Source organism: Citrobacter enshiensis (genome assembly GCF_029338175.1).
Lineage (GTDB): Bacteria > Pseudomonadota > Gammaproteobacteria > Enterobacterales > Enterobacteriaceae > Citrobacter_D > Citrobacter_D enshiensis.
Genome location: NZ_CP119862.1, coordinates 2358032 through 2415702 on the forward strand (window position 1 = coordinate 2358032; position 57671 = coordinate 2415702).

The following is a 57671-nucleotide window of genomic DNA, read 5'->3' on the forward strand; positions in this document are numbered from 1 at the left end:
TTGCGGGGAGTCAGGTCCATAGTTAACCTCGTCTTGTTGTGTTGTTCTGCGTTTATGACCGCTTTTACACGCGGTTTATCTATCGCTAACATAGCAATATGGCAGTGGAAATGGTTTGCTTGCATTTGCCAGGTTATTTGTCAGATTTGCCAGATACCCGTCAACCTGAGGCAGACTCACCGCAATGACGTTCACTTGTTATCATTTTTTTGCGAGTCATTTCGGAAATACTCACCGCCAGGGTGAAAAGCGTTAGCCCATTGTTAATACTTGATACACTATAGGGAAGTCTATCAATTATCAGGGAAAGGTAATGACGCTTTATCAGATAAAACCCGCGTTTCAGGCACTTCTGCGTCCACTGATGTTCTGGCTGAACCGACGCCATGTGACTGCTAACCACGTTACTCTCGCCGCAATGGCACTTTCCCTGGTCACCGGGGCGATATTGAGTTACTTCCCCGAGCCAAAACTGTTTTTCCTGCTGCCGGTGGTGCTGTTTGTCCGCATGGCGCTCAATGCGCTGGACGGTATGCTGGCGCGAGAATGCCATCAACAATCTCGCCTTGGCGCTATCCTTAATGAAGTGGGTGATGTCGTGTCAGACATTGCACTTTACCTGCCGTTTCTGTTTCTGCCCGCCAGTTCGCTACCGCTGGTGTTGCTGATGCTGTTCTGTGCCGCGATGACGGAATTCTGCGGCGTGCTGGTGCAAACCATTAACGGTGTTCGTAGCTACAGCGGTCCGTTGGGCAAAAGCGACAGGGCATTGGTGTTTGGCGCGTGGGGGCTGGCGCTGGCCATCTGGCCTCAGCTTGTGCAGTGGAACAACCTTGTCTGGGCGGTCGCGATAGCGCTGCTGCTGTGGACGGTGGTGAACCGTTGCCGGAGCGCATTGCGTGAAGAGGGGGCAAAATGATGTTGCTGGAAAAATCACTGGCGGTCATTTTTGCTCTGTTATCGCTGGCAACGGTGGTGAACATGCTGCTGGTGTGGTTACGCCCCGGTAAAGACTGGCGCGAGCTCACGTTACGTATCCGCACCTGGTGGGTCATTATCATCCTGTTTTCGCTGGCGATGTTAAGCCCGCGCTGGCTGGCGCTGACCTTTTTCGCGATCGTCAGTTTTATGGCGTTAAAAGAGTTTTTGACGCTGGTACCTTCTCGTCATTCCGATCGTATGCCGCTGTTGTGGATGTTTATCGCCATTCCCATTAACTACTGGCTGATCGGCATTGGCTGGTACGGCATGTTTGTAGTGTTTATTCCGGTGTATGTCTTTTTATTTTTACCTGCGCGGATGGTGATCGCCGGTGATACGCAGGGATTTTTGCGTACCGCTTCACAGCTTCACTGGAGTCTGATGACGACCGTGTTCGCCTTCAGTCACGTCGCGTTTCTGCTGGTGCTGCCTGCTGACGACAAACAAACCGGCGCATTACTGGTTCTCTTCCTGGTTGGTTTAACGGAGTTTAACGACATTGCCCAGTATCTGTGGGGGAAATCCATCGGGCGCATCAAGGTGACGCCGAAAGTCAGCCCCAATAAAACGCTGGCAGGACTGGTGGGTGGTGTGGCCACCACGGCGCTGGCGGCGCTGTTGCTCGGACCATTACTCACGCCGTTAAGCTGGCCGATGGCGCTGCTTGCCGGGGTGATCATCGGGGTGACCGGATTCTGTGGCGATGTGGTGATGTCGGCCATCAAGCGTGATATCGGCGTTAAAGACAGCGGTACGTTATTGCCCGGTCACGGCGGGATCCTCGACCGACTGGACTCGCTGATCTTCACCGCGCCGGTCTTCTTTCATTTCATTCGTTATTTTTGTTACTAACCTATGATGACAAAACTGCTTAGAACGTTGTTTTCATTGAGCATCGTCTGGCCGGTGATTTGGTTGTGGCTGGGGCTGCGGGTCAAACATCGGCAACGCTTACCGCAAAACGGACCGGCGATCATCGTGGCAAATCACAACAGCCATATGGATGTGTTTGCACTGTTGTCGCTGTTTCCGTTACGCCGCCAGGCGCAGATCCATCCGGTCGCGGCTGCCGACTATTTTCTGCGCAACAAATGGATGGCCTGGTTCGCGCTCAATATCATCAATATTATCCCCATCACTCGCCAGGGAGGGGAAGCCAATCCGCTGGCACAGTGTGAACAGGCGCTTCGCGACAACAAAATATTGATTATCTTTCCGGAAGGGACGCGGGGCGAGCCAGGTAAACTGTCGCCGCTGAAATCCGGGCTGTGGCATCTGAGTCAACGGGTGCCGGACGTTCCGATTATTCCTGTCTGGCTGCGCGGAACAGAACAGGTGATGGCACGGGGAAATCGTATTCCTCTCCCGCTTTTTATTGACGTCTGTGTGGGTGACGCGCTGCCTTGTCATCCCGAGAAAAACGTGTTTATGGATGAACTGAAGCAACAACTGTTGGCGCTTCAGCAACAAACAACAGGAAACAACGCTCATGAACCCACATCGCACGCCGGATGAACGGCATTTTCTGACCAGCGACAATTGCGAACTGTTTTACCGCCACTGGCCGGCACAGACGGAAGGGACCGCCGCCAAAGTGATTGTCCTGTTTCATCGCGGGCACGAGCATTCCGGGCGTCTGCAACACATTGTCGACGAACTGGCGATGCCAGACACCGCGTTTTACGCCTGGGATGCGCGGGGGCATGGGCGTTCACCAGGGATGCGAGGATACAGTCCGTCGCTGGCGCGTTCGGTGAAGGATGTCGATGAGTTTGTGCGTTTTGCCGCTGCCGACAGCCAGGCGGCTCTGGAAGAGGTGGTGGTCGTCGCGCAAAGCGTTGGCGCGGTGATGGCGGCGACCTGGGCGCATGACTATGCCCCACGCATTCGCGGGATGGTGCTGGCATCACCAGCGTTTAAGGTGAAGTTGTACGTTCCGTTTGCCCGCCAGGGGCTTGCGCTGATGCATCGCCTGCGCGGACTTTTCTTCGTGAACTCCTATGTCAAAGGCAAGTATCTGACGCACGATCACGAGCGGGTGGCGAGTTTCAATCAGGATCCGCTGATCACCCGCCCGATTGCTGTCAATATCCTGCTCGATCTCTACAAAACGGCGGAACGTATTGTCAGCGACGCTGGCGCGATTACCTTGCCGGTACAGATGCTGGTCTCCGGCGAAGATTTCGTCGTGCATCGTCAGCCTCAGATCGATTTTTATCAGCGCCTGCGCAATCCGCACAAAGAATTGCATGTTTTACCCGGTTTTTATCACGACACGCTGGGCGAAAAAGAGCGCCATCTGGCCTTTGACAAAATGCGCGATTTTATCGATACGCTCTACGCGAAGCCGCCGCAATTCTTCGACTATCGTCACGAAGACCGCTGGAGTCCTGGTGCTGACAACTGGCGGATATTAAGCGGCGGGCCAGAACCGTTTTCTGTCGACGATCTCGCCTACCGCAGTTTGCGCTACGGCATGAAGATGCTGGGCACGCAATCTGCGGGCGTTCGGGTGGGGTTTGAGACCGGTTTTGACTCGGGCAGTACACTGGACTACGTCTATCGCAATCAGCCGCAGGGCAGCAGCGCGCTGGGGCGTTTGATTGATAAAAATTACCTCAACAGCGTCGGCTGGAAAGGCATTCGCCAGCGTAAAGTCCATCTTCAGACGCTAATCCAACAGGCGGTCGCGCAACTGAACGCGCAGGGAACGCCCGTGCGGGTGGTTGATATCGCCGCCGGTCACGGCCGCTACGTGCTCGATGCGCTGCAAGGGGAAGCGGCGGTGAGTGAGATATTGCTGCGCGACTACAGCGAGCTGAACGTGCTGAAAGGTCAGGAGATGATTGCGCAGCGCGGGATGGCGGGAAGGGCGCGTTTTGAACGGGGAGATGCCTTTAACCGCACAGAACTGGCCTCGCTTGAGCCGCGTCCGACGCTGGGGATTGTCTCTGGTTTGTATGAACTGTTTCCCGAGAATACGCTGGTGCGAAACTCGCTTGCCGGACTGGCGGACGCCATAGAGCCGGGCGGCATTTTGATCTACACCGGGCAACCCTGGCATCCGCAGCTAAAAACAATCGCCTGGTCGCTCACCAGCCACAAGGACGGGAAAGCGTGGGTGATGCGCGTGCGCACCCAGGGGGAAATGGATGCGCTGGTGCACGAGACGGGGTTCGATAAATGCGCCCAGTTGATCGATGAGTGGGGCATTTTCACTGTCTCAATGGCGGTGCGTCGCGCATCATGACGGTTCAACGCCCCATTTTCGTTCAGGGTTTCGGCTGGCTGCTGTTGCTCGCGCCGTTTTTCTTTCTGACCTACGGGCAGGTCAATCAATTCACCGCCGGACGAGACGGCATTGGCAGCATTGTCTTTGACTGGGAGCGGCATATTCCGTTTGTGCCGTTCACCATCATTCCCTACTGGAGTCTGGACCTGCTGTACGGCCTGTCGTTGTTTATTTGCACTTCGCTGAATGAACAACGCCGTCTGGTGGGGCGACTGGCGCTGGCGTCACTTATCGCCTGCGCCGGTTTCCTGCTGTTTCCACTGCGCTTTACCTTTGTCAGACCGGAAATTAACGGTCTGGCGGGTTGGTTATTTGGTCAGCTTGAACAGTTTGATTTGCCCTACAACCAGTCGCCCTCACTGCATATTATTTTATGCTGGCTGCTGTGGCGGCATTTCAACCGCCATCTGAGCGGCGGCTGGCGGACGCTAAGTACCGGCTGGTTTTTGCTGATCGCGGTTTCTGTGCTGACGACCTGGCAGCATCACTCCATTGATGTGCTAACGGGTCTGGCGGTCGGTATGCTGATTGACTGGCTGATCCCCGTGCAGGGCAAATGGCGCTGGCAATGGGCTGGCGGAAAACATCTCACGCTGGCAGGACGCTACTTTGCGGGCGCGCTGGTGTGTCTGGCGGGAACCCTGGTGACGTACTGGCTGTGGTGGCCCGCCATTGCCTTGCTGATTGTTTCGCTTGCATATGCCGTTTTGGGCGTCGACGCGCTGCAAAAAGAGGAAAAAGGGCGGTTAAGCGGTGCTGCCTGGTGGCTGCTGTTGCCCTGGCGCGCGGGCATGTGGCTTTCTATGCGCCTCTACACCCGCCGTTTACCCACCATCAGCCCGCTTGCGGATGGGGTGTCTCTGGGCGTGTACCCACGAACGCCGCCAGCACCACGCGCGGTACTGGATCTGACCAGCGAGTTTCCGCGTTCACGCGCCGTGCGCGAACATGCTTACCAGTGCGTCCCCCTGTTGGACCTGGTGAACCCGGATCCGGTGACGCTACGTCTGGCGGTTAATACGCTTGAGGCGTTACGCACCGCGCACGGAAGCGTGCTTGTCCACTGCGCCCTTGGGCTTTCGCGTAGCGCACTGGTAGCTGCGGCGTGGCTGCTGTGGCGCGACCCGACACTGCTCGTCGCACACGCGGTAACTCGTGTGCGCGAAGCCCGTCCGCAGGTGGTCTTCACCCCTGAACATCTGGAGTTACTGGAACAATGGAAAATAAGCGTGACAGTGTAACTTGTGACGATGATTTAGCGTCGCACCTGCTGCAACACACCCTGTCGAGCTGGCGATTCTTGCTGCTTTTTGTCCTCCCACCGCTGATGTGGGTGGTGTTTGTCGGGCAGGCCGGGATATTCCGTGCGGTGATCGCATTGCTGTGCGGATTCGCTTTCTTTGGCTGTTGGCGAGTCTGGCTGGATGCGCATTATTTAGCGGTGATCAATCAAGAGAATAATGAACAGGCGGGGGTTGCGCTCTTTTTCATCTGGCGGCGCGAAAGGCTGCAAAGGTTAACGTTAAGCGAGCGACGTCAGGGGGCGCTTAAACAATTTCGCAGGGCAATGGGGCTGATTGCATTGCTGTGGGTGGTCTGGCTGATTGCGCTGCTATAGTTGTTGGGGGCAACAGAACGCAAACGCACGCTAAGAATCTACTTGGTTATTTATATTGGATGGCAATCGGAAACAAAAGGTTCATACCGAATCCTTTTGTTTCCGATTGCCAGAGACTGAGATACCTGTTCCTGCACAGACATTTTGTTGACTTTATTCATATCACGATGCTGGGCGGATATGATGACGGTACAGTTCAATGAAATGACAGGCCAGATCCTGTATTACCATTGCATTCATTAAGTGATCCTGAGAATGCACAACAATAAGTGTTACGGCTATTTTTCCACTTCCCTCATCCAGTCCAATTAATTGTGTCTGGATTTTATGTGCCTGCTTTACGTAATCACTGGACTGTTCCAACGCTTTTTCTGCATCGCTGAAATTTCCTTCTTTGGCCTGGGCGATTGCATTAAGTGCCTGACTGCGTGCAGCACCAGCATTCACCAATAACTCCATAATTATTTGTTCGATATCGTCCATTATTTCATGTCCATTAATATCAGTGCTTTCTCCAGCACTTTATCACCCTTGAGCATCCCGTAATCCATCATGTCAATTACAGCGATTTTTTTACCTGCAGACTCTGCAATAGGCTGTAGTTTTTTTAATTCATGTTTCACCTGCGGACCCAGAAGGAAAAGGTCAGCATTTTGTATATTGTCATTAAATTCAATAACTGAAATTGCTTTGATTGCTATATCCAGTCCTGCATTTTTTACTTCCTTTTCCATTTTCTGAACCAGCAAACTGGTAGACATACCTGATGCACAACATAAAATAATGTTTTTCATATATACGCTCTGTATAAATTGTAGGTTGAAATACTGAAAAATGAGATAGGCATTAGTATGCCAGATCTATTTAAGTATTTTGATGTTGCCGAAAAAGCGTGTTATTAAATCCCTCCTTAAAAGTTAATAGTGGTTCTGAGCATTCAATGAACCACTATAGAGCGGTTCGCCATTCAGTTATTCACAATAATGACGCCACCATGGTCATGGCGATAATGACAATGCGCATACTCCAGTGGCGTGCCATCCTCCAGATAAATAACCTGCTCAACTTCCAGGATCGGATCATCTGACATACATTCCAGATGTTCCTGGTCTAATTCATTAGGTTTTATCGCACGAACCACACGGTAAGAACCCATAATTTTTAACCCGAGCGTTTCCTGTACATACTGAAAGACAGAGTTCTCCAGGTGACTTCGGTTCAGGCCATGAACCAGACTGGCTGGCATCACGGTAGCATCAAGAGAAACGGGTTCTCCGTTCAGTAACCGCAGGCGGATGAAGTCATACACTGGCGCGTCAGCATCTATCAATAATGACGATTGTTCTTTTTCAGTGGGGAAACGTATTTCAAAATGGATCACCCGGCTGGACACTTTTCCCAGATGCCCCCATGACTGGGTTGCCCCCAGATAGTCGCTGCCAAGTAGATTCCCCTGTGTCAGTTGCAGGAAATTCTTGCGTACAAACGTTCCCTGTCTCTGTCGGGTATAAATCAGCCCCTCGATAATCAACTGGCGCATCGCTTTTTGAATCGTCATGCGGCTGGTCTGAAACTCATCCGCCAGCGCAAACTGATCGGGTAATGGTTCGGTAGTCGAATACTGCTGATTGATGATGCGTTTTTTAATTTCCCGCGCAATTGCCATATATTTCGACGTCATTACCCTTTCCTTAATGTTGTCTGTTATCTCATTGTTTTTAAAGCCACTCTCTCAGCAATTTTGAGAAAAGGCAGGTAGAAGAATACACCAAAAGCAATGATTATCAACTGAACCACTACCGCACGCCAGTCCCCAGCTGTCGCCAGCCAGGCGCTCAGAAGCGGTGGCGTTGTCCATGGGATCATGACCACACAACGTGACATCAGACCCAGCGTCGTACAAATCCATGCAAAGAAGATACCCATGGCGGGCAGCAATACGAAGGGGATCATCATCGGCAAGTTGAACACAATCGGCAAACCAAAAATCACTGGCTCGTTGATATTAAACACCCCAGGTGTCAAAGCGAGACGGGCAACCTGTTTTGATGACTGTTGGCGGGCAAAAAGAAATATCGCAATCAACAGTGAAATTGTAGAACCGGAACCCCCAATCATACCAAACGTTGTGACAAAAGCGGTGGTGATAATATGTGGGATAACCTGACCATTAGCATATGCAATCATATTTTCAGTGGCATTGATGATCAGGAAAGGTTCGAGGGCAACTTTATTGACCACGTCCTGATGAATACCAAAGGTAAATAGTAAATTGCCGAGGCTATAGATAAACAACGTCCCCGGCAGGCTAGTATTAACTAACCGCAATGGTTGCTGGATAAGCGTCGTAATTAAATGGAGCAAATCAGTCTGCAACAGATTATTCAGCAGCGCCGCAAAAACAGCAAACAATGACAGAGTGAGAACGGTTGGGATCAATACTGAAAATGATTTGCTGACTGCCGGTGGAACGTTTTCCCCGAGGTTGATTTCCAGGCGTTTAATCTGCGACACGCGAATGAATATTTCAGTAGATAACAGACCAATGATAATCCCACCGAAAATACCCGTCACACCTGTATTAGCGAATGTCAGCACCTGCGTAAGACTCACTGCGGTTTTTCCACCGACGGGTACTAATTCTACCTGCATCGGCATGGTGATGATAAAACTGCATAAAGCAATCACTACCGCTGAGATTGGGTTACTGAAGTCTCTATTACGAGCCAGCGACCAGGCTATCATTGGGGCAATCAGCAGAGCAGCAATATTCAGTGTGCCATTGACAATAATTTCGCCCCAAACCTTAAAACGTATCAGGGTATCCCCATCAAATATCCAGGGGAATATGACGTTATTCACCAGTACCGCCAGACCCGCCAGAATAAAGATAGGCATAATAGAGGCAAATGCATCTCTCAGTGAACACAGATGGATTTGATTGGCGATACGTGCTGAAAATTCAACAACGCGATCGGAAAAAGACTGCATATCAGGTGTGGCTTGTTCAGAATTAGACATTTGCAGACCTCGTATTTTCACTCACTTGTTATAAGTAGCGAATCACATCTCTTCGCCGTTACTGTGGATCACTCTTTTTAACCATGCATAGCTCTTTTTAGGAACGCGTCTGAGATCTTTCAGGTCGTGGTTATCACGGTTGACATAAACCACACCATAACGCTTACGCATGTCGCCCTGCGAACTTGGAATATCAATAAGACCCCAACCTAAATAACCGATCACCTGAGCACCATCTTCAAAAATTGCGTCCTTCATGGCATTGATATGATCGCGGTGGTAGGCAATACGATAATCATCTTCGACAGGTGTCTCACCATCCCAGGATTCGATAACGCCAATCCCATTTTCGATGGGGAACACCGGCAAACGCCAGTCGTTATAATAACGGGTGATAATAGTACGAAAACCCAGAGGATCAATCTGCCAGTCCCACTCGGTCGCCTGCAGATATGGGTTGCGCTTTTCACCGTACAACTGGTAGTGATTTACGGCAGTACCCGGTGGGATAGCGTCGCTGTCGAGGGTTTTACTGGCATAATAACTGAAGGCAAGAAAGTCATTTTTGGTCTGCGCGAGTACCGCCAGGTCTTCATCCAGGTAAATGTCGCGGAGGCCTTCGCGTTCAATCAACGCCAGGACTTCCGGACTGTAGCCTTCCCCGGCAAACACGCGTAACAAATTCTGGTTAAAGAACTCGTCCACCTGCTGAGCGCAAAAAATGTCGCGGGGCTTACAGGTTGCCGGATAGACCAGTTCATGCGCCAGCATCCCACCCATCAGTTTCCCTGGCTTTTCCTGGTGCAAATAATTGGTCAGATGCGCATGGGCCATCATGACATGATGCTGAATAGCGTACAGATCATGGAGGGTTTGCTCACCATGCAGGTGACCGGCTCGGCGAAAAGCGCCGTGATCGGGCATGTGATACAGATTTTGTTCGTTAAAGGTCAGCCACCATTTCACTTTATCTCCGTAGCAGTCGATCATTTTTTTACCGTAGCGAATGAAGGCTTCCATCACCCGGCGGGAAGTCAAACCGTTGTACTTCTCAGCCAGTTCCAGAGGCATATCAAAGTGATACAGGCAGATCATCGGTTCAATACCGCGAGCAAGCAGTGCGTCAATAAAACGATGGTAAAACGCGATCCCTTCCTCGTTGAACTCGCCATCGCCGGCAGGGCATACACGGCTCCAGGAGATCTGAAAACGATAGCAGTTCATCCCGAGGTCTTTCATCAGATCAAAATCTTCTTCATAACGATGATATGAATCGGTCGCGACTTTCCAGTCGGAAGCAAATTCAGCCGGTTCCCGGATATCGTACACCGACATCCCTTTACCTCCTTCATTCCATGCACCTTCAGTCTGCATGCTGGAAACCGAGTTTCCCCATAAAAATCCTGCTGGTAATGATTTCATTGTGTCACCCCTTTATGATAACTCATTAAGTAGTTATGAGTTATCATAGGCAGTTAATGATAACTCATGCCAGAAAATTGAACAAAATTTGTGATCCTGGTTACAACTGGGATTTGGGGAGAGGATCGGTTAGCTGTGGCAACATCCAACAAATCCAGAGCATGCAGGGATCCGATCATGCTCTGGACAGACGCGAAAGGGGACATTATCTGTAGGTACAGTGCTGGTGTTAATGAAAGTAAAAAGCGCAGGGAACCAGGTGCCTGGGGTCCTGACGGATTTTCGTTTTGGGCAAATCTCGACCTTACGACGGGGGACTGAACTATTGGCTGTTTTGATCAGCAACGTTCAGTCAGTGGGGAAAATTCAACCGGGTTCTGACTCTGAGAAACAGTGAGCAAAGCCGGGCGGCCCGCAACAGGCTGCCCGGTTAACGATGATCAGGATGCGAAATCCCCGTGCTGACGCGCAACCAGCGTCAGAATGGAGTAGAGCGCGACCGGTGTCTGGTGCTGGTTAAAGACTTCGACCGCCCATTCGACGACGCCTGTCGGTTTCTCTTCCGCTGAACGCTGTTTTTTCAAGGTCTTGCGTTTGCAGGTCAGACGAACCTGAATCGTATCGCCAGGTTTCACCGGTTCGATAAAGCGCAGGTTCTCCAGCCCGTAATTGGCGATGACCGGCCCGACCCCAGCATCGACAAACAGCCCTGCTGCGGCAGAAAGCACAAAGTAACCGTGCACGACGCGCTCGCCAAAAATGGATTCCGCCGCGCCGATTTTGTCCATGTGCGCATAGAAGTGATCGCCACTCAGACAGGCAAAATTAACGATGTCCGCTTCGGTCATGGTGCGACGCGGCGTCAGCAAACTGTCGCCGGCCTGCAACTCTTCGAAGTATTTGCGGAAGGGGTGGATCCGGTCTTCAAGAACCTGCGCCCCACGGACCCACTGTTTGCCAATGGCGGCAAGCATGGTTGGGCTGCCCTGAATTGCGGTGCGTTGCAGGTAATGTTTCACTGCGCGCAGACCGCCCAGCTCTTCACCACCGCCAGCACGTCCTGGACCGCCGTGAACCAGCTGCGGCAGAGGCGAACCGTGACCGGTGGATTCTTTGGCGGATTCTTCATTGAGGATCTGAATACGGCCATGGGCGCGGGCGGCCCCGGCAATAAACTGACGCGCCAGCGCAGGATCTGCCGTCACCAGCGTTCCCGCCAGACTGCCGCCGCCTGCGCGTGCCAGCGCCATCGCGTGGTCGGCGTGTTGATACGGCATCAATGTCGCGACAGGACCGAAGGCTTCTGTGGCATGTACCGCCGGGGTTTCGTCCGGCTGAGGGCAGAACAGCAGCGTCGGCGGGAAATACGCACCCGGTGCGGTTAAATCCGCCTGGCCGCCAAGACGCACTTCACAGCCTGCCTCGACCAGCAGGTTCACTTTTTCCTGAACGTCGGCACGCTGTTCGGCGTTGACCAGCGCCCCCATTTTGACGCCTTCCTGAGCCGGATCGCCAACCACCACTTTCCCGAGACGAGCGATTAACGCATCGCTGACCGCGTCAACCTGGGCATTGGGCACGATGATACGGCGAATGGCCGTACATTTTTGTCCGGCTTTGGCGGTCATTTCACGCACCACTTCACGGATAAACAGCGCAAATTCCGGGCTTTCCGGCGTCACGTCTTCACCGAGGACGCAGCAGTTCAGCGAGTCGGCTTCCATCGTGAAGGGGATCGAGTTTGCCACGATGTTCGGGTGAATACGCAACGACTGACCGGTTGAGGCTGAACCGGTGAATGTAACCACATCCTGGCTATCGAGCTGGTCTAGCAGATCGCCTGCGCCGCCGCAGATCAGGCTGAGGGCGCCGTCGGGAACCAGACCGCTGTCAACAATCGATTTCACCATCGCCTGTGTCACCTGGGCGGTGGCGGTCGCCGGTTTAACGATTGCTGGCATCCCGGCAAGCCAGGTAGGCGCCAGTTTTTCGAGCATGCCCCAGCACGGGAAGTTAAAGGCGTTAATGTGGACTGCCACGCCTGATTTTGACGTCATCACATGACGCGCGGCGAAACCGCCTTCTTTGGAAAGGGGGATCAGTTCATCTTCTGGCCAGAGGGTATCGTCCGGAAGTTCACGGCTGCCCATGCTGGCATAAGCAAACAGCGTACCAATACCCCCTTCAATATCGACCCAACTGTCTGCCCGGGTGGCGCCGGTTTGCGCGGAGAGCGCATAGAAGGTCTCTTTTTCGCCGAGCAAATGTTTGGCAACGGCTTTCAACAGGGCGGCACGTTCAATAAAGGTCATGGCCTGAAGCGCATTTCCCCCTTTATCAATGGCATACCGGCGAGCTGCCGCCATATCGAGGCCCTCGCTGGTGACTTCCCATAAGGCTTCGCCATGGATGGCGTGATGAATCGTACGGGCGCGGCCCCGGCCAGATTGCCAGGTACCGGACAAGAAGCTGGCTAGTTGCTGCATCTCTTCTCTCCAAATGTTACGTGATCTCGCTGTGAATAGTTGAATTATGAATCATAAAAATCAAGCCTTGTTTTAATATTTTATTAACAATGTGATCGCGGAGCATTATGCAGAAACCTTTATAAGGCTGAATATAAAGGGAATTGATAAATCACCTGCGAATCACGTCACAAATTACACAAACAAATCTTGGGGTTTTAGTTAACTATTGTGTAACGTTTGTAAAACAACGTGATTCGTTTTTTGTTTTAAATCACGAAAACTGGAATCGTAAAGGTGATGACGTGACCGAAGAACAACGCTTTGAGCAACGCATAGCGCAGGAGACGGCAATCGAGCCCCAGGATTGGATGCCCGAGGCCTATCGTAAGACGCTGATCCGCCAGATAGGTCAGCATGCGCATTCCGAAATTGTCGGTATGTTGCCGGAAGGCAACTGGATCACCCGTGCGCCGACGCTGCGTCGCAAAGCCATTTTACTGGCGAAGGTGCAGGACGAAGCCGGACACGGTCTGTATCTCTATAGCGCGGCGGAAACCCTGGGCTGCGCCCGGGAAGACATCTATCAGAAGATGCTCGATGGCCGCATGAAATACTCCTCCATCTTTAATTATCCCACCCTGAGCTGGGCGGACATCGGCGTGATCGGCTGGCTGGTTGACGGTGCCGCGATTGTGAACCAGGTGGCGCTGTGCCGTACCTCCTACGGACCGTACGCCCGGGCGATGGTGAAAATATGTAAAGAGGAAAGCTTTCACCAGCGTCAGGGATTCGAAGCCTGCATGGCCCTGGCACAGGGGAGCGAGGATCAGCGTCAGATGCTCCAGGACGCCATTAACCGTTTCTGGTGGCCGGCGTTGATGATGTTTGGACCGAACGACGATAACTCGCCGAACAGCGCCCAAAGCCTGGCGTGGAAGATCAAACGTTTTGGTAACGACGAACTGCGTCAGCGTTTTGTCGACAACACCGTCCCGCAGGTTGAAATGCTGGGCATGACTGTACCGGATGCGGATCTGCGCTTTGACGCTGAAAGCGGTCACTACCGCTTTGGAGAGATCGACTGGCAGGAGTTCAACGAGGTGATCAACGGCCGCGGCGTCTGCAACCAGGAACGTCTGGATGCCAAACGTAAAGCGTGGGAAGAGGGGGCGTGGGTGCGCGAAGCCGCACTGGCGCATGCGCAAAAACAACACGCCTGCAAGGTCGCTTAAGGGGAAACACAATGAGCAAAGTTTACTGGCCGTTATATGAAGTTTTTGTTCGCGGTAAGCAGGGATTATCGCACCGCCACGTGGGCAGCCTGCACGCAGCCGACGATCGGATGGCGCTGGAGAATGCGCGTGACGCCTACACCCGCCGCAGCGAAGGGTGTTCGATTTGGGTAGTGAAGGCGAGCGAAATCGTCGCCTCCCAGCCGGAAGAGCGCGGTGAGTTTTTCGACCCGTCGGAGAGCAAGGTGTATCGCCATCCGACGTTTTACACCATCCCCGATGGCATTGAGCACATGTGAGGCAGGGAATGAAAACGTTAACCGCTTATACCCTGCGTCTGGGTGACAACTGCCTGATTCTGTCACAGCGCCTAGGCGCGTGGTGTGGACATGCGCCGGAGCTGGAGATCGACCTCGCGCTTGCCAACATTGGCCTTGATCTGCTCGGTCAGGCGCGCAATTTCTTAAGTTATGCCGCCGAACTGGAAGGCACCGGCGACGAAGACTCGCTGGCGTTTGGCCGCGATGAGCGCCAGTTCCGCAACCTACTGCTGGTCGAACAGCCAAACGGCAACTTTGCCGACACCCTCGTGCGCCAGTATTTCATTGATGCCTGGCACGTGGCGCTGTTTACCCGTCTCACGCTGAGTCGCGATCAGCAGCTTGCCGCCATCGCCGCTAAAGCCATTAAAGAAGCGCGTTATCACCTGCGTTTCAGCCGCGGCTGGCTGGAGCGTCTGGGCAACGGTACCGACGTGTCGGCGCAAAAAATGCAGCAGGCGGTCAACAATCTCTGGCGCTTTACCGCCGAATTATTCGATGCCGATGAGATTGATATCGCCCTGAGCGACGCCGGTATTGCCGTTCATCCCGCGCAGTTACGTGCGCAGTGGGAAGCGGAAGTGTTCGCCGGATTGCGTGAAGCCACGCTCACGACGCCGCAAGAAGCGGCGTACCGCACAGGCGGTAAAAAAGGGCTGCACACCGAACATCTGGGACCGATGCTGGCGGAAATGCAGTACCTCCAGCGCGCTTATCCTGGTCAGCAGTGGTAACGGAGGAGTCGTCATGCAACGTCTGGCAGAAGTAGCCCCGGCACAAATACGCGAAATCTGGAATCTGCTTAGCGCGATCCCGGACCCGGAAATTCCGGTGCTGACCATTACCGATCTCGGCATGGTGCGCAGCGTCGCACCGCAGGGAGAAGGTTGGGTTATTGGCTTTACACCGACCTATTCCGGCTGCCCGGCGACGGAACATCTGATTGGCGCTATCCGCGAGGCGATGACGACGCACGGTTTTACCCCCGTTCACATTGTACTGCGCCTCGATCCGGCCTGGACGACCGACTGGATGACGCCGGATGCCCGTGAACGTCTGCGCCAGTACGGCATCAGCCCGCCGGTTGGACACAGTTGCCATGCGCATCTTCCGGCCGAGGTGAGCTGTCCGCGCTGCGGCAGCGTTCACACGTCGCTTATCAGTGAATTTGGTTCAACGGCCTGCAAAGCGCTCTGGCGCTGCGATAGCTGCCGTGAACCCTTCGATTATTTCAAATGTATTTGAGGTTGCCATGACAACGTTTCATTCCTTAACGGTGGCAAAAGTAGAACCCGAAACCCGCGATGCGGTGACCATCACCTTTGCGGTGCCGCCCGCGTTACAGGACGCGTATCGCTTTCGTCCAGGCCAACATCTGACGCTCAAAGCCCAGCTGGCAGGGACGGAGTTACGTCGCTGCTATTCCATCTGCCGGAGCCTGAATCCGGGCGAGATAAGCGTGGCGGTTAAAGCTATCGAGGGCGGACGCTTCTCCCGCTATGCCCGCGACGAAATCAAACAAGGTATGACGCTTGAGGTAATGGTACCGCAGGGCCATTTCGGCTATCAGCCGCAAGCCCAGCGTAGCGGACGCTATCTGGCGATTGCCGCAGGTTCCGGCATCACGCCGATGCTGGCGATTTTGTCTGCCACCCTGCAAACCGAAACCGCCAGCGAGTTCACGCTGATTTACGGTAACCGTAGCAGCCAGAGCATGATGTTTCGCCAGGCGCTGGCCGACCTGAAAGATAAATATCCGCAGCGCTTGCAGCTGGTGTGCGTCTTCAGTCAGGAGACGATGGACAGCGATCTGCTGCACGGGCGTATTGACGGTGAGAAATTGACGGCGCTGGCCACGCATCTGGTCGATTACAGCCAGTTTGACGCGGCCTTTATCTGCGGCCCGGCGGCGATGATGGACGAGGCGGAAGTCACGCTTAAAGCGCTCGGCATGCCGGAAAAAGCCATCCATCTGGAGCGGTTCAACACCCCAGGTTCAGCGGTAAAACGCACGACCAGCGTCCAGACTGAAGGGCAGAAAGTGACCGTTCGTCAGGATGGCCGTGACCGCGAAATCACGCTATCTGCCGATGACGAAAGCATTCTTGATGCGGCGCTGCGTCAGGGCGCTGACTTACCGTACGCCTGTAAAGGTGGGGTATGCGCCACCTGTAAATGCAAAGTGGTGCGTGGAAAAGTGGACATGGTCACCAACTACAGCCTGGAGCCGGACGAACTGGCGGCGGGTTATGTCCTGAGCTGTCAGGCGCTGCCGCTGACCAGCGATGTGGTTGTCGACTTTGACGCGAAGGGGATGGCATGAACGAACTCATTGTCACCCGTCACGACCACGTATTGCAGCTGACGCTGAACCGTCCGGCTGCACGTAATGCCCTGAACAATGCCCTGCTGGCGCAACTGGCGAGCGAACTGGAAACCGCCGCGAGCGACAGCGATATTTCTGTCTGCGTGGTCACCGGTAATGAACGCTTTTTTGCCGCCGGTGCCGATCTGAATGAAATGGCAGAAAAAGATCTGCCCGCCACGCTCAACGACGTGCGCGTCCATCTGTGGGCCCGTATCAACGCCTTTAATAAACCGTTGATCGCTGCGGTCAACGGCTACGCGCTGGGCGCAGGTTGTGAGCTGGCGCTGCTGTGCGATGTGGTGATTGCCGGGGATAACGCCCGTTTTGGTCTGCCGGAGATTACGCTGGGCATTATGCCGGGTGCCGGTGGCACTCAGCGTCTGATCCGCAGCGTCGGGAAATCGCTTGCCAACAAAATGGTGCTGACCGGTGAGAGCATTACCGCCCAGCAGGCGTTGCAGTCGGGTCTGGTCAGTGATGTCTACCCGGCGGCGCTGACGCTGGAGTATGCGTTAAAACAGGCGGCGCTGATGGCGCGCCATTCGCCGCTGGCGCTGCAGGCGGCAAAGCAGGCGCTACGCCAGTCGCAGGAAGTCCCTCTCCAGGCGGGACTGGCGCAAGAACGCCAGCTCTTTACGCTGCTTTCGGCAACGGAAGATCGCCGGGAAGGGATCGACGCATTTTTACAAAAACGCTCACCGGTTTTTAAAGGACGCTAATCATGGATTTCATTCTGAGTCATGTAGAACAGGGCGTGATGACGATTACGCTCAACCGCCCGGAGCGTCTGAACAGTTTTAATGACGTGATGCACCAGCAATTGTCCGAGTGCCTGAAACAGGCCGAGCGCGATGACACCATCCGCTGTCTGCTGGTGACCGGGGCCGGTCGCGGTTTTTGCGCCGGACAGGATCTTAACGACCGTAACGTCGACCCTACCGGACCCGCTCCTGATCTGGGCATGTCGGTGGAACGTTTCTATAACCCGCTGGTGCGCCGTCTGGCGAAACTGCCTAAACCGGTCATCTGTGCGGTGAACGGTGTTGCGGCGGGCGCCGGGGCAACGCTGGCGCTGGGTTGCGATATTGTCATCGCGGCCCGTTCGGCGAATTTTGTGATGGCGTTCAGTAAATTAGGTTTAGTGCCTGATTGCGGTGGCACCTGGCTGTTGCCGCGCGTGGCGGGGCGAGCGCGTGCGATGGGGCTGGCGCTGCTGGGCGACAAGCTGAGCGCAGAGCAGGCGCACCACTGGGGCATGATTTGGCAGGTGGTGGACGATGAAAAACTCTCCGACACCGCACAGCAACTGGCGCTTCATCTGGCGTCGCAGCCCACCTTTGGGCTGGGGTTGATCAAACAGGCGCTCAACCACGCTGAAACCAGCACGCTGGACGCACAGCTCGATCTGGAGCGCGATTACCAGCGCCTGGCGGGCCGAAGCGCGGATTACCGGGAAGGCGTCAGCGCATTTCTCGCCAAACGTTCACCGCACTTCACGGGGAAATAAAATGATGACTCGTATACAGACCGTCGCGGTGATTGGCAGTGGCACGATGGGGGCGGGCATTGCAGAAGTTGCCGCCAGCCACGGTCATCAGGTGCTGCTGTATGACATTTCGGCAGCCGCCGTTTCTCGCGGCGTTGACGGCATTCGCCGTCGCCTGGAATCTCGCGTGGCGCGCGGCAAATTAACGGCGGCAGCCTGTGAGACGACGCTGGCGCGGCTGATTCCGGTGACCGATATCGACTCGCTGGCGGCGGCGGATCTGGTGATTGAAGCGGCGTCAGAACGCCTTGAAATAAAACAGGCGCTGTTTTCCCAGCTGGCGGAAATTTGCCAGCCTCATACGCTGTTGACGAGTAACACATCGTCGATCTCCATTACGGCGATCGCCGCCAGCGTTAGCCATCCTGAGCGCGTTGCCGGACTGCATTTTTTCAATCCCGCACCGGTGATGAAGCTGGTTGAAGTCGTCAGCGGATTAGCGACCTCAGAGGCGGTGGTGGAGCAACTGTGTAATCTGGCGATGAGCTGGGGTAAACAACCCGTGCGCTGCCAGTCTACGCCAGGATTTATCGTCAACCGGGTGGCTCGCCCGTTCTATTCGGAAGCCTGGCGCGCGCTGGAAGAACAGGTTGCAGCGCCGGAGGTCATTGATGCCGCGCTGCGTGGCGGCGGTGGTTTCCCGATGGGACCGCTGGAATTGACCGACCTGATCGGTCAGGACGTCAACTTTGCGGTGACCTGCTCGGTGTTTAACGCGTTCTGGCAGGAACGCCGTTTTCTGCCTTCGCTGGTTCAACAAGAACTGGTGATGGCGGGGCGTCTGGGCAAAAAAAGTGGTCACGGCGTCTATGACTGGCGTACCGAACGTGCGCCCGCCGAGGTAGTCGGGACGGTGAGTGCGAGCTACGGCCCGGTGAAGATTGAAAAGAGAAGTGACGGTGTCACTGAGCTTGACGATGTGCTGCTGATTGAAACGCAGGGCGAAACCGCCCAGGCGCTGGCCTTACGCACCGGGCGCGCGGTGGTGGTAGTAGATCGCATGGAAGGCGATGTGGCGATTGTCGCTGCCGCCGACAGCAATCCACGCTCAGCGACGCAAAAAGCCATTTATTACCTGCAGCAGCAGGGGAAAAACGTGCTGCACATCGCGGACTATCCGGGGTTACTGGTCTGGCGTACCGTCGCGATGATCGTGAACGAAGCGCTGGATGCGCTGCAAAAAGGGGTCGCCAGCGAACAGGACATCGATACCGCCATGCGGCTTGGCGTTAATTATCCGTGCGGCCCTCTCGCATGGGGGGAACGTCTCGGCTGGCAACGTCTGCTGATTCTGCTGGAAAACCTGCAACGCCATTACGGTGAAGAACGTTATCGTCCTTGTTCACTGCTGCGCCAGCGTGCGCTTCTGGAGTCTGGTTATGAGTCATAACGCCTGGCAAAACGCCCACGCTATGTACGAGAACGACGCCTGCGCAAAAGCGCTAGGGATCAACATTATTGAGATGGGTGACGGCTTTGCCGTGTTGACGATGACCGTCACGCCGCAAATGTTGAATGGGTATCAGAGCTGTCACGGCGGGCAATTGTTTTCCCTGGCGGATACCGCGTTTGCCTACGCCTGCAACAGTCAGGGTCTGGCGGCGGTGGCCTCGGCCTGCACCATTGATTTTTTACGCCCGGGATTTGCGGGCGATGTTCTGACGGCGACCGCGCAGGTTCGCCATCAGGGCAAAAAAACCGGTGTTTACGATATCGAAATTGTTAACCAACAGCAGAAAACGGTCGCGCTGTTTCGCGGTAAATCTCACCGCACCGGCGGCACCATTACAGGAGAAGCCTGATGCGCGATGCATTTATTTGTGACGGAATCCGTACGCCCATTGGTCGCTACGGCGGCGCGCTGTCTGGCGTGCGTGCTGATGATTTGGGGGCCATCCCGCTGCGTGAACTGCTGGTGCGTAACCCGACGCTTGACGCGCAATGTATTGATGACGTGATTTTCGGCTGCGCCAACCAGGCGGGCGAAGATAACCGCAACGTGGCGCGTATGTCATCACTGTTGGCGGGGCTGCCGCAAACCGTTTCCGGTACCACCATCAACCGTTTGTGCGGTTCTGGTCTGGATGCGCTGGGCTTTGCCGCACGCGCCATTAAATCGGGCGACAGCGATCTGCTGATCGCGGGCGGCGTGGAGTCAATGTCGCGTGCACCTTTCGTGATGGGGAAAGCGACAAGCGCATTTTCGCGTCAGGCAGAGATGTTTGATACCACCATTGGCTGGCGATTTGTGAACCCGCTCATGGAGCAGCAATTTGGTACTGACAGCATGCCGGAAACGGCAGAGAATGTAGCTGAGTTGTTAAGGATAACGCGCGAAGATCAAGATGCCTTTGCGTTACGCAGTCAGCAACGGACGGCGAGAGCGCAAGAGATGGGGATCCTGGCGCAGGAAATCGTTCCGGTAGTGTTGAAGAATAAAAAAGGTGCTGTAACAGAAATACAACATGACGAGCACCCGCGTGCGGAAACGACCCTCGCGCAGCTCAACGCGCTAAAAGCACCGTTTCGTCGTGATGGCGTCGTTACCGCTGGTAATGCGTCTGGGGTTAACGACGGTGCCGCAGCGCTGATTGTCGCCAGCGAACAGATGGCCATTGCGCAGGGACTGACGCCGCGGGCACGTATTGTCGCGATGGCGACAGCCGGGGTTGAGCCGCGCCTGATGGGACTGGGTCCGGTGCCTGCCACTCGCAAAGTGCTGGAGCGCGCCGGTCTGAGTATTCACGACATGGACGTGATCGAACTAAATGAAGCGTTTGCCGCCCAGGCGCTGGGTGTGCTGCGTGAACTGGGGCTGGCGGATGATGCCCCGCATGTTAACCCTAATGGTGGTGCAATTGCGTTAGGCCATCCGTTGGGAATGAGTGGTGCCCGGCTGGCGTTAGCCGCGACACACGAGCTGCATCGCCGCAACGGTCGTTACGCGTTGTGCACGATGTGTATCGGCGTGGGTCAGGGCATTGCCATGATTCTGGAACGTGTTTGAGCATAACAACCTGCGAGTACCCTACAATGACAACGAAAACAACAACACAACTGGATCCGATTGAAACCGCGTCGCTGGATGAATTACAGGCGCTGCAAACCCAGCGCCTGAAGTGGACGCTGAAACATGCTTACGACAACGTTCCGATGTATCGCCGCAAATTTGATGCCGCTGGCGTGCATCCTGACGATTTCAAAGAGCTGGCCGACCTGCGCAAATTCCCGTGTACCACCAAACAGGATCTGCGTGATAACTACCCGTTCGACACCTTTGCGGTACCGATGGAGCAGGTGGTGCGTATCCACGCTTCTTCAGGAACCACCGGTAAACCGACGGTCGTCGGCTATACCCAAAATGATATCGATACCTGGGCGAATATTGTCGCGCGCTCACTGCGCGCAGCGGGCGGCTCGGCGAAAGATAAAATTCATGTCGCCTACGGTTATGGACTGTTCACAGGCGGGCTTGGCGCGCACTACGGCGCGGAGCGTTTAGGGGCCACGGTCATTCCGATGTCCGGCGGACAAACCGAAAAACAGGCGCAGCTGATCCGTGATTTCCAGCCGGACATGATTATGGTGACGCCGTCCTACTGCCTGAACTTAATTGAAGAGCTTGAGCGCCAGATGGGTGGCGACGCCAGTCAGTGCTCGCTGCGTGTCGGCGTGTTTGGCGCAGAACCGTGGACGCAGGCGATGCGTAAAGAAATTGAGCGTCGTCTGGGGATCACCGCACTGGACATTTATGGCTTGTCCGAAGTGATGGGACCTGGCGTGGCGATGGAGTGTATCGAAACGGCGGACGGTCCGACCATCTGGGAAGATCACTTCTATCCGGAAATCGTCAACCCGAATGATGGCACGCCGCTGGACGATGGCGAGCAGGGCGAATTACTGTTCACCACCCTGACCAAAGAGGCGCTGCCGGTGATTCGTTACCGTACCCGTGACCTGACGCGTTTGCTGCCGGGCACCGCCCGCACGATGCGCCGTATGGACCGCATTAGTGGCCGCAGCGACGACATGCTGATTATTCGCGGCGTGAACGTCTTCCCATCGCAGCTTGAGGAAGAGATCGTCAAGCTCGAACATCTGTCGCCGCATTACCAGCTTGAGGTGAACCGTCGCGGGCATCTGGATTCCCTCTCCGTGAAGGTGGAACTGAAAGAGAGCAGCCTGACGCTGACCCATGAACAGCGCTGTCAGGTGTGCCATCAGTTGCGCCACCGCATTAAATCGATGGTCGGTATTTCGACTGATGTGATGATTGTGAACTGCGGCAGTATTCCGCGTTCAGAGGGGAAAGCCTGCCGCGTGTTCGATCTACGCAACATCGCCGCTAACGGCTAATGCAATTCTGAACCTCTCCTTTTTAGGGGAGGTTCAGAAAAAAAGGACTGTGCTATGCTTCATCAAGGGAAAAAATGACAACAGAATGAATCACATGAGTAAACTTGATACGTTCATCCAGCAGGCGGTTAGCACCGGTCACATCAGTGGAACCTCACTCATCTCTTCGCTTTATGGCGACTCGCTCTCTCATCGCGGTGGTGAAATCTGGCTCGGGAGTCTGGCTGCATTGCTGGAAGGGCTAGGCTTTGGCGAACGCTTTGTGCGTACCGCGCTGTTTCGGCTCAATAAAGAGGGTTGGCTGAATGTTTCGCGTCTGGGCCGCCGCAGTTTCTACAGTCTGAGTGACAAAGGTCTGCGTTTAACCCGCCGGGCGGAAAATAAAATCTATCGCGCGGAACAGCCCGCGTGGGATGGCAAATGGCTGCTGCTATTGTCTGAAGGGTTAGACAAAAACACCCTCGCGGATGTGAAAAAACAGCTTATCTGGCAGGGGTTTGGTACCCTGGCGCCCAGTCTGATGGCGTCGCCGTCGCAACAACTTGCGGATGTGCAGTCGCTGTTGCACGAGGCCGGTGTCGCGGAGAACGTGATCTGCTTTGAGGCGCATTCTCCGCTGGCACTGTCGCGCGCGGCGCTGCGCGCCCGTGTTGAAGAGTGCTGGCAACTGACCGAGCAAAACGTTATGTACGAGTCGTTTATCGACGCATTTCGCCCGTTGCTGCCTCTGTTGAAAGAGGTGGGGCCAGACGAATTAACCCCCCAGCGCGCTTTTCATATTCAACTGCTGTTAATCCATTTTTATCGACGCGTGGTGCTCAAAGATCCGCTGTTGCCCGAAGAGTTATTACCGGCGCATTGGGCAGGACAGACGGCGCGTCAGCTGTGTATCAATATTTATCAACGTGTTGCCCCAGGTGCGCTGGCGTTTGTCAGTGAAAAAGGGGAAACCTCGGTAGGAGAATTGCCGTCGCCGGGCAGTCTCTGGTTCCAGCGTTTTGGCGGTCTGAGCGTAGATCAGGAGGCAGTATGCCAGTTTATCAAATAGATGGATTGACCCCGGTGGTGCCTGAGGAGAGTTATGTCCATCCGACGGCTGTATTGATTGGTGATGTGATCCTCGGCAAAGGGGTCTATGTGGGGCCGAATGCCAGTCTGCGGGGAGATTTTGGGCGTATCGTCGTTAAAGATGGGGCGAACATTCAGGATAACTGCGTGATGCATGGTTTTCCTGAGCAGGACACCGTGGTGGAAGAGAACGGTCATATTGGGCACAGTGCGATCCTGCACGGCTGTACTATCCGTCGCAACGCGCTCGTTGGTATGAACGCGGTGGTGATGGACGGGGCGGTGATCGGTGAAAACAGCATCGTCGGTGCCGCCGCGTTTGTGAAAGCAAAAGCCGAAATGCCCGCTGATTACCTGATTATCGGTAGCCCGGCAAAAGCGATCCGCGCGCTGAGCGCGCAGGAGATGGCGTGGAAACAGCAGGGCACGCGTGAGTATCAGGTGCTGGTAGAGCGTTGCAAACTGACGATGCATCAGGTGGAGCCGTTGCGGGAAGAAGAATCAGGCCGTAAACGTCTGCAATTTGATGAGAATCTGCGGCCGAAGTCGGCTATTTAAGCGCTAGCCCTCTCAGGTAAGAGGGTTAATCGTGTCTGTAATGCTGATTAGAGAACCTGTCACTCTGGCGAAGGGTGACGTTCACCTTATGTTCACTGCTTCTCTGATGCCACACTACCTGTGAACGTGCAAGGGAGGGCAATTTCTTCACAGTTTTTGTGCTATATCCCAGACAAAACCAAATGGATCTTTCAGGCGGGCTTTTAAATCACCCCAGAACATTTCAGTTGGTTCATTCAGAATAGTCGCGCCAGCTTCAACCATCTCATTTACCAGAGTAACCGCATCATCAACGTACATATAAAAGATAAAGGGAGTCGGGGATCCAGACGTTATTGGGCTGTTCAGGTCAGAATCCCATCCTTCTTTGTTTATGGTAAAGTTTGTGCCACGGTACCGGATGCGAGCAAACAATATATCCCCATCATCACCCTCAACCTCTGCAATCACCACCATCTTCATGGCCCCAGTATAAAAATTAACAGCAGCTTTTACATCGGGGACATTGAGTGCAGTTGTCAGCCATGTCAGCCCCATGCCTTCCCAGGGGTGGGTGCGATTTTCTACGTTATTGAACCAGTCCAGCTTACTCATCTCATTTTTCTCCTGAAAACAGTATATTCACGTGTAGCATTTTACTGTTGTAAGTATACAGATACTGCTTTCATATACTGGATTAAATCCCAGTAAAAGCATTCGATGCACAATGTTCAGCCAGCTTTCTTTTTAAGGCGAAAGTAGCGCCCTGAACCCGCATCCCTGCGGTTTCCCCCGGCCTTACGGAAACACGTCGGCAATTTTCGGCCGGACTCTCCCCACACCTGACCACCTGAGTGTCTGTTTAAACAGCCAAACGGAAATCACTGAAAGTCAGAATGCGGAAGCGACACCACGGTCCGGCTGAAAATCGATGAGACGTTGACGACTGACCGGGGCCGCCCGCAGGGACGCGGGCGGAGGGGACGGCCTGCAAGGATGCAGGCTCGACCCCGACCCGACAGGCAGACGGAATAAGGCGAATGTATCGCGAAGCGACGATTTTCCCGCCGGGAGCCAGGGTTGCAAGGGAGGCGGCGGTGAGCCTCCCTTGCACGTTCACGGGTAGGGTGGTTTCAGAGAGGCTGTGAACATAAGGTGAACGGAACCCTACGCAAAACCAGCATGTTACTTCTTCTGGATAAATACTTCAGGCTTTCGCTTCTCCCTAATGTCTTAACCGACCCGTATGACTAACAGCGCCTGCCAGAATTAATACTCTTTGAACGCCAGTTCCAGACGGGCAAGCAACGGTTTAAACAGGTAGCTCAGAAATGTACGCTCGCCGGTTTTAATCGTGACGCTGGCGGGCATTCCCGCTTTAATTTTGTAATTTCCCAACAGATGCACGCCTTCCGGAGAGACCCGTACTTCAGCGAGATAATAGGGCTGCTGAGTCACTTTATCGATAAGGCGGTCGGCCGAGATGGTTAATACCTTTGCCGGAACCGAAGGCAATAATGCATGGTTGAGCGCCGGGAATAGCACATCGACGGTCAGTCCCGGCGTCATTTTATCAATGGCATGCACCGGGATTTTGGCGTCGATTTGCAGCGGTTGTTCTGCGGCGACAATATCCATCAAATGCTCACCCGGTTGAATGATTCCGCCGACGGTACTGACTTTTACGTCCAGAACGATCCCGTCGATCGGCGAGCGGATCTCCGTGTTATTCAGCTCGTGTCGGGTCGACGCTAACTCATCTTCCAGCATCGCGACCTCTTTTTGCTTGAGGGTCAGCTCCGATTCCACTTCCTGGAGAAACTGGTGCTGTACCTGATACGCCTTGATCTTCATTTCATTTTGCTGAGACTTAAGTTTGGCGATATTGAGAATGTCTTCTGAAACATTACTGGATATTTCGGCGGCTTCCCGCTCAAGCACCAGTAACTGGGCCTTGGGATAGTAGTTTTTTTCGCTCAACGCGCGAATGGCGCCCAGTTCTCTGCTAATCAGCGTAAATTGATGCTCGCGAAATCCTTTTATTTTGGTTAAATTTTCGGTTTGTCCGGTCAACCCATCCAGGGTTTCCTGAATCATGGATAATTCATCCTGAATATTTTTTCTGCGGGTCTCAAACAGCTTTTCTTGTAATTGACGGACTTCAACAAGGCGCTTATTACTGGAAAACTGGCTTATCAATTCCTCACTATAGACGATGGTATCGCGGTCGTCCCTTTCTGCCAGTAACCTGTCCTCATGGGTTTTTGCCGAGATATATTGCGCAATCAATGCGCTGTAACGCATATCAAGCTGCATTTTATCCAGGCGAACAAGGATTTGATCTTTCTTCACCCGATTTCCTTCCTTAATCAGAATATCGGTTACGCGTCCGCCGCTTAAATGTTGAATCGTTTTACGATTGCTGGAGACGGTAACCGTACCGTCAGCGACCACACCGGCGTCCAGTGGCGCGCCTACCGCCCATAATATAAAACCACCGACCCCCAGAATAATTACAACGATACCTCTGATTAAAGGCGGCCATATATTCGTGTCGACACTCTCCGTCTTTGGCGCTGTCGTATTCTCTGTCTGCTTTTTCATGATAAAGCCTCTCGTTGTGGTTCATTATTCTGGGCAGGTGGTGGGGTGGTTGATGCGTTGGGAACCGATTTTAAAATATTTGCCTGACGCAAATTGGCAAACACCTGGTCGCGCGGACCGAATTCCTGAATCGCCCCTTCGTTGAGCAATAACACTTTATTGACGACACCCAGCAGCGTCGGTCGGTGCGAGATAATGATCACCGTTTGTCCCTGCGTGCGTAGCGTATTGATGGCCTTGATGAGGGCCTGTTCACCCGCGTCGTCAAGGTTAGCGTTGGGTTCGTCCAGCACGATGAATGCCGGGTTGTCATAGACCGCCCGCGCCAGCCCGATACGCTGCCGCTGGCCGCCCGACAACTGGTATCCCTCGGCGCCAAGCGGAGTATCGTATCCCTGGGGCAGGCGTAAAATCATATCGTGTACTCCCGCCAGTTGCGCCGCCGCGACGATCTGTTCGCTGTTATTGGGGGTAAAGCGTGCGATATTCTGCGCGATGCTGCCGTCAAACAATTCAACATCCTGCGGCAGGTAGCCGAGAGACGGGCCAAGTAAGGCTTTGTCCCACTGGCAGATATCTGCGCCATCGATACGAACCTTACCGGAAAGCGGACTCCAGACGCCGACCAGCAGTTTTGCCAGCGAGGTTTTTCCGGAGGCTGAAGGGCCGATTATCCCCAGGATTTCTCCCTGTTCGAGCTGAAACGTGATATTTCGCAGCGTTGGCGTTTTTTGGCCTGGAGGTGCCGCGAAGACGCCTTCTACGCTGATATTGCCTTTTGGACGCGGAAGCGTCAGCACATCTTTCTGTTCCGGAAATTCCCGTAACAGCGTGGAAGTCTGATGCCAGGCGTTGCGAAACTGCACAAACTGTTTCCAGCTACCGATGACCTGTTCGACCGGGTTCAACACCCTGCCGAGGATAATGGAGGCGGCAATCATCAGACCGGGGGTGATTTGTCCGTCGATCACCAGTAAGGCACCGGCACCCAGCGAAACAGATTGCAATAAGATGCGAACAAATCGGCTCAGGCTGCTTAATGTGGCGGTTTTGTCCGCAATTTGCGTTTGCAGAATCAGCACTTTACTGTGCTGCTCCAGCCAGTGTTTTTTCAGCGTTGCCAGCATTCCCATCGCTTCAATGGTGTCGGAATTTTGCAATTGCTTATTCAGCTTACTGGTATTGTTGATGGTTAATGCGTGCGCCTGCTGAATCGGTTTTTTGGTCGACAGTTCAGAGACCAGCGTTAGGGTAAATAAGATGAGTATCCCGATAATGGAAAGATATCCCAGAAGCGGGTGGACAATAAACGCAATCAGTAAATAGAAGGGGGTCCACGGAATATCTAACAGGGCAAATAAACTGTTGCCGGCCAGAAACTGGCGGATTTGCGCCAGGTCGGCCAGTGCCTGCGCCGGGTTATTTTCACGTGTGGAAACCCTGCGTTTAAACGCGGCATTAAAGACTAATTGATTTAATTTCACATCCAGTCGGTTGCCAAATCGCGTCATCACGCTGGTACGGGCATATTCAATCATTGAGATAACCGTATACAGACCGATTATCAGTAATGTCAGCATTAACAATGTGGTGGTGTTCTTACTGACCAACACGCGATCGTAGACTTGTAACATATAAATTGCCGGCGCCAGCATTAGCATATTAATCGTACTGCTAAAAAACAGTAACATCAGAAATGCAGGCTTACATCCTTTCAACGCATTTTGTAGCTCAGTTGGCTTTTGCTGGCGCGGCATAATAGGCTCCTTACTCGTTAATCAAATGTTCAACAGTTCGGCTTTTCTTATTCCAGACGTTTAAATAATAAAATCAGTAGAGTTAACGGTATTGGCCGCAACACCCGTCAGCGTAATAACATCGCCGCCGATGGTGATGATCGTTTGGTTATTATTTCCCGAAATCAAAACCGTAGAGGTAAAGTTTGCGGTAGTCACTCCCATTCCAGAGATATTAATCAGATCCTGTCCGCCGGTAGCATTACTGTCGAAACCAGAAATGCTGTCCTGTCCGAACCCGCTTGAGAAGATGAAGCGGTCGTCACCGGTACCGCCGTCCATGGTGTCGTTACCTGTACCGCCGGTCAGCACGTCATTGCCGAGACCGCCAGAGAGCACATCGTTGCCTGCGCCACCCAGCAGGGTGTCGACGCCGTTGGCCCCTTGCAGGTTGTCGTTGCCGTCGCCACCGTCGAGAATGTCGTTGCCAACGCCACCCAGCAACTGGTCATTCCCGCCCATCCCGGATAAGTTGTCATTGCCATTACCCCCGGTGATGGTGTTCGCCAGCGCGTTACCAGTGCCGGTGAAATTCCCTGTACCGGTGTATTCCAGGATTTCGACGTTGTCCGTCAGGACATAAGTGGCGAGACTGGTCTCGACAGTATCGGTACCTGCATTCACGCCTTCGATCACGACGTCTCCCGCGTTATCAACGAGATAGATGTCATTTCCGATGCCGCCTTCCATCGTATCGGCATCCAGTCCACCATCAAGTTGATCGTTACCGGCCTCGCCAATCAGCGTATCCCGACCACTGCCGCCTTCAATGTCATCATCACCGGCTCCGCCGTTGAGCAGATCGTCACCCGCCTGACCGAGCAGGGTGTCATTGCCGCCCTGCGCGAGGATGATGTCACTCCACGCCGTTCCCGAGTGAGTGTTTGACGCGTTGGTGCCGACGATCATATCGCCAATCGGTTGAGTGGCGGCGGAGGTCAGGACGACGGACGGGTTCCCCTCATCATCGGTGACCGTGACCACGACCAGCAACGTACGCCCAATCATGTTTGCTGGCGGGGTGTAGGTCGCTTGCGTCGCCCCGGCGATATTGGCGAAAGTGCCGTTTGGCTGATTCACTCTCCATTGGTAGGTGAAGTTATTCCCGGTTAAACCGTCTGCATCCGCAATGCCGGAGACGAGGGCGGTCAGCGTGACGCTTTCCGTTGGCGTCAGATCGCTGATAACCGGCGTACCCGTGGTGGGCTGATCGCGTACCATCACGGCGCTGGTTTGTGACGACACCAGCGTTTCAGCATCGCCCATGCGGTCAGTAAAGCTGGCAACAACCCGCAGCGGCGCGCCCAGAATATTCCCTGGAACCCGGAACTGCGTTCCTGTCGCCTGATCGCGCCATTGACCGCCTACCAGCGCCTGCCAGGTCATGGTGATTGGCGTATCTGCGGCAATACCATTCCCATCCAGCAGATTAGACAGATTGACCTGCAACAAATCGCCCACTTCCGGTGTTCCGTCGCTGATGGCCAGATTGCCGGTGGCTTTTTGCGCCGTCACCCAGAGCTGATCGCCGTTGCCAAATTCCAGTTTTTCAATGTTGAGCAGGCGGTCCACGCCGTCATTGAACGCCAGTCCGGCGGCCGGAGTGGCATGATTGACGGTGAGACTGCCGTCGGCATTACGCTGGAATTGATAGTTGCTGCTGAGATCCCGGTAGACGGCAACGTCGGTTTCTGTGCCATTACCGTCGCGGAGGATTTCCCGCACAATCGACAGTTGGTTCGGTTTTAGCGTGCCTGCCAGCATGTAAGATTTGAGCTCATTCATGCTGTCTGCGCTGGTTAACCCTGGCATCCCGGAGACCGCGATACGCACGTTCAGCCACGCATCACCGTCGATGATGTCGTTGCCGGCCTTACCGGTGATGCGGTCGCTGCCGCCGCCGCCGAGCAAAATGTCGCCGCCGTTGTCCGGATTAAACAAGACCGCATTGCCCGATGCTGCGCGCGGAACACCCAGAATCGCCTGGAGTCCGTTGATTCTGTCTGCACCCTCCTGGGTAAGATTGTTGGAAAGCGGGGTGCCCTGAACCGGGGCGGTACCGATAGGTTGCTCAGTACCCACCAGCACATCGTTAAATTTCCAGCCCGAAAGGCCTTCCACCAGGTCAAAGCGATCGCGCAGGATAAACTCTTGCTGGTTAACGAAAATCGGGATGCCCAGATCGGAGTTGGCGGCGTTAGGGTCACCTTTATGAATGGCCCAGTCAAAACCGGACATGCCGTTGTTGCGCTGGATACCCGCGCCCTGAACCATAATATCGTCACCGCCTTCGCCATCGTAGTCGGTATCGTTACCCTGGCCGTTCAACACGTCATGACCAATGATGGTACTGTTAAAGAACAGTTCGGAGTTATCGCCGGCCAGAGTATCGAAGCCGTCACCGCCTTCTAACCAGTCGTCGCCTTCGTTGCCCATCAGGGTGTCACCGCCGGATCCCCCCAGCGCGAAGTCATTATCGCGTCCGGAAAAGACTTCCTGAGCATCTTCGCCGATCACCATGAAATCACTGCCGCTACCACCGAAGATCAGGTCGTTGCCGTTGCCGGAGAAAATGACGTCGTGTCCCGCATCGCCATGCAGGAAGTCAGCTCCGCCAATGGGGGTACCGGTGTCGGTGATGATGTCGTTGCCATCGCCGCCGTGTACGACGTCGGCTTCATCGCCACCGTCGAGACGGTCATTACCCGCATCGCCCCACAGGCTGTCGATACCTTTCCCGCCAATTAAGGTATCGTTGCCCGCAGACCCGCCGAGCACCACGTGACCATCACCGGTATATTTCAGGTAGGCACCGTCAGCCGCGCCGTCATTGTCGACATCCGCCCCCGCCGCGCGGCGAACCACCAGTGGGAAGAGGAGGTCTTTCAGCGCATTGTTCCATTTCGGATCGGCATGCGTCTGCAAGGACTGGTTGACTTCGAAGGTATAATCAGGCGTCTGGAACAGGTGGGCAGGCAGGTGAGACGAACCCGGAGCGCCCAGATCGCTGTTACGCATCACCAGGGCAGAGAAGGAGTTTGCCTCCAGTTCATTCAGCATGTTCAGACCCTGAACGCGGCTCAGGTAGTAGAACCGGTCGCCGTCCTGCAACATCTCCATCTGCGTTTCAAAGACAAAGTTGAAGGTGGAGCCGAGCATACCGCCGAACTCATTTTTGCGTTCCGCCAGCCCGCCAATCCAGAAATCGATCATATTGAGGCCGGTTTCTTTGTTGGCCCAGGCACCGGTTCCCATAAAGAAATCGAGCGCATCGGCAGGCGCCGGGGCGTCATCCGATCCAAACAGGAGGAAGTTCACCGCCGCGCGTTTTCCTTCCAGCGTGGTCGCGTTTTTAATCAAATCATGCTGACCGTAGGCCGCCATAAAGTTGATGATCGACGCCGGGTTTTTCAGGAAGGAGCCAAAATCGGCCCAACTGGTGTAAGGGCGCAACTCGCTATTGCCGGTTAATTCGTAGAATTGCTCACGCGCCTGATTGAGGGTGGGCATTAACGTATCGCGCCCGCGTGCGAGGTTAAGCGCGCCCAAATCCAGCGGCAGCCCGACCAGGTTATTGCGCAGCGCTTCGGTAATGAACTCGTCAATTTCGTTGCCGACCTGACGAGTCATCCCGCGTACAATCGCGCCGACGGCCTGATCGCTGGAGATGGCCTGGCCGTTAAGTTCATTGAACGCGATCGGGTTAAGGAACGCCTCGATCAGCCCGATGTCATCGTCTTGCATGTCGACATCGGTACGGGCGACGGTTTCGGTCAGCATCGAGTGACCAAAGCGGTAAACCACGTGGGCAAATTCAGCAAAAATGGCCGGGTTGATATCCGCCGTGTTGGAGAAGACGAACGGATCGACCGCCGGTTGTACTGCACGGGCGAACTCTTCAAACACCAGGTGCTGATATTGCATTTCCGTCGCGAAACGACCTGCCTGGAAGAGGTATTCCCCGTTCCATTTCAGGGCGTTGGGATCCGCTGGCAGTTCGGTAATCTGATGGTTTGGCATCAGCCATTGGTTGATCAGATCAATATCGTTAGTTGCAAGGATGGTGGTTTTGTACTGTTCGACCAGTCGGTTGTGTTCGCTGTGGAACACGGAGTGTACTGCGGTCAGACCGATGTTTTCGTTGCCGCGACCGTCACCGGTAATGAAGTGTCTGTCGAGCAGTTCATCGTCATAGGTTCCTGCCCCCGGTGCATTACCCACTTCGCTATCACTATCGGCTACCAGGTTGGCTTTCGGCACTGCCGTGTGGGCAATATCATCGAGGAAGGCGTGCCCGGTTCTCAACGTATCGGCAGGTAACGCCTCGCCATTGGCTTCAACCAGTCCATGTTTGGTCACGATTTGGACTTTGCCATCCTCGCTTAAAATCAGGTTGCCGTAGCGGTCGGTCGCCAGCAGCGGTACGTTGAAAACGTCCTGATTGGTCAGCTTGATGCCAAGCAAAGTTTCAGCCTGATGTTTGATATCAGCCCAGGTCGCCAGCCCGCCGTTGCTCCCTTCCAGCAAATGACCGGTGGGCACCGGCTTACCGTCTGCGTCCAGCACATATTCGCGGATAAAGATTTGATGAGAAGGGTGGGAGGTATAGGTCTGGTTCTGATCAATCCACGGCGTAGTGGTGTTGATGGTTTCATGATTGGCATCGACTTTCGCGCGGGTGAGGATCATGAAGTTATTGTCGACGCCGCCGGTGAGTGCAGGATCAACCCATAAAGGGTCATCCGGCATCAGCGGAATAAAGACAATGCCATTCCCTTCTTTGGGGATCAGATCCAGACCGTGGTCGAAGAACTGGCCGAAAAAGGTCATCCAGCCATTAAACGCCGGTGATAAACCGATGTCAGGCGAGAGGTTCGGAATGGACAAACTGCCATTGTCGGAAACCGCACCGCCGCCGGGAACGTCAGTCAGTCCGTCATGGGCTTCCTGGGCCGCCGGGTTCGACGAGGTTTGGTCGGAAATCAGATTACTGATAATGCGCGGATCGGCATCGGTCACCATCTGATTTGGATTTAAGGTGAGGTACTTTGCCAGCGCCTCCATATCATTCAAATCCAGAGCGACCATTCTGGGCATCGCCTGGTCGGCAGAGCCGTACAGCTCCTGGCCGGGCAGCAGGTTGTTCCATGAGCCATCTACGGTACGCAGGCCGTAAGGTAAAAGAGGGCTGGAGACGAGCTCGCGAAGCAGATCGCCATTCACGCTACCATCCGGATTGGTCGCGGCTTCTGATATCTTGATTTGCTGAAGAATAAACGCCAGGTCGTGCAACGTTACTGTGAAGTCGTATTGTGTAGCCATAGATAATTGCCTCATTGCTTGAATAAGCATTCTCATTCGCATCTACCAAAATAAAGGCAGAAGAAATGCACTGAGTCCAACTTTCAAAATTATCTGATTAATAATTACGCATCTAAGTTCTTTTCTAATGGTAAATGACAATACCTCTGGACCTCCCATTTTCACTGATATTTAAATTTACTTTGTCCGCTAAGTTTATTTGCAACTTAAAACGTTAATAAAAACAGAAAAGAAAAACACGCTAATACATTGAAATTATTTGGGTTATGCAAATTTCTTTATTTGTAAGATAAAAATACATTAGCGTTATTTACAAATATTAAGGAGTATTTCAGTCGCGTTACAATTGCGTAATGTTCATAACTATGAAAGGTCATGGTTTTACAACCATCATACTTTTTCATGATACGAATTGTTTTTTCTAAACTGTTACGCGGTAATTAAAAATGGCAGGGGCGATAAAAAGAATGAATATTCACCAAATGAATAAATAAAAGGCGCATTAACATTATGGTTTTGTGGTGAAGGTAAGAAATAAGTAATACAAAATGCGGTAGGGGGATTTTTGGATATAAAAGAAAGACAAAACCCTCTCACCTGGCGGTGAGAGGGTTAATTTTTAAGCTGCAACGACGCTGTCGATGGCCGCTTTGGCGTCGGATTGCGCTTTGGTCGCGACATCCGGACCGTAGGCAATCCCTTCGGCAAACACGAAGTTCACGTCGGTAATACCGATAAAGCCGAGGAAAACTTTCAGGTACGGCGCGATCAGGTCAGTCGGGGTATCTTTGTGAATACCGCCACGGCTGGAGAGGATCACCGCGCGTTTACCGGTGATCAGACCTTCCGGACCTTTCTCGGTGTAGCGGAACGTCACGCCAGCACGTGCAATCAGGTCGAAGTAGTTTTTCAACTGCGTCGGGATGTTGAAGTTGTACATTGGCGCAGCGATAACAATAACGTCGTGGGCTTTCAGCTCCGCAATCAGCTCATCAGAGAGCGCCAGCGCTTCCTGTTGACGCGGCGTCAGCGCAGCATCGCTCGGACGCAGGGCACCCACCAACTCGCCATCCAGTACCGGGATTGGGTTTGCAGCGAGGTCGCGAACGGTGATTTCGTCTGCGGAGTGTTTTTCACGCCATTGTTCAACAAAATAATCAGACAACTGACCAGACTGAGAGTACCCTGCCAGAATACTGGATTTGAGGACTAAAACCTTGCTCATAGGTGTTTCCTTGTATGTGTTTGAAGGGGGTTGCCCCGTTGCTTGTTGACACTTTATTCACAATCCTGCCGCAGTGATAGCGCAATATATCGAAGCCTATGTTCGAAATTATTGAACAACACACGGTTAGCGCCGATGTGGTAATCTATACCCAACATCGAAATGAGATTTGATCAGGCAGAGCACTGCCCTCTAACGTTATGACAGAACAACAAAAATTGACTTTTCACAGCCTGCAACAACAGCTGGAATTGCTGATGTTGCGTGACCGACAGCGCTTTGCTCGTCGCCTGCACGGTGTGAAGAAGGTTAAAAATCCTGATGCACAACAGGCCATCTACCAGGAGATGGCGAAAGAGATTGAACAGGCGGCAGGTAAAGTCCTGCTGCGTGAAGCGGCGCGTCCTGACATCACTTACCCGGACAACCTGCCGGTGAGTCAGAAAAAACAGGACATCCTGAACGCCGTTCGTGACCATCAGGTGGTGATTGTGGCGGGGGAAACCGGCTCCGGGAAAACCACGCAGTTACCCAAAATCTGTATGGAACTGGGGCGCGGCATTAAAGGATTGATTGGTCATACGCAGCCGCGTCGTCTGGCAGCGCGTACCGTCGCCAACCGTATTGCTGAGGAACTGCAAACGGAGCCGGGCGGCTGTATCGGCTATAAAGTTCGTTTTAGCGATCATGTCAGCGACAACACAATGGTCAAGCTGATGACCGACGGTATCCTGCTGGCCGAAATCCAGCAGGACAGACTGCTGATGCAGTATGACACCATCATCATTGATGAAGCGCACGAACGCAGTCTGAACATTGATTTTCTGCTCGGCTATCTGAAAGAGCTGCTGCCGCGTCGCCCGGATTTGAAAATTATCATCACCTCCGCGACCATCGACCCGGAGCGTTTTTCACGCCACTTTAATAACGCGCCGATTATCGAAGTGTCTGGTCGGACTTACCCGGTTGACGTGCGCTATCGCCCGATTGTCGAAGACGCGGACGATACCGAGCGCGATCAGCTGCAGGCGATTTTCGACGCGGTGGATGAACTGGGACGCGAGAGCCCCGGCGATATTCTGATTTTTATGAGCGGTGAGCGTGAAATTCGCGACACCGCCGATGCGTTGAATAAACTCAATCTGCGCCATACCGAAGTGCTACCGCTGTATGCGCGGCTTTCCAATAGCGAACAGAACCGGGTCTTCCAGTCGCACAGCGGGCGTCGTATTGTGCTGGCGACCAACGTGGCGGAAACCTCGCTGACGGTGCCGGGCATCAAGTACGTGATCGACCCGGGCACCGCGCGTATCAGTCGCTACAGTTTCCGTACCAAAGTCCAGCGACTGCCGATTGAACCGGTGTCGCAGGCCTCCGCTAATCAGCGTAAAGGCCGCTGCGGACGTGTGTCGGAAGGGATCTGTATCCGCCTCTATTCGGAAGATGATTTCCTGTCGCGCCCGGAATTTACCGATCCGGAAATCCTGCGTACCAATCTGGCGTCCGTCATTCTGCAAATGACGGCGCTGGGGCTGGGCGATATTGCGGCGTTCCCGTTTGTCGAAGCGCCAGATCAACGCAACATTCAGGATGGCGTACGCCTGCTGGAAGAACTGGGCGCGATCGCGACCGATGAGCAGCAGACCGCGTATAAACTGACGCCGCTCGGTCGTCAGTTATCGCAGTTGCCGGTGGACCCGCGTCTGGCGCGGATGGTACTGGAAGCGCAAAAACATGGCTGCGTGCGCGAGGCGATGATCATCACCTCCGCGCTGTCCATTCAGGATCCGCGCGAGCGCCCGATGGACAAAAAGCAGGCATCGGATGAGAAGCATCAGCGCTTCCACGATAAAGAGTCCGATTTCTTAGCGTTTGTGAATCTGTGGAACTACCTCGGTGAGCAACAGAAAGCGCTGTCGTCGAATCAGTTCCGCCGTCAGTGCAAGGTCGACTTCCTTAACTATCTGCGCGTACGCGAGTGGCAGGATATCTACACTCAGCTGCGCCAGGTGGTGAAAGAGCTCGGTATTCCGGTGAACAGTGAACCCGCAGAGTATCGTGAGATTCATGTCGCGCTGCTCACCGGTTTGCTGTCCCATATCGGCATGAAGGATGCCGATAAGCAGGAGTTTACCGGCGCGCGTAACGCCCGTTTCTCCATCTTCCCCGGTTCTGGTTTGTTTAAAAAACCGCCGAAGTGGACGATAGTTGCCGAGCTGGTGGAAACCAGCCGTCTGTGGGGACGCATTGCCGCGCGGATCGATCCCGAGTGGGTGGAGCCGGTCGCGCAGCATTTGATCAAACGCTCGTATAGCGAACCGCACTGGGAACGGGCGCAGGGCGCCGTGATGGCGACGGAAAAAGTCACCGTTTACGGCCTGCCGATTGTCGCTGCGCGTAAGGTCAACTACAGCCAGATCGATCCCGTCCTCTGCCGTGAGCTGTTTATCCGTCATGCGCTGGTGGAAGGCGACTGGCAGACGCGCCACGCCTTCTTCCGTGAGAACCTAAAACTGCGCGCCGAAGTGGAAGAGCTGGAGCACAAATCACGCCGCCGCGATATTCTGGTGGACGACGAGACGCTGTTCGAATTCTATGACCAGCGCATCAGCCATGATGTGATCTCCGCGCGCCACTTTGACAACTGGTGGAAGAAAGTCAGTCGCGAAACCCCGGATCTGCTGAACTTTGAAAAGAGCATGCTGATCAAAGAGGGGGCAGAAAACATCAGCAAGCTGGATTACCCGAACTTCTGGCATCAGGGTAATCTGAAGCTGCGCTTAAGCTATCAGTTTGAACCCGGCGCGGACGCCGACGGCGTCACCGTCCACATTCCGCTGCCGCTGTTAAATCAGGTGGAAGAAAGCGGCTTTGAATGGCAAATCCCCGGCCTGCGCCGCGAACTGGTTATCGCACTGATTAAATCGTTGCCAAAACCGGTACGACGTAACTTTGTCCCCGCGCCAAACTATGCCGAAGCGTTTTTAGGCCGTGTGACGCCGCTCGAGTTGCCGCTGCTGGATTCGCTGGAGCGTGAACTGCGTCGGATGACCGGCGTAACGGTTGACCGCGAAGCCTGGCAGTGGGATCAGGTGCCCGATCACCTGAAAATCACCTTCCGGGTGGTGGATGACAAAAACAAGAAGCTCCAGGAAGGGCGCTCTTTGCAGGATTTGAAAGATGCGCTGAAGAGCAAAGTGCAGGAAACCCTCTCTGCGGTTGCCGATGATGGTATCGAACAGAGCGGCCTGCACATCTGGAGTTTTGGTCAGCTCCCGGAAAGCTACGAACAGAAACGCGGCAACTACAAGGTGAAAGCCTGGCCCGCGCTGGTGGATGAGCGCGACAGCGTCTCTATCCGGTTGTTCGACAACCCGCTGGAACAACAGCAAGCGATGTGGTGCGGGTTGCGCCGCCTGTTGCTGCTGAATATTCCGTCGCCGATCAAGTATCTGCACGAGAAGCTGCCGAACAAAGCCAAACTTGGCCTCTACTTTAACCCGTACGGCAAGGTACTGGATCTGATCGACGACTGCATCTCCTGCGGCGTAGACAAGTTGATTGACGCCAACGGCGGGCCGGTGTGGACGGAAGAGGGCTTTGCGGCGCTGCATGAGAAAGTTCGCGCCGAGTTGAACGAGACGGTTGTCGACATTGCAAAACAGGTTGAACAGATCCTGACGGCGGTTTTCAATATCAACAAACGCCTGAAAGGGCGGGTAGATATGACCATGGCGCTGGGGCTTTCCGATGTGAAAGCGCAAATGAGTGGGCTGGTGTATCGCGGTTTCGTCACCGGCAACGGCTTTAAACGCCTCGGCGACACGCTGCGTTATCTGCAGGCGATTGAAAAACGGCTGGAGAAACTGGCCACCGATCCACACCGCGACCGGGCGCAGATGTTGAAAGTCGAAAGCGTACAGCAAGCCTGGCAGCAGTGGTTCAACAAACTGCCGCCAGCGCGTCGTGATGATGAGGATGTCAAAGCGATCCGCTGGATGATTGAAGAACTGCGCGTCAGCTACTTTGCCCAACAGCTGGGAACACCGTATCCCATCTCGGATAAGCGTATTCTACAAGCGATGGAGCAGATTAGCGGCTAGTGTTTGTCACGCCAGCCAGTGAACATTACGGCCAGCATTTGCTGGCCGTTTTGCTGATTACAGGGTCGACGTTTGCGCGTCCATGACGGCTGTGCGGCGGCGTCGACTGGCGAAAAAAATTGCCGTCAGTGAAATGGCGACGGTGGTCATCAGATACACGGCGACAGGTACCCAGTCGCCGTCGTATTTTGCCAACAGGCCGGTGGCGATCAGTGGGGCGGTTCCGCCCGCCAGCGCAGCGCCAATCTGATACCCAAGCGTAATGCCGGTATAGCGAACGTTAGCGCTAAAAATTTCAGAACACAGGGTGCCCAGCACGGCGGTCACCGGCGCCCACAACACGCCAAACATGATGACCGTTGCGACCACTATTCCCCAGGTGGTGCCGGTATTGAGTAACAGGAACCACGGAACAATAAACAACCCCAGCGCAAACACGCTGATGGCGTACATTTTTTGGCGTCCTACCTTATCGGAAAGCAGCCCCATGAGCGGGATCATCACCGTCGCAACCAACGCGCCCAGCGTGACCGCTTCCAGCACCTGGGATTTTTGGTAGGTCAACGTGGTGGTGGCGTAGCTGACGATAAAGGTCGAGAAAATATAGAACGGCGCGGTTTCAACCACTTTCAACCCGGCGGCAATCAGCACTTCACGCCAGTGATGCGTCAGCGTATCGCGCAGCGGCGCTTTGGCGACCTGACCGGACTGTTTTACTTTCTTAAACTCCGGCGTTTCATCGATATCTTTGCGGATCCATAGTCCTAACAGTACCAGTACGGAACTTAACAGGAAGGGAATACGCCAGCCCCAGGAGAGGAAGTCTTCTTCACTGAACATCGTCATCAGCGAAACGATAAAGGTGGCCATCAGCATGCCGATGGTGACGCCAGCCTGCGGGATGCTGCCAAAAAAGCCTTTTCGTTTTTCGGGCGCATATTCATACGCCAGTAACAGTGCGCCGCCCCATTCGCCGCCGATGCCCATCCCCTGGATGACACGCATCAGAATCAATAAAATGGGTGCCCAGATACCGATCATCTCATAGGTCGGCAACAGGCCGATCATCACGGTTGCGCCCCCCATCAGCGACAGGGTCAGCACCAGCGTTTTCTTACGCCCGATACGATCGCCAATGTGGGCAAACAACACCCCGCCGATAGGACGAATGAAAAAGGTGAGCGAGAAAGAAAGATAAGAGAGAATCAACCCAATGACTGGATCAACCATCGGGAAGAATATTTTGTTAAACACCAGGGCGGCGGCGGTACCATATAAAAAATAATCAAACCACTCTATCGCGCTGCCGGTCAGACTGGCGATGAGAACTTTTTTGTTTTTCTTCAAAATAGCCGTGCTGCTTTCATGCGTTGTCATTACTGGGAACCTCGCCACAGAGAGTGTGAGTCAGGTGATACCCGAAACGGTGTGGGTGCAACCTGCTGCGTTACAACAGTTGTTAAATTGTTAATCAAACTAGAATTGTTTGTAATATTTAACAAGTAACAAGGCCAGTAAAAGGGCTAAACAGGCAACATTATTGCAGTGTAATTCACTCTTATTAGCCGTAATGGTAAGTCAATGCTTTATCTGAGAAGGAAATGACAGGATAATCCCCAGGTGCAACCGCGACTTTTTTAGTTATTTCGTGTTAATTCACAGATATGCTAAAAAAGTGCTGAAATTCAACAGGCCGTCTTTCAGAGTGATCCGCTATTTTCGCGAAGTGAGTTCGGTACCCTGCAGTGAACAATGAGGAGGAATCATGAACATGCGCCAATTTCCGCCACTGTCCGAAGCCACGTTACAGGCAGTGAACACCGTTGGCCAATGGCTGGCGCAAAACGATTTCTCAGCAGAGGAACCCTTTCAGGCTGACTGCGTTGTACTGGCGGGAAATGCCGTCATCCCGACGATCGATGCGGCTTGCAAAATCGCGAAAGAGCAGCGTATCCCATTGCTGATAAGCGGCGGAATTGGTCATTCGACGACGTTTCTCTATTCGGCGATCGCAGAGCACCCGCGTTATAACACGATACGTACCACCGGGCGGGCAGAAGCCGCGATTCTGGCCGACATTGCCAATCAGTTCTGGCAAATTCCAGGCGAATCCATTTGGGTCGAAGACCAGTCAACAAACTGCGGCGAGAACGCCCGTTTCAGCTGCGCATTACTCCGTCAGGCGCCGGTGACCATTAACACGGCGATTGTGGTGCAGGATCCCACCATGCAGCGACGAACGCTGGCGACGTTCCGGCGCGTGACGAAGGATGACCCGGACGCCCCGCGTTGGCTCAGTTTCCCGGGTTTTACGCCGGTGCTGCGTCATCAGGAAGAGGGCGTTGATTTTACGAATGCGGCGCAAGGGGTGTGGCCCGTCGAGCGTTACCTGTCATTAATTGCAGGTGAACTCCCGCGTGTGCGTGATGATGGGGCCGGTTACGGACCGCGTGGACGTGATTTTATTGTCCACATCGACATTCCCGAGGAGGTTGAAGCGGCCTGGCAGATCCTGCAAAACGATGATGTCCTCAATGAGGCAATACATAGCCGTTCGCTGGGTTAACTGAACATTTTTGCCCGTTTGTGACGATCTACGCTCAAACGGGCATGATTCTTCTTCATCGCTGTCCTTCCTACGTCCCTTTAAGGGCTTCTTTTATGAACTACTTCACAAAGTCGCTAACCTGACGGCAGCCTGTGCCTCACGATTGATATTAATTAACAATGATTTTACTTGTTAAAAACATATCAATTACAGGAGCAGCGCATGTCAGCACCCGTACAACACCCGATGTATATCAATGGTCAGTTTGTAACCTGGCAGGGAACGTCATGGATCGATGTGGTTAATCCTGCAACGGAGGCTCTGATTTCCCGTATTCCTGATGGCAGTGCAGAAGAGGCGCGTCAGGCGATTGATGCAGCGGAACGCGCTCAGCCAGGCTGGGAGGCATTGCCCGCCATACAACGGGCAGGGTGGCTAAGAAAAATTGCGGCGGGTATCCGCGAGCGCGCCGAAGAAATTAGCGCCTTGATCGTTGAGGAAGGCGGGAAAATTCAGCAACTGGCGCAGGTAGAAGTCGCTTTCACAGCCGATTACATCGACTACATGGCGGAGTGGGCGCGCCGCTACGAAGGTGAAATTCTGCAAAGCGACCGTCCGGGTGAAAATATTCTGCTGTTCAAACGCGCCCTTGGCGTAACCACCGGTATTCTGCCGTGGAATTTCCCGTTCTTTTTGATCGCCCGTAAACTGGCACCGGCGCTACTGACCGGGAATACCATCGTAATTAAACCCAGTGAGTTCACGCCCAACAATGCCATTGCCTTTGCGCAGATTGTGCATGAGGTTGGTTTGCCAGCCGGAGTCTTTAACCTGGTGTTAGGGCGTGGTGAAACCGTGGGGCAGGAGCTGGCGGGCAACCCGAAAGTGGCGATGGTGAGTATGACCGGCAGCGTGGCGGCGGGTGAGAAAATCATGACGGCGGCGGCGAAAAATATCACCAAAGTGTGCCTGGAACTGGGCGGCAAAGCGCCTGCGATTGTGATGGACGATGCGGATTTAGAACTGGCCGTTAAAGCGATCGTCGACTCCCGGGTGATCAATACCGGGCAGGTATGTAACTGCGCAGAACGCGTCTATGTGCAAAAAGGGATCTACGATCGCTTTGTTAATCGACTGGGCGAGGCGATGAAAGCGGTGCAGTTTGGCGATCCGGCACAGCGGGATGATATCGCCATGGGACCACTGATTAATGCGGCGGCGCTGGCCCGTGTAGAACAAAAAGTGGCGAAAGCGGTACAGGAAGGGGCCAGAGTGGTGCTGGGCGGCAAGGCGGTTGAGGGGAAAGGCTACTATTATCCGCCAACCCTGCTGCTGGATGTGCGCCAGGAGATGGCGATCATGCACGAAGAAACATTCGGACCGGTATTGCCTGTCGTGGCGTTTGACACCCTGGAAGAGGCGTTGCAGATGGCAAATGACAGTGAGTACGGCCTCACGTCCTCTATTTATACGCAGAACCTGAGCGTTGCAATGCAGGCGATCAAAGGGCTGAAGTTTGGCGAAACCTACATTAACCGCGAAAACTTTGAAGCCATGCAGGGCTTTCATGCGGGCTGGCGAAAATCAGGTATTGGCGGCGCCGACGGTAAGCACGGGCTGAATGAGTATCTGCAAACGCAGGTCGTCTATTTGCAGTCCTGACAGGCGAGCAGAACCGGGCAGGCCGGGTGAGCGTGAACGCGACCCGGCCACACCCTCATCGTTTAAAGTTTAACGAATTTCTCCAGGGTACGAATCAGTTGGGTGACAAAGCCGTATTCGTTATCGTACCAGGCGACCGTTTTCACCAGTTGCAGATCGCCGACCTCAGTAATCTCTGTTTGCGTGGCATCAAACACCGAACCAAAGTGAGAGCCGATGACGTCAGAAGAGACGATTTCTTCATCGGTGTAGCCAAAGGATTCATTATTTTCCGTCGCCTTTTTCAGCGCGTTGTTGATCTCTTCTGCCGTCACCTTTTTACCCAAAATCGAGACCAGTTCCGTCACTGAGCCTGTTTTTACCGGAACTCGCTGAGCATGACCTTTTAGTTTTCCGCTCAATTCCGGTATTACCAGGCCAATCGCTTTTGCGGCTCCGGTGGTATGAGGGATGATATTTTCCGCCGCCGCCCGTGATGCGCGCAGATCTTTGCCTCGCGGACCATCGACCAGCGATTGCGTGCCGGTATAGGCGTGAATGGTGGTCATGGTGCCGACCTGAATACCGAAGTTGTCATGCAGCGCTTTGGCCATTGGCGCGAGGCAGTTAGTGGTGCAGGAGGCGACAGAGACAATCTGGTCGCTGGCATTCAGCGTCTCATCATTGACGTTAAAGACAATGGTTTTCATCTCGCCCGCCGGTGCTGAGATCAGCACTTTTTTCGCACCGGCGTCGAGGTGTGCGCGGGCTTTTTCTGCGGAGGTATAGAACCCTGTGCATTCGATGATGAACTCCGCACCGGTGGTTTTCCAGGGGATATTTTTCGCCTCTTTCTCTGCGTAAACGGCAATTTTCTTGCCATCGACAATCAGCGTATCCTCAGTGAAATCAACGCTCCAGGGGAACGGTCCGTAGTTAGAGTCATGCTTTAACAGATAGGCGAGTATTTTGGGGGAGGTGAGATCGTTAATCGCCACGACATCCACATTGCTCTTCACTTCCAGCAGACGTCGCAGCACCAGGCGACCAATACGACCAAAACCGTTAATGCCAATTTTACTCATGATTTTCTCCTGTCAGGGTAGGGCAATACGCCACATTTTTTCCCTACCAGGCTTAGTCCACTCCGCCGTTGCGGGCAATAACCATTCTTGCGACTCACCGTAACCGATTGAAAACGGGAGAACAAAAGTTAATGAATTTTTAACAAAAGCCCGCTATGTTGGCGCTTTATTGTTTTTATTCAGGAATTGTTATGGGCAATAAGTATTCTGGCCTGCAGATTGGTATTCACTGGCTGGTCTTTTTACTGGTGATAGGCGCCTACTGCGCCATGGAGTTACGTGGGTTTGCGCCGCGTAGCTATCGTCCGTGGTTCAATATGGTCCACGTTTCATGCGGTATCTCGATTCTGGTATTGATGGTGACGCGTCTGTTAGTCCGGCTTAAGTATCCCGCGCCGCCGATCGTACCAAAACCGAAGCCGATGATGACCGGTTTTGCACACCTTGGCCATCTGGTGATCTACCTGCTGTTTATTGTTCTGCCGGTTATTGGCCTGCTGATGATTTACAACCGGGGAAATCCCTGGATGGCATTTGGAATTGTGATGCCGCATGCCGCCGAAGCCAATTTTGATCTGGCGGATGCGCTGAAATCCTGGCATGTCACGCTGGCAAATCTGGGCTACTTTGTTATTGCTCTGCATGCCGCCGCCGCGCTGATGCATCACTATTTCTGGAAAGATAATACGCTGTTGCGCATGATGCCGCGTAAACGTTCCTGACGTCACACATCACCCCGCACCTGCGGGGTTTTTTCTTTGAGCGGGGGAGAGAAAGCACCTGCGTCTAACCAGACCCGTACGCAGGTGAAAACAACGGGTCTACATCGGAAGCGGGTATTATATTCATTTGTATGACAAATACAAACCGGTTTGTTATCCCGCTGGCAGGCGCGCCCACACAGGATCTCTGCATCTCTTTATCCTTACAATGAACATGGATAAAGCCCGTTCTGCGAACTACGCTTAAAAGGTTATAGATATCGGGAGGGATTATGCTGACTCACTCTGAAGCCCGACGCTGGGCGACGCTCATGCTGAAATCGGCGCTGTGTGATGGTATGAAGGGGGATGAGATCTGCAGACAAGTGCATCTGGTTTGCGACAAACACGGAAAAGAGTGTCTTGAAGAACTTATCGAAGAGATCTTGATTGAAGCGGGACGCATCGGTCCTAAGCACAGTACCGGAGAATACCGGCATCATTAAACCACCGCCAGGCGATACGCGGCCTGCGTGAAAGAAACCCCGAAACCAGGAACACCTGACGGTTCGGGGTTTTGTGTACGTTCCCCGTTGTATCATTCACGTGAACTATCCATTCACCACATCATACTGAGCCACTAGCTATTCTTAGGGCATCAAAATTTGCATCATGCAGAATCGTAAAATACGAATAATTCTTTCAACCTCGCTAAGCGGGGTTTTTCTTTAAGGTCTCTATGTCTGGCATCGAAACAATATATCTTCGGGTACCAGACATTGATTTGCGAGGCTGTCTGGAATGGTCACCAGAAGCACTTACCTTCAGGCCTGCTGAGCGACTAACCTCACTTTGATGTTTTTATTGTACCAAGTGAACAACGCACTTCCTGCTACTAAACAAGGTTGTAGAAAGCTCATAATTTCGCACGCTAATAATTTACGGTTGCGATTAAATGAAAAAAATTATCTTGTTGGCTATTGTCATAACTACGGGAATAGGGACCGCTACGGCGCAAAATGTGACGGTGGATGTTCCGAGCGGATATAAAGTCGTTGTCGTACCAAGTTCTGTTACTGTCCCGCAAGCTATTGTGGTTACGACACCGGCACCTCAAACCGTATACGCGGCTCCTGCACCTGTATACCATCAACGGGCTCGCCATGTGGCCAGCGTTGCTGAAGGGATGGTTATCGAGCACCAGTACGATGATCACCATTAATCATCAGTTGAAAGAAATAAACTGGTGAACAGACCCCGGCATTCGCCGGGGTTTTTCTTTCTACAATCGATGATGAGTAAAAAAACAGCTACTACAGAAGATTGCAAAGAGCTATATATTTTTTATTCCAGCCTCTATTTCTCTGGATATATGTTTTTTAAGCCTGGACATCGCTAATTTAACCATGTTTTCAGCCTGGCTTCTGTTAAGGTTTTCTTAATGTAGACCACAAAATGGACAGTGGAAGTGGTATTTATCAAGTGACGGCGGCACGTATCAGGCTGGTGGCCCGGCATTACAGCGGGCAGGTTATTGATGTGGGAATCGGCGCAGGGCAATTTGTCACGACACATCCTGACACTAAGGGGTTCGATGTAAACCCTGCGGGGGTGGAATGTATGACTTGGGGGCAAAATAGGGGTATTAAAAAGGCCGATTCTGTCCGTTAGCGGCTTTTTTGAACTATCTAAGTAATTGAAAACCCCAAAAAACATAATGTTTACAGGAATATATTAAAAAAGTTACCATACCCCCCTATAGTATGGAGGGCATATGCCGCATTCCCCTGAAGATAAAAAACGTATTCTGACTCGCGTTCGTCGCATTCGCGGGCAGGTTGATGCGCTGGAGCGGGCACTGGAGTCCGGCGAGCCTTGCCTGGCTATCCTGCAACAAATCGCGGCGGTGCGTGGGGCATCTAATGGCCTGATGGGCGAGATGGTCGAGATCCACCTGAAAGATGAGCTGGTCAGTGGGGAAACCACGCCGGACCAGCGCGCAGTGCGCATGGCTGAAATCGGCCACCTTCTTCGTGCTTATCTAAAATAAATACATCACCTGACTATAAAGGGAAGAGACAAATGAAATCACGTGCTGCAGTTGCATTTGGCCCCGGCCAGCCGCTAAAAATTGTTGAGATTGACGTCGCACCGCCAAAGAAAGGTGAGGTGCTGGTGAAAATCACTCATACCGGGGTTTGCCATACTGATGCGTTTACCCTTTCTGGCGATGATCCGGAAGGGGTGTTTCCTGCGGTGCTGGGACACGAAGGCGGCGGGATCGTCGTCGAGGTTGGCGAAGGGGTGACCAGTCTGAAGCCTGGCGACCACGTCATTCCGCTGTACACGGCAGAATGTGGCGAGTGTAAGTTCTGTAAGTCGGGTAAAACCAACCTGTGCCAGGCCGTTCGCGCCACCCAGGGGAAAGGTCTGATGCCGGACGGCACCACCCGTTTCTCCTACAACGGGGAACCCATTTATCACTATATGGGCACCAGTACCTTCAGTGAGTATACGGTTTGCGCCGAGATTTCACTGGCGAAAGTGAACCCGCAGGCGCCGCTGGATAAAGTGTGTCTGCTGGGCTGTGGCGTGACGACCGGTATCGGCGCGGTGCATAACACGGCAAAAGTGAAAGAGGGCGACACCGTTGCCGTATTCGGTTTGGGCGGCATTGGTCTGGCGGTCATTCAGGGGGCGGTACAGGCGAAGGCCGGACGCATCCTGGCTATCGATACCAATCCGGAAAAATTCAAACTCGCCGGTGAAATGGGCGCGACTGACTTTATCAATCCGAACGATCATGACAAGCCGGTTCAGGATGTGATTGTTGAACTGACCGACGGCGGCGTCGACTTTAGTTTCGAGTGCATCGGTAACGTCAATGTGATGCGCGCCGCGCTTGAGTGCTGCCACAAGGGATGGGGCGAGAGCATTATTATCGGCGTGGCGGGGGCCGGTCAGGAGATCAAAACCCGTCCATTCCAGTTGGTGACCGGGCGTGTCTGGCGTGGTTCAGCTTTTGGCGGCGTCAAAGGGCGTTCACAGCTTCCGGGGATGGTGGAAGAGGCGATGAGCGGGAAAATTCAACTGGACCCGTTTATTACCCACCGCTTGCCGCTGGATCAGATTAATGAGGCGTTCGATCTCATGCATCAGGGCAAATCTATCCGCACCGTTATCCATTTCGGCGATAACTAAGCACTTCGCCAGCGGTCTCTTCCGCTGGCACTTTCCTGAATTTTCCGGAATGAATTGTTCTGAAATGTGACGAGTATGGCGCTTTTCAGGGTAAGCAATTGTCGGGAGATGCCGATGATCCTCTCACGGGCGTGTTTTTGCGCATTCACCTACAAGAGAGTCGACGGTCATGGACAACATATCATCGATGCAAGCACCACATAAGCTGGGCTTTTTGCATCATATCCGGCTGGTTCCGCTGTTTTCCTCCATTCTTGGTGGCATCCTGCTTTTGTTCGCGCTCAGTTCGGGGCTGGCAGGCTATTTTCTGTTGCAGGCCGACCGCGACCAACGCGATGTGACGGATGAAATACAGGTGCGTCTGGGGCTATCCAATAGTTCTGACCACCTGCGTACCGCACGTATCAGTCTGATCCATGCTGGCGCTGCCAGCCGTATTGCCGAAATGGCGGACATGAAAGCCAATATCGCCGAGGCGGAAACGCGTATCAAACTGGCGCAGGAAGGGTTTAACGCCTATCTGGCGCGAGCCGTGAAAACGCCAGCGGATGAAGCGCTGGACGACGCGTTGCGCGCCCGTTTTAACGCCTATGTTGACGGTTTGCAGCCGATGCTGAAATACGCCAAAAATGGCATGTTTGAAGCCATTATCAACCATGAAAATGAACAGGCGCGGCCGCTGGACGCCGCATATAACACCGCCTTGCTGAAAGCCGTCGAACTGCGAACGGAACGCGCAAACCAGCTGAGCGGCCAGGCGCACCAGCGCAGCCAGTTGGGGCTGATGTTTATGATTGGCGCGTTTGCGCTAGCGCTGGTATTGACCCTGATGACGTTTATCGTGCTACGCCGCACTGTGATTCATCCATTGCAACGTGCCGCCCGGCGTATCGAACAGATCGCCTCGGGCGATTTGACCCTGCAGGATGAACCTACCGGACGCAGTGAAATTGGTCGACTGAGCTGTCATCTGCAAAAAATGCAGCACGCGCTGGTCCAGACCGTCGGTACGGTACGTCAGGGGACGGAAGAGATCTATCGCGGCACCAGTGAAATTTCGGCGGGCAACACCGATCTCTCTTCCCGCACGGAACAGCAGGCTGCGGCGATCGAACAGACCGCTGCCAGCATGGAAGAGTTAACCGCGACCGTGAAACAAAATGCGGATAACGCGCATCACGCCAGCAAACTGGCGGAAGACGCGTCCGACAAAGCCAGTCGGGGCGGTCAGATGGTCTCTGGGGTGGTGAAAACGATGGGCAATATCTCCTCCAGTTCGAAGAAGATTTCCGAAATCACGGCGGTTATCAATAGCATTGCGTTCCAGACCAATATCCTGGCGTTGAATGCCGCCGTGGAAGCAGCGCGAGCGGGCGAACAGGGACGCGGATTTGCCGTTGTCGCCAGTGAAGTTCGCACCCTTGCCAGCCGCAGTGCGCAAGCGGCGAAAGAGATTGAAGGACTGATCGGCGAGTCGGTCAGATTGATCGATCAAGGGTCGGGCGAAGTGGTGGCAGCGGGCGACACAATGACGGAGATTGTTGCAGCGGTTAAACGCGTTACCGATATTATGCTGAACATCGCGGCAGCCTCTGATGAACAGAGTCGCGGAATTGTGCAGGTCAGCCAGGCCATTTCAGAGATGGATAAAGTGACGCAGCAAAACGCGTCGCTGGTTGAAGAGGCGTCTGCTGCGGCCGCCTCTCTGGAAGCGCAGGCCGCCCGATTAACCGACGCCGTAGGGACGTTTCGTTTGCAGGGCAGAAGCCGAGGAAAAAGCGCGACGAGTGCGTGGTCACCGCAGCCCGCCACAACCCATAGTGATAACTGGGAAACGTTCTGAGCAGCAGGCCGGGTTTACCCGGCCTTACTGTCTGTGAATGACCGGCCTGGCCTGCAGCGCGAGGTGTCAGAGCGGCATGGATTTGCGAATCGTTGAAATCAGCGTTTGCGCTGCGGAGGAAAGGGTTGTATCGACCCGGGTGAGGATACCGATAGGTTCACCGGCCCCCTGAGACGGAATCGGCAACGACACCAGCGTCGCCTGACGTAAATCGTCCCTGACTGCGCCGGAAGGCACAAACCAAACGTAGTCATAATCGACGGTAAGCTGACGCGAGAGGGACGCTGACAGCGTTTCGATACAGCCGGAAGGCATTTTACAGCCCTGGCTTTGCAGTAAGGCTTCTGCGTTCTGCCGGGGGACGGTTCCTTTGGGGGAGACAACGACCGGCCAGTCCGTGACGCGACTCAGCGTCACCGTTTCCTGCAACAACGGGTGGTTGGGGCGCACAACCAGTTTCAGGGATTCGAGAAACAACAGCTCATAATTGAGTCCGCTCATCAATTCCGGGTCGGACATTCGGCCAATCCCCAGATCGATCTCTCCCGACTTCAGACCCGCCAGCAGCATGGGATTGTTCATGGTCGCCACTTGCAGAGTCGTCTCTTTTTGTTGCTGATGAAATTGTCCAATAACGGCGGGGAGGATCCCCAGTGCGGCGGTGGGTAGGGCGCCAATGCGCACCACATCATGGTTATGGCCTTCCTTGCGGTTCAGCGCTTGTCCTGCGGTGTTTAGCGCATCAAGCACTTTCACCGCATGGGTAAGAAACTGCTCGCCAGGTAGCGTGAGCTGCGCGCCGAGGCGTCCACGTTCAAAAAGACGGGTTCCGGTCAATTGCTCCAGCTCGTTAAGCGTTTTGGAGAGGGCTGGTTGACTCAGGTTAAGGGTTTCAGCCGCGCGCCCCAGTGTTCCCTGTTGGGCGACGGCTACGAAAGTATGAAGGTGGCGCAAACGAATGCGCTGACTGAACAAACCATTTTTTTCCATAATAGATGTTAAAAACAAAGCAGTGTTGGTGACAAGTAAAGTTATTTGTTTTTGATAACCTGTTAGCAAATTATTATTAACATTTAAGGCATTTAAGTTACAACTATTTTATTTTGCTTATGTTTTGTACCGTTTTGCCGTTGTGCTCCGCGCTTCGGTTATCCGGGAGGGATGACGCAAACGGGGGTGAGGACGAATTCAGGCGAGATCACACTTCGTAAATTCTTCCCCCCAGAGTGAATAGCGTTTTCTACACTCCAGGTAATATTCACTGGAGGCATGACATTATGGCGAACACCATCACGGCAGATGAGATTCGGGAACACTTTTCGCAGGCAATGTCAGCAATGTACCAGCAGGAAGTGCCGCAATACGGTACATTGCTGGAACTTGTCGCTGACGTGAATCTGTCTGTACTGGAAAATAACCCGACGCTGCATGAAAAACTGGCCAACGCCGATGAACTGGCGCGGCTGAACGTGGAGCGCCACGGCGCGATTCGGGTGGGTACCGCACAGGAACTTTCAACGCTGCGCAGGATGTTCGCCATTATGGGGATGTATCCTGTCAGTTATTACGATCTCTCCCAGGCGGGCGTCCCGGTGCATTCCACCGCCTTTCGCCCCATTGATGATGCGTCGCTCTCCCGCAATCCTTTCCGCGTTTTTACTTCGTTGTTGCGACTCGAACTCATCGAGAACGAAGACCTCAGAAAACAGGCGGCGGAGATCCTGGCGAAACGCGATATTTTTACCCCACGTTGTCATGCACTGTTGGATGAATTTGATGCGCAGGGCGGTTTTACCCCTGCACAGGCGCGAGAGTTTGTTCAGGAAGCGCTGGAGACCTTTCGCTGGCATCGGCATGCCACCGTTGATGAGGCGACATACCACGCGCTGCATAACGAACACCGCCTGATTGCTGACGTGGTGTGTTTCCCCGGTTGCCATATTAATCACCTGACGCCGCGTACGCTGGACATCGACCGGGTGCAATCCATGATGCCGGAGTGCGGAATTGAACCCAAAATTTTAATTGAAGGCCCGCCGCGCCGGGAGGTGCCTATCCTGTTGCGCCAGACCAGTTTTAAAGCGCTGGAAGAACCTGTGCTGTTTGCCGGGGAAATGCAGGGGACGCACTCGGCGAGGTTTGGTGAAATCGAACAGCGCGGCGTGGCGCTGACCCCGAAAGGCCGGGCGCTGTATGACACGCTGCTGCAAAAGGCCGGGACCGGTAAAGATAATCTCACGCACCAGCTTCATTTGCAGGACGTGTTCAAAGCCTTTCCCGATAGCGAATTTCTTCTGCGCCAGCAGGGGCTGGCCTGGTTTCGCTATCGCCTGACGCCATCGGGCGAAGCGCATCGTCAGGCGATCCATGCGGGGGACGATCCGCAACCGCTGATTGAGCGCGGCTGGGTGGTAGCGCAGCCCATCACGTACGAAGATTTTCTGCCGGTGAGTGCGGCGGGAATTTTTCAGTCAAATCTCGGTAATGAAACGCAGGCGCGAAGCCATGGTAATGCCAGCCGTGATGCCTTTGAGCAGGCATTAGGGTGTCCGGTCCATGATGAGTTCGTGTTGTACCAGCAGGCGGAAGAACGCAGCAAGCGGCGTTGCGGCCTGCTCTGAACACGGTATCCTGTTGGGATGTAAAAGAAGTCGTGTCAGGACGTTGTCATGAAAATCCCTTCGATCCCACTGGCTGAAACACAGCAGGGGAAAATTATGGGTGTCGCGCAAGGCGACATCCACCTCTGGCGTGGGATCCCCTATGCTGCGCCGCCGACGGGCGAGTTGCGCTGGCGTGCGCCGCAACCTGCGCCCGCGTGGCAGGGCGTCCGCCAGGCAAACGCTTTCTCCTGCGCGAGCTGGCAGGATATCGAGTACTGCAAGGCCCTTGGCGGCGGTGACCCGGGGCGGTTTTCGGAAGATTGTCTCTATTTGAATATCTGGTCCCCCGCGACGTGTTCCCGGCCATTGCCCGTCATGGTCTGGCTGCACGGTGGGGGCTACACCATCGGTTCTGGGTGTTTGCCACCTTACGACGGTGAAGCGTTGGCAAAACGAGACGTGGTGGTCGTCACGCTCAACTATCGCCTCGGTCATCTCGGCTTTTTTGCGCATCCGGCGCTGGAAGGCGAAGAGGGCGAATGCCTCAACAATTTTGCCTTATTAGACCAGATTGCGGCACTGCGTTGGGTGCAGGACAACATCGCTGCGTTCGGGGGCGATGCGCAAAATGTCACCTTGTTTGGTGAATCCGCCGGTGCGCGCAGCGTCCTCTCATTAATGGCCTCACCGCGCGCCAAAGGGCTTTTTCAACGGGCAATTATTCAGAGCGGGTATACGCTGCCCGATACGCCGCGCGAGATTGCGCTCGAAAACGGCGTTGCCGTGGCGGCGCATTTTGGTTTGCAAAACGCCACTGCGGAACAACTGCGGGCCATTCCCGCGAGCCAGTTCTGGTCGCTCGGCGCGCCGTTGAAAATTGCGCCGACGCCCATTTTTGGTGATGCGGTTCTCCCGGAACCGATGCTCGACGTCTTTTTCGCGGGTAAACAGCACCCGATGCCGGTACTGATTGGCTCAAATAGCGATGAAGCCAGCGTGATGCCGGTGTTTGGCGTGGATCTCGCCGGGCAAATCGAAAAGTTACGCCGGGAGCGTCGACTGGGCCTGGGGCTTATCAAACTGTTGTATCCCGGCGTCAAAGGGGATGAAGAGCTGGGGCGTCAGGTGTGCCGGGATATGGCGTTCACCACCCTGGGATATGTGGTCATGCAGGCGCAGCAGCGGGTCGGCGAGCCGTGCTGGCGATACTGGTTCGATTATGTTGCGGAAAGTGAGCATGCCACCTATGCGAAGGGGGCCTGGCACGGCAATGAGGTGCCCTATGTTTTTGATACGCTGATGCTGGCGGAACCGTCGCGCTATTATGCCAATGGCAACGATCGGGCGTTTGCGTCGCACATTGCGGATTACTGGGTGAGTTTCGCCCATCACGCCAGCCGCACCTGTGATGTTTTGCACGGCCCGGTACGCTGGCCCGCCTCAATTCAGGGACGCGATCGCCTGTTGCGTATTGGTCTGAACAAATTTGCCGGTTTTAAAGTTGAAAACCGTTTTATGCGGGCGCGGATGTCACTGCTTAAACGGGTGATGAAACATCATGTCAGCCTGGATTAACGCCAATTAATATGTTTCAACGCGGTAATAACCCTGCGCTAACTTTACATTGGAATCAGTCTGTTCCGATCGACATAAAATATTTTCATTTTTGTACAGATTATCGGCGGGCAACAATTGGATTATTAATCGAATTTGTCTAGAGTGAGCGCTCAGAAACGTGCACTCTCTTGCCGCTGTTACGTACCAGCGCGGGACCATTCACACGACCAGAAGGACTCACTTTCAGGTATGGATCGTAGACGATTTATTAAAGGTTCAATGGCAATGGCCGCCGTGTGCGGTACCAGTGGTATTGCATCTCTCTTTTCTCGCGCCGCCTTTGCGGCCGAATCCGACATTGCTGATGGTCAAACCGTCCGTTTTGACTTCTCTGTTCTGCAATCCATGGCGCACGATCTGGCGGAGAAACCGTGGGGCGGCGTGCCGCGCGCACTGCCGAACACGCTGGCGAATCTGACGCCGCAGGCGTACAACAGCATCCAGTATGATGCCGAACACTCGCTGTGGAATAACGTAGAAGGACGCGAGCTCGATGTGCAGTTCTTCCATGTTGGGATGGGGTTCCGTCGTCGCGTGCGGATGTTCTCCGTGGATGCGGGGACGCATCAGGCGCGTGAGATCCACTTCCGTCCTGAACTGTTCAAATACAACGATGCGGGCGTCGACACTAAACAGCTGGAAGGGCAGACCGACCTCGGTTTTGCCGGTTTCCGCGCGTTTAAAGCACCGGAACTGGCGCGTCGCGATATTGTTTCGTTCCTCGGCGCCAGCTATTTCCGTGCTGTCGATGACACCTACCAGTACGGTTTGTCTGCGCGCGGTCTGGCGGTCGATACCTACGCAGACAAGAAAGAAGAGTTTCCTGATTTCACCGCTTTCTGGTTTGAAACCGCGAAGCCGGGCGACACCACGTTTACGGTGTACGCACTGTTAGACAGTCCCAGCGTCACTGGCGCCTATAAGTTTGTGATCCATTGCGAGAAGACGCAGGTGATCATGGATGTGGAAAATCACATCTATGCCCGTAAGGACATTCAGCAACTGGGCATTGCGCCAATGACCAGTATGTTCAGCTGCGGCAATAACGAACGCCGCATGTGTGACACCATCCACCCACAAATCCACGATTCCGATCGCCTGGCCATGTGGCGGGGTAACGGTGAATGGATCTGCCGTCCGCTGAATAACCCGCAAAAACTGCAGTTCAACGCCTATACCGACAACAACCCGAGAGGGTTTGGTCTGTTGCAGCTCGATCGTGATTTTACCCACTATCAGGACATCATGGGCTGGTACAACAAACGTCCAAGCCTGTGGGTAGAGCCGCGTAATCAATGGGGTAAGGGGACGATCGGCCTGATGGAGATCCCGACCACCGGTGAAACGCTGGACAACGTGGTCTGCTTCTGGCAACCGGAGAAAGCGATAAAAGCCGGGGATGAACTGGAATTCAAATACCGTCTGTACTGGAGTGCGCAACCGCCGGTACGCTCGCCGCTGGCACGTGTAATGGCAACCCGTACCGGTATGGGCGGGTTCCCGGAAGGTTGGGCGCCGGGCGAACATTATCCGGAAAAATGGGCGCGTCGTTTTGCCATCGATTTTGTGGGCGGCGACCTGAAAGCGGCGGCGCCGAAGGGCATTGAGCCGGTGATTACGCTCTCCAGCGGTGAAGCGAAACAGATCGAAATTCTCTATGTTGAGCCTTTCGATGGCTATCGTATTCAGTTTGACTGGTATCCAACCTCAGACTCTACCGACCCGGTGGATATGCGCCTGTTCCTGCGCTGTCAGGGCGATGCAATCAGTGAAACCTGGCTGTATCACTACTTCCCGCCAGCGCCGGACAAACGCCGGTATGTTGACGACCGCATCATGCGCGAATAATGTTTAGCACGGCTCTTCCCGCGTGGAGGAGCCGTTTTCACCTTTCCTGCCATTGATACCTGTACACGATTTAAACTCGATCCCGTTCGCATTATTCTCTGCGCCAAATGCGTAAGCTGGCTGTGTGTATTTGCTATACACATTTTTGCCACTCACAGGGAGAGCGTATGTTTCCAGAGTACAGAGATCTCATTTCCCGACTGAAAACCGAGAATCCTCGCTTTCTGTCCTTGTTTGAAAAACACAATAAACTTGATCACGAGATTGCCCGGCTGGAAGGTTCAGATGGCCGGGGATACAATTTGGATATTGTTCGCCTGAAGAAACAGAAACTCCTGTTGAAGGACGATCTGCTTAAAATGTTGCAAAAAGAAAGCGTTGAATAACGCATGTTCTCAAGGGCTTCACCCGCGGTGAGGCCCTTCATCTGATACTATTCTGGCCATCTTGATTTTTTATAAGGGAATGGCCTGAAATGTCCGACATCATCACTCTCGACGACACCTTACAACTGCGGGCGGTAGACGAAAGTCACGTTACGGCTCTGCACCAGTTGGTCCTCAAAAATAAAGTGTGGCTGCAAGCGTCGTTGAACTGGCCGCAATTCGTGAATTCTGAAGACGACACGCGCAAAAACGTGCAGGGCAACAAGATGTTGCACGAGCGTGGATACGCCAAAATGTACCTTATTTTTAAGCATTCCGATGTCGTGGGCGTCATTTCGTTTAATTTAATCGAACCCCTGAACAAAACAGCCTATATCGGTTACTGGCTTGATGAAGACCATCAGGGGCAGGGGCTCCTTTCGCGTGCGTTGCAGGGCATTATCGATTGTTATGCGCAGCGCGGCGAGATCCGGCGGTTTGTCATCAAATGCCGGGTCGATAATGCCAGAAGCAACCGCGTAGCTGTCCAAAATGGCTTCACGCTGGAAGGTTGCATGAAACAGGCTGAATTTCTCAACGGCGATTATCACGACGTCAACATGTACGCCCGTATTATCGATACCGTTTCACAGTAAACCGGCTAAGGGGGTACGCGTAATATGCTGTTCCCCGTTAATGGTCTTCGGCCCGCGCAGGTGAATCACGTCGCCGTCAAAGGCTTCCACCGTCGCCCGGTCGGTGATTTCAACGCGGTGTTCTATCAATACTTCGCCGATGACACGGGTGTCGCCCTCAATTAAGACATGATCGTCGAGCAGAATGGGCCCGCCGCTGAGATGGGCGCGCCCGCCGACCAGCACGTGATGTTTCAACACACAATTACCTTCCACGGTGGCGTGTTCGGCAACCTGCGAACTGT

Annotated in this window: 49 protein-coding genes (2 of these 49 running past the window's edge); 33 read left to right on the forward strand and 16 right to left on the reverse strand. The window is 53.9% G+C overall.

The window, feature by feature from the left end; genetic code table 11:
* Nucleotides 1-20: the beginning of a primary-amine oxidase gene (gene tynA / locus P2W74_RS11550; RefSeq protein WP_276295033.1), read on the reverse strand. It extends 2242 nt beyond the left edge of the window; the window shows 20 of its 2262 coding nt (coding positions 1-20); it begins with the start codon at nucleotides 18-20; the stop codon falls past the left edge of the window.
* A 293-nt stretch (nucleotides 21-313) separates the two neighbouring features.
* Here tynA and P2W74_RS11555 point away from each other — a divergent pair, with 293 nt between their 5' ends.
* The 6 genes from P2W74_RS11555 to P2W74_RS11580 are packed head-to-tail and all read left to right on the forward strand — an operon-like array spanning nucleotide 314 to nucleotide 5891.
* Entirely contained in the window at nucleotides 314-919 is a 606-nt protein-coding gene (locus P2W74_RS11555) for a CDP-alcohol phosphatidyltransferase family protein (protein WP_276295034.1), read from the forward strand.
* Nucleotides 916-1833 (forward strand): phosphatidate cytidylyltransferase, encoded by a 918-nt coding sequence (locus tag P2W74_RS11560; protein WP_276295035.1) that lies wholly within the window; start codon nucleotides 916-918, stop codon nucleotides 1831-1833. Before P2W74_RS11555 ends, P2W74_RS11560 begins: the two co-directional genes overlap by 4 nt.
* Nucleotides 1834-1839: 6 nt before the next feature.
* Nucleotides 1840-2496, forward strand: a complete 657-nt coding sequence (locus P2W74_RS11565) for a lysophospholipid acyltransferase family protein (RefSeq protein WP_412767241.1) — start codon at nucleotides 1840-1842, stop codon at nucleotides 2494-2496.
* Nucleotides 2471-4231 carry a bifunctional alpha/beta hydrolase/class I SAM-dependent methyltransferase gene (locus tag P2W74_RS11570; protein ID WP_276295037.1) on the forward strand — a complete coding sequence of 587 codons (1761 nt, stop codon included), beginning with the start codon at nucleotides 2471-2473 and terminating at the stop codon, nucleotides 4229-4231. The genes P2W74_RS11565 and P2W74_RS11570 overlap by 26 nt, the downstream gene beginning before the upstream one ends.
* A complete protein-coding gene (locus P2W74_RS11575; protein WP_276295038.1) occupies nucleotides 4228-5514 on the forward strand; it encodes a phosphatase PAP2/dual specificity phosphatase family protein in 1287 nt (428 codons plus the stop codon). The genes P2W74_RS11570 and P2W74_RS11575 overlap by 4 nt, the downstream gene beginning before the upstream one ends.
* Nucleotides 5490-5891, forward strand: a complete 402-nt coding sequence (locus tag P2W74_RS11580; protein ID WP_276295039.1) for a hypothetical protein — start codon at nucleotides 5490-5492, stop codon at nucleotides 5889-5891. The genes P2W74_RS11575 and P2W74_RS11580 overlap by 25 nt, the downstream gene beginning before the upstream one ends.
* A 162-nt stretch (nucleotides 5892-6053) precedes the next feature.
* On the opposite strand, the gene P2W74_RS11585 is transcribed toward P2W74_RS11580, so the two are convergent.
* From P2W74_RS11585 to paaZ, 6 genes are all read right to left on the reverse strand, one after another.
* Nucleotides 6054-6374, reverse strand: a complete 321-nt coding sequence (locus tag P2W74_RS11585) for a PTS lactose/cellobiose transporter subunit IIA (protein WP_276295040.1) — start codon at nucleotides 6372-6374, stop codon at nucleotides 6054-6056.
* The gene (locus tag P2W74_RS11590; protein ID WP_276295041.1) at nucleotides 6374-6685 is read right to left on the reverse strand and encodes a PTS sugar transporter subunit IIB; all 312 of its coding nucleotides are present in this window, start codon (nucleotides 6683-6685) and stop codon (nucleotides 6374-6376) included. The genes P2W74_RS11585 and P2W74_RS11590 overlap by 1 nt, the downstream gene beginning before the upstream one ends.
* Nucleotides 6686-6858: 173 nt before the next feature.
* A complete protein-coding gene (locus P2W74_RS11595) occupies nucleotides 6859-7572 on the reverse strand; it encodes a GntR family transcriptional regulator (RefSeq protein ID WP_276295042.1) in 714 nt (237 codons plus the stop codon).
* A 23-nt stretch (nucleotides 7573-7595) separates the two neighbouring features.
* Entirely contained in the window at nucleotides 7596-8912 is a 1317-nt protein-coding gene (locus tag P2W74_RS11600; RefSeq protein WP_276295043.1) for a PTS sugar transporter subunit IIC, read from the reverse strand.
* Between the two features lie 42 nt (nucleotides 8913-8954).
* Nucleotides 8955-10334, reverse strand: coding sequence for a glycoside hydrolase family 1 protein (locus tag P2W74_RS11605; RefSeq protein WP_276295044.1), 1380 nt, complete (start codon nucleotides 10332-10334; stop codon nucleotides 8955-8957).
* A 440-nt stretch (nucleotides 10335-10774) separates the two neighbouring features.
* Nucleotides 10775-12820: a phenylacetic acid degradation bifunctional protein PaaZ gene (gene paaZ / locus P2W74_RS11610; RefSeq protein ID WP_276295045.1), complete on the reverse strand. Its 2046-nt coding sequence runs from the start codon at nucleotides 12818-12820 to the stop codon at nucleotides 10775-10777.
* A 284-nt stretch (nucleotides 12821-13104) separates the two neighbouring features.
* Between paaZ and paaA the strand changes: the two genes are divergently transcribed.
* The 13 genes from paaA to paaY all read left to right on the forward strand — a co-directional run bounded on the left by paaA (nucleotide 13105) and on the right by paaY (nucleotide 24250).
* Nucleotides 13105-14034, forward strand: a complete 930-nt coding sequence (gene paaA / locus P2W74_RS11615) for a 1,2-phenylacetyl-CoA epoxidase subunit PaaA (protein ID WP_203361106.1) — start codon at nucleotides 13105-13107, stop codon at nucleotides 14032-14034.
* 11 nt (nucleotides 14035-14045) lie between these two features.
* The gene (paaB, locus tag P2W74_RS11620; protein ID WP_162382198.1) at nucleotides 14046-14333 is read left to right on the forward strand and encodes a 1,2-phenylacetyl-CoA epoxidase subunit PaaB; all 288 of its coding nucleotides are present in this window, start codon (nucleotides 14046-14048) and stop codon (nucleotides 14331-14333) included.
* Nucleotides 14334-14341: 8 nt separating this feature from the next.
* Nucleotides 14342-15088: a 1,2-phenylacetyl-CoA epoxidase subunit PaaC gene (gene paaC, locus P2W74_RS11625; protein ID WP_276295046.1), complete on the forward strand. Its 747-nt coding sequence runs from the start codon at nucleotides 14342-14344 to the stop codon at nucleotides 15086-15088.
* Between the two features lie 13 nt (nucleotides 15089-15101).
* A complete protein-coding gene (gene paaD, locus P2W74_RS11630; protein ID WP_276295047.1) occupies nucleotides 15102-15599 on the forward strand; it encodes a 1,2-phenylacetyl-CoA epoxidase subunit PaaD in 498 nt (165 codons plus the stop codon).
* A 7-nt stretch (nucleotides 15600-15606) separates the two neighbouring features.
* Entirely contained in the window at nucleotides 15607-16677 is a 1071-nt protein-coding gene (gene paaE, locus P2W74_RS11635) for a 1,2-phenylacetyl-CoA epoxidase subunit PaaE (RefSeq protein WP_276295048.1), read from the forward strand.
* Complete coding sequence (gene paaF, locus P2W74_RS11640; protein WP_276295049.1) at nucleotides 16674-17441, forward strand: 2,3-dehydroadipyl-CoA hydratase PaaF; 768 nt, start codon at nucleotides 16674-16676, stop codon at nucleotides 17439-17441. The genes paaE and paaF overlap by 4 nt, the downstream gene beginning before the upstream one ends.
* Nucleotides 17441-18229, forward strand: coding sequence for a 2-(1,2-epoxy-1,2-dihydrophenyl)acetyl-CoA isomerase PaaG (gene paaG / locus P2W74_RS11645; protein WP_276295179.1), 789 nt, complete (start codon nucleotides 17441-17443; stop codon nucleotides 18227-18229). The genes paaF and paaG overlap by 1 nt, the downstream gene beginning before the upstream one ends.
* 1 nt (nucleotide 18230) lies before the next feature.
* The gene (paaH, locus tag P2W74_RS11650; protein ID WP_276295050.1) at nucleotides 18231-19658 is read left to right on the forward strand and encodes a 3-hydroxyacyl-CoA dehydrogenase PaaH; all 1428 of its coding nucleotides are present in this window, start codon (nucleotides 18231-18233) and stop codon (nucleotides 19656-19658) included.
* Nucleotides 19648-20070, forward strand: a complete 423-nt coding sequence (paaI, locus tag P2W74_RS11655) for a hydroxyphenylacetyl-CoA thioesterase PaaI (RefSeq protein ID WP_276295051.1) — start codon at nucleotides 19648-19650, stop codon at nucleotides 20068-20070. The genes paaH and paaI overlap by 11 nt, the downstream gene beginning before the upstream one ends.
* Nucleotides 20070-21275: a 3-oxoadipyl-CoA thiolase gene (gene pcaF / locus P2W74_RS11660; RefSeq protein ID WP_276295052.1), complete on the forward strand. Its 1206-nt coding sequence runs from the start codon at nucleotides 20070-20072 to the stop codon at nucleotides 21273-21275. Before paaI ends, pcaF begins: the two co-directional genes overlap by 1 nt.
* 26 nt (nucleotides 21276-21301) lie before the next feature.
* Nucleotides 21302-22624, forward strand: a complete 1323-nt coding sequence (gene paaK / locus P2W74_RS11665) for a phenylacetate--CoA ligase PaaK (protein WP_276295053.1) — start codon at nucleotides 21302-21304, stop codon at nucleotides 22622-22624.
* A 94-nt stretch (nucleotides 22625-22718) separates the two neighbouring features.
* Complete coding sequence (gene paaX / locus P2W74_RS11670; RefSeq protein WP_276295054.1) at nucleotides 22719-23672, forward strand: phenylacetic acid degradation operon negative regulatory protein PaaX; 954 nt, start codon at nucleotides 22719-22721, stop codon at nucleotides 23670-23672.
* On the forward strand, nucleotides 23654-24250 hold the full coding sequence (paaY, locus tag P2W74_RS11675; RefSeq protein WP_276295055.1) for a phenylacetic acid degradation protein PaaY: 597 nt from the start codon (nucleotides 23654-23656) through the stop codon (nucleotides 24248-24250). The genes paaX and paaY overlap by 19 nt, the downstream gene beginning before the upstream one ends.
* 147 nt (nucleotides 24251-24397) lie before the next feature.
* Here paaY and P2W74_RS11680 read toward each other — a convergent pair whose 3' ends face one another.
* The 5 genes from P2W74_RS11680 to azoR all read right to left on the reverse strand — a co-directional run bounded on the left by P2W74_RS11680 (nucleotide 24398) and on the right by azoR (nucleotide 35176).
* The gene (locus tag P2W74_RS11680; protein ID WP_276295056.1) at nucleotides 24398-24844 is read right to left on the reverse strand and encodes a VOC family protein; all 447 of its coding nucleotides are present in this window, start codon (nucleotides 24842-24844) and stop codon (nucleotides 24398-24400) included.
* A 654-nt stretch (nucleotides 24845-25498) separates the two neighbouring features.
* Entirely contained in the window at nucleotides 25499-26833 is a 1335-nt protein-coding gene (locus tag P2W74_RS11685; RefSeq protein ID WP_276295057.1) for an HlyD family type I secretion periplasmic adaptor subunit, read from the reverse strand.
* Entirely contained in the window at nucleotides 26830-28590 is a 1761-nt protein-coding gene (locus tag P2W74_RS11690; protein WP_276295058.1) for a type I secretion system permease/ATPase, read from the reverse strand. The genes P2W74_RS11685 and P2W74_RS11690 overlap by 4 nt, the downstream gene beginning before the upstream one ends.
* Before the next feature lie 60 nt (nucleotides 28591-28650).
* On the reverse strand, nucleotides 28651-33951 hold the full coding sequence (locus tag P2W74_RS11695) for a peroxidase family protein (RefSeq protein WP_276295059.1): 5301 nt from the start codon (nucleotides 33949-33951) through the stop codon (nucleotides 28651-28653).
* Nucleotides 33952-34570: 619 nt separating this feature from the next.
* Nucleotides 34571-35176, reverse strand: coding sequence for an FMN-dependent NADH-azoreductase (gene azoR / locus P2W74_RS11700; RefSeq protein ID WP_276295060.1), 606 nt, complete (start codon nucleotides 35174-35176; stop codon nucleotides 34571-34573).
* A 200-nt stretch (nucleotides 35177-35376) separates the two neighbouring features.
* Here azoR and hrpA point away from each other — a divergent pair, with 200 nt between their 5' ends.
* Entirely contained in the window at nucleotides 35377-39279 is a 3903-nt protein-coding gene (hrpA, locus tag P2W74_RS11705; RefSeq protein WP_276295061.1) for an ATP-dependent RNA helicase HrpA, read from the forward strand.
* A 57-nt stretch (nucleotides 39280-39336) separates the two neighbouring features.
* Here hrpA and P2W74_RS11710 read toward each other — a convergent pair whose 3' ends face one another.
* Nucleotides 39337-40656, reverse strand: coding sequence for an MFS transporter (locus P2W74_RS11710; protein WP_276295062.1), 1320 nt, complete (start codon nucleotides 40654-40656; stop codon nucleotides 39337-39339).
* Between the two features lie 388 nt (nucleotides 40657-41044).
* Here P2W74_RS11710 and P2W74_RS11715 point away from each other — a divergent pair, with 388 nt between their 5' ends.
* The gene (locus P2W74_RS11715; RefSeq protein ID WP_276295063.1) at nucleotides 41045-41845 is read left to right on the forward strand and encodes a YdcF family protein; all 801 of its coding nucleotides are present in this window, start codon (nucleotides 41045-41047) and stop codon (nucleotides 41843-41845) included.
* A gap of 204 nt (nucleotides 41846-42049) precedes the next feature.
* Nucleotides 42050-43489: an aldehyde dehydrogenase gene (aldA, locus tag P2W74_RS11720; RefSeq protein WP_276295064.1), complete on the forward strand. Its 1440-nt coding sequence runs from the start codon at nucleotides 42050-42052 to the stop codon at nucleotides 43487-43489.
* A gap of 62 nt (nucleotides 43490-43551) precedes the next feature.
* On the opposite strand, the gene gap is transcribed toward aldA, so the two are convergent.
* On the reverse strand, nucleotides 43552-44553 hold the full coding sequence (gene gap / locus P2W74_RS11725) for a type I glyceraldehyde-3-phosphate dehydrogenase (RefSeq protein WP_276295065.1): 1002 nt from the start codon (nucleotides 44551-44553) through the stop codon (nucleotides 43552-43554).
* Between the two features lie 191 nt (nucleotides 44554-44744).
* Between gap and cybB the strand changes: the two genes are divergently transcribed.
* The 6 genes from cybB to P2W74_RS11755 all read left to right on the forward strand — a co-directional run bounded on the left by cybB (nucleotide 44745) and on the right by P2W74_RS11755 (nucleotide 50298).
* A complete protein-coding gene (gene cybB, locus P2W74_RS11730) occupies nucleotides 44745-45275 on the forward strand; it encodes a cytochrome b561 (RefSeq protein ID WP_276295066.1) in 531 nt (176 codons plus the stop codon).
* 272 nt (nucleotides 45276-45547) lie between these two features.
* Nucleotides 45548-45760: a hypothetical protein gene (locus P2W74_RS11735; RefSeq protein WP_276295067.1), complete on the forward strand. Its 213-nt coding sequence runs from the start codon at nucleotides 45548-45550 to the stop codon at nucleotides 45758-45760.
* 449 nt (nucleotides 45761-46209) lie between these two features.
* Nucleotides 46210-46476, forward strand: coding sequence for a hypothetical protein (locus P2W74_RS11740; protein ID WP_276295068.1), 267 nt, complete (start codon nucleotides 46210-46212; stop codon nucleotides 46474-46476).
* A 552-nt stretch (nucleotides 46477-47028) separates the two neighbouring features.
* Complete coding sequence (locus P2W74_RS11745) at nucleotides 47029-47304, forward strand: metal/formaldehyde-sensitive transcriptional repressor (protein ID WP_003833178.1); 276 nt, start codon at nucleotides 47029-47031, stop codon at nucleotides 47302-47304.
* A 32-nt stretch (nucleotides 47305-47336) separates the two neighbouring features.
* Nucleotides 47337-48455, forward strand: coding sequence for an S-(hydroxymethyl)glutathione dehydrogenase/class III alcohol dehydrogenase (locus P2W74_RS11750; RefSeq protein ID WP_276295069.1), 1119 nt, complete (start codon nucleotides 47337-47339; stop codon nucleotides 48453-48455).
* Between the two features lie 169 nt (nucleotides 48456-48624).
* On the forward strand, nucleotides 48625-50298 hold the full coding sequence (locus P2W74_RS11755) for a methyl-accepting chemotaxis protein (protein ID WP_276295070.1): 1674 nt from the start codon (nucleotides 48625-48627) through the stop codon (nucleotides 50296-50298).
* Between the two features lie 66 nt (nucleotides 50299-50364).
* On the opposite strand, the gene P2W74_RS11760 is transcribed toward P2W74_RS11755, so the two are convergent.
* Nucleotides 50365-51288, reverse strand: coding sequence for a LysR substrate-binding domain-containing protein (locus P2W74_RS11760; RefSeq protein ID WP_192612277.1), 924 nt, complete (start codon nucleotides 51286-51288; stop codon nucleotides 50365-50367).
* 287 nt (nucleotides 51289-51575) lie between these two features.
* On the opposite strand from P2W74_RS11760, the gene hglS reads away from it, so the two are divergent.
* The 5 genes from hglS (at nucleotide 51576) to rimL (ending at nucleotide 57387) form a co-directional block, all read left to right on the forward strand.
* Nucleotides 51576-52919 (forward strand): 2-oxoadipate dioxygenase/decarboxylase HglS, encoded by a 1344-nt coding sequence (hglS, locus tag P2W74_RS11765; protein WP_276295072.1) that lies wholly within the window; start codon nucleotides 51576-51578, stop codon nucleotides 52917-52919.
* A gap of 48 nt (nucleotides 52920-52967) precedes the next feature.
* On the forward strand, nucleotides 52968-54476 hold the full coding sequence (locus tag P2W74_RS11770; RefSeq protein WP_276295073.1) for a carboxylesterase/lipase family protein: 1509 nt from the start codon (nucleotides 52968-52970) through the stop codon (nucleotides 54474-54476).
* 231 nt (nucleotides 54477-54707) lie between these two features.
* Nucleotides 54708-56366: a glucan biosynthesis protein D gene (locus tag P2W74_RS11775; protein ID WP_276295074.1), complete on the forward strand. Its 1659-nt coding sequence runs from the start codon at nucleotides 54708-54710 to the stop codon at nucleotides 56364-56366.
* A gap of 167 nt (nucleotides 56367-56533) precedes the next feature.
* Nucleotides 56534-56752 (forward strand): YdcH family protein, encoded by a 219-nt coding sequence (locus P2W74_RS11780; RefSeq protein ID WP_192612273.1) that lies wholly within the window; start codon nucleotides 56534-56536, stop codon nucleotides 56750-56752.
* An 89-nt stretch (nucleotides 56753-56841) separates the two neighbouring features.
* Nucleotides 56842-57387: a 50S ribosomal protein L7/L12-serine acetyltransferase gene (rimL, locus tag P2W74_RS11785; RefSeq protein ID WP_276295075.1), complete on the forward strand. Its 546-nt coding sequence runs from the start codon at nucleotides 56842-56844 to the stop codon at nucleotides 57385-57387.
* On the opposite strand, the gene ydcK is transcribed toward rimL, so the two are convergent.
* Nucleotides 57379-57671, reverse strand: the 3' portion of a protein-coding gene (gene ydcK, locus P2W74_RS11790) for a YdcK family protein (protein WP_276295076.1). Its footprint extends 688 nt past the window's final position; the window shows 293 of its 981 coding nt (coding positions 689-981); its start codon lies beyond the right edge, outside the window; the stop codon is at nucleotides 57379-57381. The genes rimL and ydcK overlap by 9 nt on opposite strands.

Bases quoted from the DNA above. Each gene is read 5' to 3' on its own strand.
- P2W74_RS11555 (WP_276295034.1), top strand. From the start codon at position 314: ATGACGCTTTATCAGATAAAACCCGCGTTTCAGGCACTTCTGCGTCCA.
- P2W74_RS11560 (WP_276295035.1), top strand. From the start codon at position 916: ATGATGTTGCTGGAAAAATCACTGGCGGTCATTTTTGCTCTGTTATCG.
- P2W74_RS11565 (WP_412767241.1), top strand. From the start codon at position 1,840: ATGACAAAACTGCTTAGAACGTTGTTTTCATTGAGCATCGTCTGGCCG.
- P2W74_RS11570 (WP_276295037.1), top strand. From the start codon at position 2,471: ATGAACCCACATCGCACGCCGGATGAACGGCATTTTCTGACCAGCGAC.
- P2W74_RS11575 (WP_276295038.1), top strand. From the start codon at position 4,228: ATGACGGTTCAACGCCCCATTTTCGTTCAGGGTTTCGGCTGGCTGCTG.
- P2W74_RS11580 (WP_276295039.1), top strand. From the start codon at position 5,490: ATGGAAAATAAGCGTGACAGTGTAACTTGTGACGATGATTTAGCGTCG.
- P2W74_RS11585 (WP_276295040.1), bottom strand. From the start codon at position 6,374: ATGGACGATATCGAACAAATAATTATGGAGTTATTGGTGAATGCTGGT.
- P2W74_RS11590 (WP_276295041.1), bottom strand. From the start codon at position 6,685: ATGAAAAACATTATTTTATGTTGTGCATCAGGTATGTCTACCAGTTTG.
- P2W74_RS11595 (WP_276295042.1), bottom strand. From the start codon at position 7,572: ATGACGTCGAAATATATGGCAATTGCGCGGGAAATTAAAAAACGCATC.
- P2W74_RS11600 (WP_276295043.1), bottom strand. From the start codon at position 8,912: ATGTCTAATTCTGAACAAGCCACACCTGATATGCAGTCTTTTTCCGAT.
- P2W74_RS11605 (WP_276295044.1), bottom strand. From the start codon at position 10,334: ATGAAATCATTACCAGCAGGATTTTTATGGGGAAACTCGGTTTCCAGC.
- paaZ (WP_276295045.1), bottom strand. From the start codon at position 12,820: ATGCAGCAACTAGCCAGCTTCTTGTCCGGTACCTGGCAATCTGGCCGG.
- paaB (WP_162382198.1), top strand. From the start codon at position 14,046: ATGAGCAAAGTTTACTGGCCGTTATATGAAGTTTTTGTTCGCGGTAAG.
- paaC (WP_276295046.1), top strand. From the start codon at position 14,342: ATGAAAACGTTAACCGCTTATACCCTGCGTCTGGGTGACAACTGCCTG.
- paaD (WP_276295047.1), top strand. From the start codon at position 15,102: ATGCAACGTCTGGCAGAAGTAGCCCCGGCACAAATACGCGAAATCTGG.
- paaE (WP_276295048.1), top strand. From the start codon at position 15,607: ATGACAACGTTTCATTCCTTAACGGTGGCAAAAGTAGAACCCGAAACC.
- paaF (WP_276295049.1), top strand. From the start codon at position 16,674: ATGAACGAACTCATTGTCACCCGTCACGACCACGTATTGCAGCTGACG.
- paaH (WP_276295050.1), top strand. From the start codon at position 18,231: ATGATGACTCGTATACAGACCGTCGCGGTGATTGGCAGTGGCACGATG.
- paaI (WP_276295051.1), top strand. From the start codon at position 19,648: ATGAGTCATAACGCCTGGCAAAACGCCCACGCTATGTACGAGAACGAC.
- pcaF (WP_276295052.1), top strand. From the start codon at position 20,070: ATGCGCGATGCATTTATTTGTGACGGAATCCGTACGCCCATTGGTCGC.
- paaK (WP_276295053.1), top strand. From the start codon at position 21,302: ATGACAACGAAAACAACAACACAACTGGATCCGATTGAAACCGCGTCG.
- paaX (WP_276295054.1), top strand. From the start codon at position 22,719: ATGAGTAAACTTGATACGTTCATCCAGCAGGCGGTTAGCACCGGTCAC.
- paaY (WP_276295055.1), top strand. From the start codon at position 23,654: ATGCCAGTTTATCAAATAGATGGATTGACCCCGGTGGTGCCTGAGGAG.
- P2W74_RS11680 (WP_276295056.1), bottom strand. From the start codon at position 24,844: ATGAGTAAGCTGGACTGGTTCAATAACGTAGAAAATCGCACCCACCCC.
- P2W74_RS11685 (WP_276295057.1), bottom strand. From the start codon at position 26,833: ATGAAAAAGCAGACAGAGAATACGACAGCGCCAAAGACGGAGAGTGTC.
- P2W74_RS11690 (WP_276295058.1), bottom strand. From the start codon at position 28,590: ATGCCGCGCCAGCAAAAGCCAACTGAGCTACAAAATGCGTTGAAAGGA.
- P2W74_RS11695 (WP_276295059.1), bottom strand. From the start codon at position 33,951: ATGGCTACACAATACGACTTCACAGTAACGTTGCACGACCTGGCGTTT.
- azoR (WP_276295060.1), bottom strand. From the start codon at position 35,176: ATGAGCAAGGTTTTAGTCCTCAAATCCAGTATTCTGGCAGGGTACTCT.
- hrpA (WP_276295061.1), top strand. From the start codon at position 35,377: ATGACAGAACAACAAAAATTGACTTTTCACAGCCTGCAACAACAGCTG.
- P2W74_RS11710 (WP_276295062.1), bottom strand. From the start codon at position 40,656: ATGACAACGCATGAAAGCAGCACGGCTATTTTGAAGAAAAACAAAAAA.
- P2W74_RS11715 (WP_276295063.1), top strand. From the start codon at position 41,045: ATGAACATGCGCCAATTTCCGCCACTGTCCGAAGCCACGTTACAGGCA.
- aldA (WP_276295064.1), top strand. From the start codon at position 42,050: ATGTCAGCACCCGTACAACACCCGATGTATATCAATGGTCAGTTTGTA.
- gap (WP_276295065.1), bottom strand. From the start codon at position 44,553: ATGAGTAAAATTGGCATTAACGGTTTTGGTCGTATTGGTCGCCTGGTG.
- cybB (WP_276295066.1), top strand. From the start codon at position 44,745: ATGGGCAATAAGTATTCTGGCCTGCAGATTGGTATTCACTGGCTGGTC.
- P2W74_RS11735 (WP_276295067.1), top strand. From the start codon at position 45,548: ATGCTGACTCACTCTGAAGCCCGACGCTGGGCGACGCTCATGCTGAAA.
- P2W74_RS11740 (WP_276295068.1), top strand. From the start codon at position 46,210: ATGAAAAAAATTATCTTGTTGGCTATTGTCATAACTACGGGAATAGGG.
- P2W74_RS11745 (WP_003833178.1), top strand. From the start codon at position 47,029: ATGCCGCATTCCCCTGAAGATAAAAAACGTATTCTGACTCGCGTTCGT.
- P2W74_RS11750 (WP_276295069.1), top strand. From the start codon at position 47,337: ATGAAATCACGTGCTGCAGTTGCATTTGGCCCCGGCCAGCCGCTAAAA.
- P2W74_RS11755 (WP_276295070.1), top strand. From the start codon at position 48,625: ATGGACAACATATCATCGATGCAAGCACCACATAAGCTGGGCTTTTTG.
- P2W74_RS11760 (WP_192612277.1), bottom strand. From the start codon at position 51,288: ATGGAAAAAAATGGTTTGTTCAGTCAGCGCATTCGTTTGCGCCACCTT.
- hglS (WP_276295072.1), top strand. From the start codon at position 51,576: ATGGCGAACACCATCACGGCAGATGAGATTCGGGAACACTTTTCGCAG.
- P2W74_RS11770 (WP_276295073.1), top strand. From the start codon at position 52,968: ATGAAAATCCCTTCGATCCCACTGGCTGAAACACAGCAGGGGAAAATT.
- P2W74_RS11775 (WP_276295074.1), top strand. From the start codon at position 54,708: ATGGATCGTAGACGATTTATTAAAGGTTCAATGGCAATGGCCGCCGTG.
- P2W74_RS11780 (WP_192612273.1), top strand. From the start codon at position 56,534: ATGTTTCCAGAGTACAGAGATCTCATTTCCCGACTGAAAACCGAGAAT.
- rimL (WP_276295075.1), top strand. From the start codon at position 56,842: ATGTCCGACATCATCACTCTCGACGACACCTTACAACTGCGGGCGGTA.